We start from the raw sequence: 42,283 nt of genomic DNA, 5'->3' as shown, positions 1-42,283 counted from the left end.
CCCCCGCGCGTTGCCTACTCGGCCCCCCAATACTCTTCGGCCCCCCCCGGGGGGGGGGGGGGGGCGCCCCCCCCCCGCGGGGGGGGCCGGCGGGGGGGGGGCCGCCGCTCCCACAGGGAAGAAAAACCGCCCGGAGCGGGCGGTCTGATTCGGCGCACTCAGCAGGAGTGACAGTAGTAACGCGGCAGGCCCGCAAGCCGGCACGCCTGCTTACAGCCGCCATCGGGGAAGAGCGATTCCAAATGCTTGCGCGTGCAGGGCACGTGCTCGGAGAGTTCGGCGCCAATCGACTTGACGATGACCTTGGGCGACGGCGGCATCTCATGGGTCGCGTAATAGTCGCGCAAGAAATGGATGACCTTCCAGTGGCAATCGGAGAGATCGAGCCCCTCCTCTTCGGCCATAGCTAGGGCGATCTCCGGGGCCCAGGCGTCGAAGTCCGCAAGCAGTCCATGATTGTTGATCTGCAGGTCTCGACCTGCAATCTGAGTGGTCGACATGATAATCCTCCCCCACCTCTCGGTGGATCGGGTCGGTTTGGTGGTTTGCGCCTGTCCGCTGGCATTGCTTCCTGTTATTTCGCTCGGCGCGTCGCGCGCCAGCTGCATGGATTGACAATTCTCAATCACGCCGGTTCAAGCATGACCGGAAATCACAGGGATGCAAGGGGTCTCGAGAGGCGATCGCCATCGCCAAGCGCAGCGGCGCCCGACGACGGCAAGGCCTGGAGGAGGGTGTTGGCAGACTGAGGGGCTTGGCAGACTGAGGGGCTTGGCAGACTAGTGCGTAGCCTTGAAGCGCTTGCGCATCGCGTGGAGCGTCGGCTCCGTGTAGCCGTTCGGCACCTCGCGGCCCTTAAAGATGAGGTCGCAGGCCGCTTGGAAGGCCACCCCATCGTAGCCGGGGGACATGGCACGGTAGAGCGGATCACCAGCATTCTGCTCGTCGACGACCTGGGCCATGCGGTGCAGGGTCTCCATCACCTGCTCCTGCGAGACGATGCCATGGTGGAGCCAGTTGGCGACATGCTGACTGGAGATGCGCAGGGTGGCGCGGTCCTCCATGAGGCCCAGGTTGGTGATGTCGGGCACTTTGGAGCAACCGACACCCTGGTCGATCCAGCGGACCACGTAGCCAAGGATGCCCTGGCAGTTGTTATCGAGTTCTTCCTGGATCTCTTCCGGCGTCCAGGCGCAATCCGGATCGAGTGGGATCTGCAGCAGGTCGTCCAGGCTCGCCCGAGGCTCCGCCTTGGCAAGCTCGGCCTGGACCTCGCTCACCTTGACCTGGTGATAGTGCATGGCATGCAGCGTCGCGGCGGTGGGCGACGGCACCCAGGCGCAATTGGCGCCAGCCTTGGGGTGCGCTGACTTGGTCGCGAGCATGGCCGCCATCTCGTCCGGCATGGTCCACATCCCCTTGCCGATCTGGGCGTAGCCGCGCAGACCGCAGGCCAACCCCGTGTCCACGTTCCAGTCCTCGTAGGCGAGCAGCCAAGGGGCCTTCTTCATGTCGCCCTTGCGCAGCACGGCGCCGGCCTCCATGCAGCTGTGGATTTCGTCACCCGTGCGATCGAGGAATCCGGTGTTGATGAAGATGACACGCTCGCGCGCCACCCGGATGCACTCCTTGAGGTTGAGCGTGGTGCGGCGCTCCTCGTCCATGATGCCAATCTTGAGCGTATTGCGCGCGAGCCCCAGGGCGTCCTCGATCCGCCCGAAGAGATCCACCGCAAACTGGACCTCATCCGGGCCGTGCATCTTGGGCTTGACGATGTAGACGCTGCCGGAGCGCGAGTTGCGCCTGAGGCCGTACTGAGGATGGATGTCGTGCAAGGCACAGAGCACCGTCACCATGCCGTCGAGCATCCCCTCCGGCACCTCCTTGCCATCCCCGTCGAGCACGGCATCCGTCGTCATCAGATGACCGACGTTGCGCACCAGCATGAGCGAGCGTCCGGGCAGCGTAAGCGAACCGACGCCGATGCGGCTGTAACTGCGGTCCTCGGCGAGCTGGCGCTCCATCATGCGACCGCCCTTGCTGAAGGTCGCGGTCAGCTCGCCGGTCATAAGGCCGAGCCAGTTGCGGTAGACAGCCACCTTGTCGTCCGTATCCACGGCGGCGACCGAATCCTCGCAGTCCTGGATGCTAGTGACGGCGGACTCCAAGAGGACGTCGGCGATGCCGGCGGCGCTCTGCTTGCCGACGGGGTGCTCGCGATCGATCACCAGCTCGATGTGCAGCCCATTGTTGTCGAGCAAGACGGCGCTGATCTGATCGGCGTTGCCACGGTAGCCGACGAATTGCCCGGTATCCTTGAGCATGGTCTCGCTGTTATCCGGCAGCAGGACGACCAGCTTGCCGCTCTCGAGCTTGTAGCCGCAGGCGTCCCCGTGCGAGCCGCGATTGAGCGGCACCACCTCGTCCAGAAACGCGGCGGCCCGCGCGACCACGGCAGCGGCCCGCGCCGGATTCAGCTCGCTGCCGCGCTCCAGCCCCTCCTCTTCGGGAATGGCGTCGGTGCCGTAGAGAGCGTCGTAGAGGCTGCCCCAACGCGCATTGGCCGCATTGAGCGCATAGCGGGCATTGCTCACCGGCACCACCAGCTGTGGTCCCGCGGTCTCAGCGATCTCTGGATCCACGTTGGCCGTGCTGACGGAGAAGGCAGGCCCCTCGGGCACCAGATAGCCGATCTCTGTGAGGAAGCTGCGATAGGCCCCGATATCCAGCGGCTGTCCGCGATGTGCGCGATGCCAGTCGTCGATCTGGCGCTGGAGCAAGTCGCGCTTGGCCAGCAGCTCGCGGTTGCGCGGCCCCAGCTCGCGGACGATCTCGCCAAAGGCGACCCAAATAGCATCTGGATCGAACTCGAGACCCGGCAGGATCTCTTGCTCCACCAGGTCGTACAGCGGCTTGGCGACCTTGAGGCCGCCAACATCCAGATAATCAGTCATGGTCTCGACCTCCGTTCCCCCCGGAGACCGAGGGTCCCGCAAAGGCTTATTAGTAGGATGGGTCTAGCAAAGACTGGATAGAATCAGGCCGTGCTTTCGCAGGTGCAACAGCAAATGGATTGATTTGCCTAAGCCTCAGGATTGTAATGACGGATGATTCAAAAGGCTACCTGAGACAATCGGCCAGGCGCGACCACAATTCATGGCTGGCACGGCCAGGCCTCCTAAGAGGCTGTCTGGAAATCATGGTAGAGGCCCCTAGGAGCCTGTCCGACTTGGGGGGATCGAAGCGAGGAAGTGGGAGAGCGAGGCCATTTCGTTCCGGTTTTGAGGCGCATAGTGGTTCTATGTAACGAAAAAGCGGGGCGAAAGGGACCGTTCTCCCGATTCCGCAGCCGATTCATCCTAAGTCGGACAGGCTCCTAAGATCCTTGAGGGCGCAAAATGCTCGCAGATGAGTCAAATTTGGATGAAGCGTCCGACCATCCAAGGCCGTCGGAATCGGGATCGGGATCGGGATCGGGATCGGGATCGGGATCGAACCGACGATAGCGATTCCGATCCCGATAGCGATCCCAATGGCATGACTCGTGGGTCTGAGGCGAAGCCTCCCTAGGAGTTTCCAGACAGCTTCTAACACCGGCCCAACCCAGAGCCACTGGGCCGGCGCGTATCACTCATGGTCGCACCAACATCGTCCTGGCGCGCCCCTTCTGAACCACTCAGGCCCCTCTGCCCTGCGCCATCAAGTCATTGAGAGTCCGCAGCGCGGCCGGATAATCGAATTGCTCGATCTGCAGCCCAAGCCGCCGAGCCTCCTCGCCAAAGGCCTGGATCAGCAGCTCCCGATCGCGATCGTAGACGGCATTGGCTTGCGTGTCGTCCATCTCCAGGAATACCCTGAGCTGATCGACGCACTCGGACAGCAAGCCCCCAGTTGCAGCCGACTCGGCCGCCGAGCAGGCCCCGGACAGATGCCCCTGCATCCAAGCCGACTCGCGGATCTCGCGCAGAGCCTGATCGACGGCGTCGGCCAAATGGCGCGCCGACCGCGATGCCTCCGTCCGCCGCTCACGCGCATCCGATTCCGCGCGCGCCGCCAGCAGCGACAACCCCTCGGCGAACAGGGTGCCCGCCGTTCCCTTCCAGCGGTGCGCGATGAAGGCAACCTGCTCCAGATCGTCGCTCTCGAACGCCCGCCTGAGACAAGCCGATTGATCCGCGCTGGATGACAGGATGGACTCCAGCAGCCTGGGCAAAAAGGCTGGGTTGCCTGCGTAACGTACTTGCAGCGCAGGCCAATCGATCCAGGAGTCGACAGCCTCCGCCGCTGCGACTGGGGCATCCTCGAGCGAGCTTGGCCGCCTCGGCTCGAGCGCCGCGGCCGAGCGCCGCTCAGCGCCCACTGCGTGCGCGCCCCGGGCAACATGGCGCAGAATGGTCTGGACGAGGGTATCCAGCTCGATCGGCTTGGCAACGTGGTCGACCATCCCGACCGCCAAACAGTGCTCGCGCTCGGACTGCAGCGCATGTGCCGTGAGACCGACAATCGGCAGCTCAGGCGCCAGCTCACGGATTCGGCCGGTCGCCTCCAGACCGTCCATCACGGGCATCTGGATATCCATCAGCACGAGATCGAAGGCGCCAGCGCGATCCTGACGCACCCGCTCGACCGCCTCCAAGCCATTCTCCACCTGCACAAGCCAGCAGCCCTCGCCATTGAGCAGCTCTTCCAGGACCAGTCGATTCGCGGGATTGTCCTCGGCGACGAGGATGACGAGACCGCGCAGACGCGCACCGCCAGCCGCCAGCCCAGGAGCACGCGGAATGATCCGGTGCGGCCCGATCCGACCACACGGCGCTTTGAGCGGAATACGCAGCTCGAAACGCGTCCCCTGTCCCGGCTGGCTCCTGACGCGAATCCCGCCGCCCATCATCTCGACGAGCCGCTTGCTGATCGCCAGCCCCAGTCCAGTTCCACCGAATCGCCGGGTGATAGACCCATCGGCCTGCTCGAAGGGATGGTAGAGATTATTGACCTGCTCCGGCGTCATCCCGATGCCGGTGTCCTCGACGCAAAAACGCAGATCATCGCCCTCGCGCAGGACCGACAGCGTGACTTCGCCCCGCTCGGTGAACTTGATGGCGTTCGAAAGCAGGTTGCCGAGCACCTGCGCCAGCCTGAGATCGTCGCCACGGAAGGACGCGGGCAGCTCGTCGCCTTCTTCCAGGCTGAACTTCAGCCCCTTGTCCTCGAGCCGCGTGGCGATCATGTCCGTCGCGCGCTCGATCAGGGCGCGCAGATCCACCATACCCTCGGCGATGATCAGCTTGCCGGCATCGATCTTGGAGAAATCCAGGATGTCGTTGACGATCCCCAGCAGCAGCTGGCCGGAGTCGAGGATACGTTTGAAGTAGTCTCTGGCCTTGCCGCCCGCCTCGCTGTGCCGCTCGCCGACCTGCGCGAAGCCGAGCACGGCGTTCAATGGGGTGCGTATCTCATGGCTCATGTTGGCGAGGAACTCGCTCTTCAGCCTTGCCAGACGCTCCGCCTCCGCGAGCGCGGCCTCGCGCGCAGCTTCCGTCTGCTTCTGCACCGAGATGTCGATAAAGCTGATCACCGAGCCGATGATCTCGCCCTCCTTGTACATCGGGTGGGATGAATAGGTCACCGGGAAGGAGCGACCGTTCGCGCGCCAGAAAACGTCCTCGACCTGACGGATGACCCTGTGACCGGTCGAAGCCGCATGCAGGGGGCACTGGGATTTCTCCAAGGACGTGCCGTCGGCATGACTGTGGTGGATCAGCTCATGCACACAGCGACCCAAGACATCCTCGGGCTTGAAGCCCAGCATGGCGCAGGCCGCCGGATTGATGAAGGTGGCGCGTCCTTCGATGTCTTCGCCGAAGAGCCCATCCGCGCTGGACTCCAGAATAAGACGGCTGCGCTCCTCCGCCAATCTCAGCTCGGCGGTGCGGGTCTCGACCAGTTCCTCGAGGTTGTGGCGATAGTGCTCCAGCTCCTGCTCGACGCGCTTCTTCTCGGTGATATCCTCCTTGACGGCCACATAGTGCGTCACCTGACCATCCGACTGGCGCACCGGCGAGATCACGGCCTGCTCGACGTACTCGCCCCCGTCCTTGCGCTTGTTGAGGAACTCGCCGCGCCAGACCTCGCCCCGCGCCAGGGTGTCCCAAAGCCCTCGGTGGACCTCAGGGGGCGTCTTGCCTGAGCTGAGGATGCGCGGATTCTCGCCAACGGCCTCTTCGGCGCTGTACCCCGAGGCCTGGGCGAAGGCGGGATTGACGTACTGGATCCGCCCCTCGATATCGGTGATAACAATGCTGGCGGGCGTCTGCTCCACGGCCAGGGAAAGCTGCATCAGACGCGCCTCGGAGCGCTTGCGCGCCGAGATATCGATATGCGTCCCCGCCATGCGCAGCGGCCGCCCGTCGGCATCCCGCTCGACCACGCGCCCCCGGTCCAGCACCCAGACGAAATGTCCGTCCTTATGCGTTAGGCGCGTCTCGGCCTCGTAGACAGCCAGCTTACCTGCAAAGTGCCGCTCCAGCGCACGTTGCGCCACGGCGAAATCGTCGGGCTGGCAAAGGCCTTCCCAGGTGCCGATCGTGATCGGCTCCAGCTCGCTCGGCTCATAGCCGAGCATCCGCGCCCAGCGCGCATTCACCTGGACCTCTCCAGTCGGCACACGCCAGTCCCACATGCCCACCTCGGCGGCGTCCAATGCCAGCGCTAGACGCTCGCGACTCTCCTCGAGCGCCATCTCAAGCTCGATGCGCTCGCTGATATCGTCGTAGACGGACACCAGCCCGCCATCCGGCAAGCGATACACGAAGCCCTCGCGCCAGCCGGAGCGCAGCGGATCCTCATAGTAGGCTGGAGGCAAGCGCTCCGGAACACCCGTCTGCCACACCCGCCTCAGCACATCCATGAGGCCAAGCGCCTCGGCGCCCGGAAAGACCTGGCTCAGTCTGCGCCCCCGAATCTCCGCGAGTCGCGTACCCTCGATGCGCTCCATCGCCAGGTTCCCGTCCTGAATCAAGAAGTCCTGCCCGTCATCTTGGGCCGCAAAGATACAGACACCATTACGCATGTTCTTGACGAGCGTGTGGTAGCGCACCTCGCTCTCGCGCAGCTCCTGCTCCGCGCGGCGTTGCCGCACGATGCGCCAAATCTCGTTGGCGATCAGCTGCAGGGTCTCGACATCCCTGTCGCTGTAGGGCATGACCTTGTTGCCAACACCCACCATCATGCGCACCAGGTCGCCTTCGATCACCGGCAAGCTAATGAGCCGATCCAGTCGCGAATGCCCCTCGGGAAGCCCCTTCCTGCAGGGGGCGGCGGCATAGTCGTTGAAGACAACAGGGGCGCGCTGACGCACGGCATCGGCCCAGATCCCCGCCTGACTGACGGGATAATGACGGTCGAATACCGCTTGGCAGTACTTCTCGAGCGTCTGCCCGGACCAGGTCACCAGCTCGATCTCCTCCTGGTCTTGGTGCACGAGGTGAATGAAGGCGATGGCACTCTCGGTCAGTTCCTCGGCCAGCTCCAAACCGAACTGCATCAGCTCGACTTCGGTCATCCGCTCCGCCGCGCGTGGCAGCTCCAGCAGGGCAGTCGCGCGGCGGGTTTGCAGGCGCAGCGCCGCTTCGTCACGCTTGCGCGCAGTGATGTCGCGGTCGATGCCTCGGTAGCCCTGAAAACTGCCGTCGCGCGCGAAGAGCGGCGTCCCGGAGGTTTCCAAGACCACCCTGCGTCCATCCTTGTGCAGACAGATATTCTCGAGCATGGCAAAGGGCTGGTGCTCTGCGGCAACCACAACAAGGGCCTGCTCGGCGCGCCCCGGCACATCGGGCGCCATGAAATCGAAAGGCGTGCGTCCCAAGAGTTCCGCCGGACTGTAGCCCAAGAGCTGCTGACACACGGGGCTGACGTAGGTGTAACGCATCTCGGCGTCGACTTCCCAGATCCAGTCCAGCGTGCTCTCGACCAGGGCGCGATAGCGCGTCTCGCTCTCCCGCAGCGCGGCTTGAGTCGCTTGCAGCTCCTCCTGCTGACAGCAGGCCGTCAGCGCGCGGGTGATCGCCGTCGGAAGTCGCGTGAGGCGGTCCTTGAGGATGTAGTCATTGGCCCCTGCGCGCAACAGCTCAACGGCGGCCTCTTCGCCGAGCGCACCCGTGACGAAAATGAAGGGCAGCAGGGGCTGCCGCCCATGCGCCAAATCCAGCGCCTGGCGACCGTCGAACTGCGGGAGCTGATAGTCCGCGAGCACGATGTCCGGCGCGAAGGCATCCAGCTCCGCGAGGAAGGGATCGCGCGCCTGCACCCGACGCGACACAAAGTTCAATCCAGCCTTGCGCAGGGCGCGCTCGGTCAGCTCGGCATCGACCGCACTGTCTTCCAGGAGCAGGATGCGCAGCGGCTCGCTCATGGCTCCTGCCGGATCTCGGGCGGAACCCGATTGACGAGCACCCAGTACATGCCGAGGCTGGCGACGGTGCGCGCGAACTCATCGAAGGCGACGGGCTTGGCGACGAAACTGTTGACACCAAGCTGATAGGTCATCACCAGGTCTTGCTCCTCACGCGAGGAGGTCAGGACCACGACCGGCAGTTCGCGGGTCGTCGGATCGCCCCGGATGGCGGTCAGCACCTCGATGCCATCGACCTTGGGCAGACGCAGGTCGAGCAGCACGACGCGCGGCAGCTGTTGAGGCCGATCGGCATAGCTGCCGCGATGGAAGAGAAAATCGAGCGCCGCGGCACCGTCCTTGACCCACTCCAGATGGTTGGCGAGATTGTTCTTGCGCAAAGCGCGAATCGCCAGCTCCGCGTCGTTGGGGTTGTCCTCGACCAGGAGGATGTCAACCATCGAATCCTGACTGAGCATACTGCTGCTCCTATGAGTGATCGGCTGAGATGGTCGGTAGGGTAAAGCTGAAGGCGGCACCCTCACCGACCGCCCCCCTGGCCTCGACATGCCCCTGATGCTTCTCGACGAAGCGCTTGACGATGGCAAGACCAACACCAGCCCCCTCGAACTCGTCGGCGCCGTGCAAGCGCAAGAAGAGCCCGAAGAGCTTGTTGCTGTAGGCCGGGTCGAAACCGGCACCGTTGTCCTTGACACTGTAGCGCACCGCGCCGGGTAGCCGCTCCACGCTGACCTCGATGACCGCCGGATCACGGTCTCTGGTGAACTTGACGGCGTTGGCCAGGAGATTTTGCCAGACTTGGCGAATCGCCCGGGGGTCGCAACGCTGGGCTCCCAGCTGCCCACAGGCGAAATGAACCGGGCGACCAGACCACTCATCGGAAAGCGAGGCCCAGACCTCCTCGACGAGATCTGTCATATCGATCTCCAGCTGATCGAGATCCAGGCGACCGGCACGCGACAGGGCCAGGATGTCGTCGATCAACCGCTCCATCCGCTTGGCATTGTCGCTCACCACGGCAAAGAGCCTGCGACCCTCGTCATCCAGCGAGACCGCGTAATCCTCCTGCAAGATGCCGATGAAGCCGTCGATCGCCCGCAGGGGCGCGCGCAAGTCGTGCGAGACGGAATAACTGAAGTTCTCCAGATCCTTCACCGCTTCCTCGAGTTCGCGCGCCCGCCGCTCGCGTGCCTGCTCGGCCTCCGCCAGCCGCTGCAACATGCGATTGAAGTCGCTGGCGAGCTGGGCGAACTCGTCCTCGCCCGCGAGCACCAGACCCTCGGGCGCACCGCCGCCGCCGACCTTTTGGGTCTTAAGGCTGAGCGCCTGAATCGCGGTTGCGACGCGCTTGAGCATAGGATGGGTCAAGAGGAGCACGACGACGGCGGAGCCGCCGAACAGCCCGAACTCAGTGACCCACAGCTGATCGCTGTAGGCGTCCGCGGACGCATAGCTCAAGCTGTGCAGGTGCTGCACGAAGGGCTGCAGCTCGCCGATCGACTGGAAGAGGCGTCGCGCAACATCATGACCTTGGGGACGATCAAGCCGCCGGAGCGCAGGCACGGAGAGGCCGTCGAGGTTCATGAAATGGATGCGTGTCACGATCAACCGCCGCTCCATTTCATTCAGGAGTTCGACCAGGCTGGGCGAGCTGGCAGAGACCTTGAGCGTCAGCATCTGGCCATCGAGTTGCTCGAGCAGCCGATAGCCCCTGCGTCGGCCCGAGTTGACACGGCTCTCGACGAAGCGGCGGCTGACTTGCTCGAGCTGGCGCAGCTCCGTGAGCATCTGCTCGGCCAGCTGGGCGCGTTCGTGAAATCTATCGAGTCGGTCCTGACCACGATAGAAGGTCAAACTGAAGACAACCGCCATGACGAGCGGCAAGAGTCCGATCAGCTTGAGCTTGGCCTTGATGCCCATGGCAGTCACTGGAAACACTGCGGATGCGCCAACCTCAAAGGAGCTGCCAGCGCCCAACCGCCAGACCCCAACCAGAGGAGAGATCAGCCAATGACATCCGGGGCCGACCGACCCGAGGCATAACCGAGTTTCTCGTGCAATCGGCCCAGCAAGCGCCCAGCAGCATCGCGATCTTCGACCTAGGCGCTCCAAGTGCTCACGCCAAGGTTGCCAAGATGATCGTCGTCCGCCGGCCAACTCAGGCGCCAGGGAAGCGCGAGGCGTCGACTGTCCTCAAACTAGGATTATCGGCCAGACTGGGGGAAACAGAAGGGCAATGGGTCACGTTGGCCGGTGACCGGTGGCTGGTGACCGGTGGCTAGTGACCACCGACCACCGCGCCAGCTCTCAAGACTCGATCATCTGATCCAGGCCCTGGCCAGGGCGCACCATGGGAATGACGTTCTCGGCCTTGTCGATCCAAACATCGACCAGCATCGGCCCAGGCTCTGCCAGTGCGGCGGCAATGCCCTCCCGCAACGCCTCGGGGTCCTTGATACGCATCGTATTGAGACGCGGATAGACATACTTGAGGCCGGTCAGATTGGGGATCTGGCGCCTGCAGGTCTGATCGATCTGGGTGCACTCGGGATCACAGTCGACCGTGCGGGCCATGCAGGTCTCGTAGTGATGCCCCTCGTCCATCATGTCTTCCCATTGGCGCACCATGCCGAGGAAACTGTTGTTGAGCACGAACATCTTGAGCGGCACGCGATTGGCGACGAGGGTGCCCAGCTCCTGGATGTTCATCTGGAAGCTGCCGTCGCCGTCGACCAGCACGACGGGCCATTCCGGATCCCCGTACCAGGCACCGATGGCCGCGGGCAGACCGAATCCCATGGTGCCGAGCCCGCCCGAGCTGACCCACTGACGCGGACGGCGGAAACGGTAGTATTGCGCGGCCCACATCTGGTGCTGGCCGACGCCGGTCACCAGAGTCGCCTCCCCCTTGGTCAGCTCGGAGATGATCTCGATCACCGCTTGGGGCTTGATGTACTCCGACTCCCCGTAGGCCTTGGGCATGAGCGTGCGCCAGTCCTGGATTTGCGCGACCCACTCAGCGTGCCGCCCCGAGCGCCCCGAGGCCAAGGCATGGGCGAAGAACTCGTCCAATCCGGCGACCAGATAGAAGTCCGTATGAATCGTCTTGTCGATCTCGGACGGGTCGATATCGACATGGGCGATCCCTTTCCCCTCAGCAAAGCCACGCACCGCGACACGGTCGTCGAAACGCCCACCGAGCGAAAGGATGAAATCGGCATCACGCAGCGCATAATTCGCCGGGATGGTGCCGTGCATGCCGGGCATGCCGAGGTTGAGCGGCAGCTCGAAGGGCAAGGAGCCAAGGGCGTTGAAGGTTGTGGTCACGGGGACCTGGAAGCGCTCGGCAAAGCGCTGCAGCGCCAAGGAGGCATTGGCATGGATAACGCCGCCGCCGGCCTTGACGACCGGGCGCTGCGCGCTGCTGAGCGCCTCCAGGATGGCATCTGCCTTAGCGGAATCGAAAGGCAGGGGCTCGCGGTGGCGCGCGCGCGCGAGGCGGCTCTCCTCGAGGCTCGCGAGCTGAACATCCTTACAAATGTCCACCACCACGGGACCAGGTCGACCCTGCGTGGCCAGGGTATAGGCTTCGCGCAGAACCCATTCCAGGTCGCGCACATCCTTGACTAGGTAGTTGTGCTTGGAGATGGGACGCGTCATGCCAACGGTATCGACCTCCTGGAAGGCATCGGTGCCGATGGCGCCGCTCGGCACCTGCCCCGTAATGAAGAGCGTCGGCAGCGAGTCCTTGTAGGCATCCGCAATGGGTGTCGCCAGGTTGGTGGCACCTGGGCCCGAGGTCGCCAGTGCGACACCGATCCGACCACTGGCGCGTGCATAGCCCTCCGCGGCATGACCCGCACCGCCCTCCTGCCGACAGAGGATGAACTTCGGCACCTTGTCCCCGCGTCGCAAACGCCGGTTGATCTCCACATGGATGGGGATGACGGCACCCCCGGTGTGACCAAAAACGGTTTCGATACCAAGGTCATTCAGCACATCGAGCAAGACGGCTGCGCCAGTTCGGGTCGGATCTGTCATGACATTTGTGATTGATTTAACGCGAGTGAAAGGTCGAACCTAGGATCATAACGCGAACAGGAGATTCTTATGAAAGCAGTCGATTCTATTGCCCCGCGCGCCGCACGGGATCTTGGCCGAGCACCCGTTTGGCTGGTCGGACTTGCCGTGGCGGCTGGGGCACTCTACGTCGCAACGCACGGAGCCCTGAACACAGGGGCGGAGCAGGCCGCGGACGTGAGCGCACGCCTCAAGCCCATTGGTCAGGTCGCACTGGCGCCCGCCACGCCCTCCCAGAAAGCGGCCGACCCGGCGGCGGAGACGCAAACCCAAAACACGAAAGCGGCGAGCGAGTCCACCACATCCGAGACTCAGCCAGTGTCGGAACCGCATCCGAGCGACAGCGCCAAGACGGCGCTCACGACGACCCAGCCCCAAGCACCAGCGGCAGAGATGGCTTCGAACGCCGAGGGCAGTGAGCCGGCGCCTGGAGCGGTATCCGCGCCGCCGGCCGAAACCGAGCAACCCCTGGCGCCGGTACAAGGGCCTCGCTATTGGTATCCGCAGCCTGCTTATCAGCAAGCCTACCCGGCCCAGCCCCATCCCTACGGTCGAGCCTACCCGTCCTACCCCGCCCAGCCGGCAGCCCCGAGCTACTGGAGATAGGCCCAGACCTCAGAGACAGCGACCGAGCGCGCGTGCGCCGATTCCAATCGGCCGCTGTCGCCGCCGCTCGCTTTGGTGGGAGCGGCGCCCCGCCGCGACGCGTTCGCAGAGGGCCGCAGCGTCTCTTCTATGCTCAGGGGTGCCGGAATCACGGCATGAGCGGTAGACATCAGAGCGAAGGAGAGACTCCCAGCCGACCATCAGCAGAAATGCAAACGCCGCCCATTGGGCGGCGTTTGCTGCACGACGCTCTCTCGCAGCCTCAGATGTAGAGACAGATGTCGCTTTCCCCGGCGAACTCGAAGAATGCCGCAGCGCCGGCATATTCGACGTCGTCGATGAACTCCGATGTCTCCATGTCGAAGAGGTCGACCGTCATCTGACAGGCGATCAGCTTGACCTCGGCTTCCTGGCAGAGTTCGCGCAGCTCTTCGACGCTGGCGACGCCCTTGCTCTGCATCTTCTTCTTCATCATCGAGGTCATCATGCCCTGCATCCCGGGCAGCGTCATGCCCAGAACGGGGAACCACTTGTCCATCCCCATCGGCATCGGCATGCCCGGATTACCCAGCGGAGTCACCTCGAGAGCCAGCTTCTTCTTCAGCAGCTGGAGACCATAAAAGGTGAAGAAGATCTGCGTCTCATAACCCAGCGCCGCAGCGGTGGATGCCAGAATGAACGGCGGATAGGCCCAGTCCAGTGAGCCCTTCGTGGCGATGATCGCCAGCTTTATCTGCTCCATCAAGTCCTCCTCGCGCGCCACGCGGGCCCGCACTTATTTTGGATTGTGTTGAACGGCTAACTCAGTCAGCCGAGGACTCTGAGCGATCAGGACTTCTTGATCAGGAAGTGGAATTTGCCGCCGTCTTCCTTGGACTCCATGAGCTCGTTACCCGTCTGCTTGGCGAAGGCATCGAAGTCCTTAACCGAGCCAGGATCCGTCGCGACGATGTGCAGGATCTGGCCGCTGGCCATGGCGTTGAGGGTCTTTTTAGCGCGCAAGATGGGAAGGGGACAGTTGAGGCCGCTTGCGTCCAGCTCTTGATCGAAATCTGCCATGGAATACCTCCAGCTCAGGTTCGTTTTAGAATATCAGTAATCACGGGAATTCGCGGTTATAGGCGAATCCCCTGAAAAAGGCAAGGCGGCTCGACCAGCCGCCCTGCCAAGCGAAACGCCTGATAAATCAGGCGCTGGGCATTTCGATCGGGTAGCCATGCCGTGCCCATGCGATGATCCCGCCACGCAGGTTGAGGACGCGGTCGTAGCCCTGCTGCATCATGTAGGCACAGGCCTGATAGGAGCGGGCGCCGCTGCGACAATAGAGCACGACATCCCGATCCTTGGGCAGCTCGCTCATCCGCACTGGGATCAGATGCATGGGCAGTTGCAAGGCATCCGGTATCACGCCCTGGGCCATCTCGGCCGGCGTCCGGATGTCCACCAGCAAAACGCCCTCACCCTCCTTGAGCCGATCGCTCAAAGACTCCGAATCGATCTCGTTGACCACGCGCTCGTCCTACCCTAAAACAAAGTATTTAAGTATATTAAGGACTTTTGAATGCCAGCTCAATGACAACGCTGGCCCAGGGGTGTTAAGAGCGCCATGCAACTCCTCCCAGTCTTTCTCGATATGCAGGGCAGATCCTGCCTCGTGGTCGGCGGCGGCGGCACAGCCGCACGCAAGGTCGGCAATCTCGTGCGCGCGGGCGCGGCGGTACGGGTGGTCTCGCCCGAGATCTGCGACGCGCTCGATCGGCGCGCCAAATCAGGTGACCTCGAGCACCTGGCCCGCCCCTTCGAGCCGGGCGACGTCGCGGGCAATGCCCTCATCATCGCCGCCACCGACGACCGCGCGGTCAATCGCGAGGTCGCACGACTGGCCAATGAGCACCAGATTCCGGTCAACGTGGTGGACGATCCGGACGCCTGCACCTTCATCCTGCCGTCCATCGTCGACCGCGCGCCGGTGACGGTTGCGGTATCGACCGGCAGGGCATCCCCCGTCCTCGCGCGCCTGCTGCGCACCAAGCTGGAATCCTTGATTCCCGCCGGCTACGGTCGTCTCGCGGAACTCAGCGGCAAGTATCGCGATCGCGTCAAGGCGCGCTTCACCGATCAGCGCGACCGGCGGCGGTTCTGGGACCGCGTGCTCGAAGGCGCGGTCGCTGAGCGGATCTTCGCCGGGCAGTTCGAGGAGGCCGAGGCCATCATCGAACAAGAACTGGCGCCGGACGCACTCGAACACGACATGGGCGAGGTCTACCTGGTCGGCGCCGGCCCCGGCGACCCGGATCTGCTCACATTCCGGGCGCTGCGTCTGATACAGCAAGCCGATGTTGTGGTCTACGACCGCCTGGTGGCCGACGCCATCCTGCAGATGGCACGGCGCGATGCCAAGCGCATCTATGTCGGCAAGCAGCGCAATCATCACGCCATGCGCCAGGAAGAGATCAACCGTCTGCTCGCCGATCTCGCCAAGGACGGTCATCGGGTGCTGCGCCTCAAGGGCGGCGACCCCTTCATCTTCGGGCGCGGCGGCGAGGAGATCGACACCCTGGCCGCAGAAGGCGTGCCCTTCCAGGTCATTCCGGGCATCACGGCCGCATCAGGCTGCGCGGCCTACGCGGGCATCCCCTTGACCCATCGCGACTACGCGCAGTCCGTCGTCTTCGTGACCGGTCACCTCAAGGACGGCAGCATCAACCTGAACTGGCCCGCCCTCGCGCAGCCGAATCAGACCGTCGTCTTCTACATGGGCCTGGTAGGGCTGCCCATCATCGTCGAGCAGCTGATGGCGCACGGCGTCTCGGCGGACATGCCGATCGCACTGGTGCAGCAAGGAACGACCCATCTGCAGCGCGTCTACACCGGCACCTTGTCGACCATCAACGAGCTGGTGTCCGCGGATCCGCCCCAGCCACCAACGCTCGTGATCGTCGGCGCGGTCGTCGAGCTGAGGGACAAGCTCAACTGGTTCCGCCCGCCCGATGAGCCAGTCCTGGGCGCCACCACGCCCATCGTGCCGACCGCCTAGCGAGGCTTCGCCTCAGACCGACGAGTCATGCCATCGGGATCGCTATCGGAATCGGTATCGCTATCGTCGGTCCGATGCCGATACCGATACCGATACCGACGCCTTGGATGATCGGACGCTTCATCGAAATGTGACTCATCTGCAAGCATTTTGCGCCCTCAAGGATTCTAGGCCCGCACGGCATCCGCGATCCGCACCCGGAAATCAGCTTTCCGAGTCGCGGATCGGTCAAATGCCGACCCAGCGCTTGGTCTGGGCCTTAGAAAGTGACCATCAACGACTTCCCCCCTTTCGCCAAGGGGGGGGCCGGGGGGGATTTCGGACGGGATCGCTCGCATCGGGAAACAATTGATGAGCGCTTTCTTAGAAAGTGACCATCAACAACTTCCCCCCTTTCGCAAAGGGGGGCCAGGGGGGATTTCGGACGGGATCGCTCACATCGAGAAAGAATTGATGGGCGCTTTCTTAGGGCCGGCGGGCGTAGGCGCTGTCGAACAAAGCCTCCAAGGCCGGATGGGTGCCGCGCACCTGGTCGATGACCTCCGCCGCCCAGTCGAAGTAGGCCCGGCGCCGCTCCAGATCCCAGTCATAGGGCGGACTCTCGGCCATGTCACGCAAGTTGCAGATCTTGTCCGCCAGCTTCACCAGGCGCGCGCCTTCGCTGGCACCCCCGGCACGCAGGACTTGCTGGCGCTTGCGCTCCGCCTTGGGAAGCGACTTGTCGTCGGTCACCTCCATCACGAGCGCCCGAATCTCCGGCCCGAAACACGCCGCCAACTCCTCGGGAGTGGTCTCGGTGTCCTCAACCGTGTCATGCAGGAGTGCTCCGGCCAGGACCAGCGGGTCCATGACCCCAGCCTCCAGCGACAAGACGCGCATGAGCGCAATGGGGTGATTGATGTAAGGGGACGCCTCGCGGTCCTTGCGCCGCTGATCCCGGTGCTTGAGAGCCGCGAAGCCGAGCGCCTCGGCCACCAGCTCGAAACCAACTCGATTCATGGTTACCCCATCATTGTCGTGACATGAAAATCTGTCGTGGCGTGATGAAAGTTGAGGACGGGTCGTTGTTAACCCCGTCGAAACCGTCATCTTCCTAAGCTAAGGTCGGCGGACAATCCGTTTGTCGACGCCAATCCGGAGGTGCCCAAGCATGACCAAGCTGGACCAGCTCAAGCGCATGACGACCGTGGTCGCGGACACGGGCGATTTCCAAGCCATCGCGGACTACCAGCCACAGGATGCCACGACCAATCCGTCCCTGATCTATAAGGCGGCGCAGATGCCGCAGTACCGGGAACTCGTCGAGGATGCCGTGCTCTTCGGCAAGGAGCAAGGTGGATCCGACAGCCTGGCTCAAGCGCGCTGGACCATGGACAAGCTGGCGATCAATTTCGGCTCGGAGATCCTCAAGATCGTCCCCGGCCGGGTCTCCACCGAGATCGACGCTCGACTCTCCTTCGATAGCGCCGCGACACTGCAGCGTGCCGAGGGCCTGGTCAAGCTCTACGAAGACGCCGGTATCGACCCCCGCAGCCGGGTCCTGTTCAAGATCGCATCGACCTGGGAGGGGATTCGCGCCGCCGAGGCCCTGGAGCGCCAGGGCATCCACTGCAATCTCACCCTCTTGTTCAGCTTCCCGCAGGCCGTCGCGGCGGCGGACGCTGGCGCCACCCTGATCTCGCCCTTCGTCGGCCGTATCCTGGACTGGTACAAAAACGCCGATAGCATCGCCGGTTATCCGGCCGACGAGGACCCGGGCGTGCAGTCCGTCACCCGAATCTTCAACTACTATAAGCGCCATGGCTATGACACCGTGGTCATGGGCGCGAGCTTCCGCAATCTCGAGGAGATCCTAGAGCTGGCGGGATGCGACTATCTGACCATTTCACCCAGCCTGCTCGGCGAACTCGCATCCACGGAGGGCGATGTGCCGCGCAAGCTCGACCCCGAGAAGGCGCTGAGCATGGACATCGCCAAGTTCAGCTTCGACGAGCCGAGCTTCCGCTGGGCGATCAACGAGGAAGCCATGGCCACCGAGAAGCTGGCAGAGGGAATCCGGCTCTTCGCCGCGGATACCCGCAAGCTGGAGCAGTTCGCCCACGAGGTCTGCCAGAACTGTTAGCAGCCTCCTGCGCGCTGGACGACAGCGCGCAGGGCCTTGGCAAGAGCACCGCGCCCCATCCGGCAGAGCTTGGTGACAGGCATCAGAATTGGTCGCACGGCAAGACCCTTGCAGCCCCGCTGCCGGATTGGATCGAGCCGGCAGCGAAGCACCCTGGCCAGAGCATCTTCTCTGCGCCCGGACCTGCCCGCTTCGGCGTCTCGGCGCCGCTGCCGTCGCGCTCAGGGGTGCGGGCTCTCGCCCAGCTGCCCAAGAGGCGCCGCTCGAGGAGCCCCATCAGCGCGCACCCCAAGCACCCCTTCGACCTCACCCCAAGCACGAGGGTCTGGAAGCCCGCTACGTCAAATACCGAGATCGGGGCTTGGTGCTGCGGTAGCCTATAGGCCCGATGGTCCGTGGCTAGGAAAGCGTCCATCAACAACTTCCCCGCTTTCGCAAAGGGGGGTTGGGGGGATTTCGGGCGGCATCGCTCGCATCGGGAAACCATTGATGGACACTTTACTAGGTCGGACGAACCCTTCGACGAACGGCCCATAGATGCCCTTTCGATCTCGCCCCAAGTGGCGAGATCATCGGCCCACCAACACCAACCACTCACCAAACCACTGAGAGTCAAGCGTCGTCATGAAATTCGCCTATCCAGGATTGACCGACCGGGACGCCGAACTGTCCCGGACCCAGCATGGATCAAACGCGGTCGCCAGCCAGGAGGTCGAGACCTTCTGGGACAAACTGCTCGGCAACGTCAAGGATCCCATCATCATCATCCTCATCGTCGCGCTCGGGATCACGGTGCTGCTGACGGTCTTCGGCTACGCCGAGTGGTACGAGAGCGTCGGCATCGCCTTCGCGGTGATCATCGCCACCTTCGTGGCCACCTGGTCCGAGCACAGCAACGAGCAGTCTTTCCAGCGCCTGTTGGAAGAGGCCTCCATGATCAAGGTCAAGGTCTTCCGCAACGGACATCTGACCGAGATCCCAATCAACGAGCTGGTGGTCGGCGACTTTGTCCTGCTGCAACCAGGCGACACGGTCCCGACCGACGGCCTGCTGATCGCGGGCCATGCCGAGGTCGACGAGGCCGCCCTCACCGGCGAGTCCGAGCCGGTCCGCAAGACCGCGCTGCCCGAGGGCGCCGCTGACGAGACGGCGGGTGACGACCACCGCCTCGCCCGTGCCGGCCTGCTGGTCGACGGCGAGTGCGTGATGCGTGCGACCGCGGTCGGCGATCAGACCCGCTATGGGCAGACGATGAAGGAACTGCTGTCCGCCGAGGACCGGCTCTCGCCGCTCCAGCACAAGCTGACCGTGCTGGGCGGACACATCTCGACCTTTGGCTATGTGGGCGCGACCCTCATCTTCCTCGCCTTCATGTTCAATACCGTCTTTCTGCAGGGCGGGGGCTTGGAGACCTATTGGGCGCAGGACGGTGGTCTGATCGTCAAGGACGTGGTCACCGCCCTGATCCTGGCGATCATCGTGATCGTGGTCGCGGTCCCCGAGGGGCTGCCGATGATGATCGCCATGGTGCTGGCCATCAACATGAAGAAACTGCTGAGCGAGAAGGTTCTGGTGCGCAAGCTGCTCGGCATCGAAACCGCCGGCAGTCTCAATCTGCTCTTCACCGACAAGACCGGCACCCTGACCCAGGGCAAACTCTCGGTGAGCGCCTTCCTGGACGGGTCCGGCGAGCGTTACGAGTCGCTCGATGCCATTCCTCAGGCGCTGCGCGACGACGCCGGCTTCGCCCTGCGCCACAACACCAGCGCGGTGATCGACGCCAGTGATCCGAAGGACCCCAAGCTGGTCGGCGCCGACCGCACCGAGCAGGCGCTGCTGCGCTTCGTCACCCCCTATCTGGCGAACAGCAGCGGGGTCGAGATGGTCGACCACATCCCCTTCAACAGCACGCGCAAGTTCTCGGCGACCCAAGTCACGGGCGAGCGCAATCTGACGCTGGTCAAGGGCGCGCCCGAGGTCATCCTGGAAAACTGCACGCACTGGCTGGACGGCGAGGGTCAGGTTCGCGATCTAGGCGACGCCGCGGCGCTGCGCGCGGCCATGGACGAGCTGTCCGCACGCGCCATGCGCCTGCTCGCGGTCGCCGTCGCCGAGACCCCGATCGACGCCGAGACCAACGCCCTGCCCGCATCCCTGACCCTGGTCGGGGTGTTCGGGATGCGCGATGAGCTGCGGGCAACCTCCTACCAATCGGTCAAGACCGCCAAGAAGGCCGGCATCCATGTGGTCATGATCACCGGCGATGCCAAAGAGACCGCCCAGGCGATCGCCAAGGACGTGGGCCTGCTGGAGGATGATCCCAAGGCCATCGTCATGACCTCGGCCGAGCTGGCCGAGACCTCCGACGACGAGGTCAAGGCGATCTTGCCGCATCTCTATGTGGTGGCGCGCGCCTTCCCGACCGACAAGAGCCGCCTGGTCAAGCTAGCGAAGGAGATGGGGCTGGTGATCGGCATGACCGGCGACGGCGTCAACGATGCCCCGGCGGTCAAGAACGCCGACGTCGGCTTCGCCATGGGCAGCGGCACTGAGATGACCAAGGAGTCCGGCGAGATCGTCATCCTCGACGACAACTTCTCCTCACTCACCAAGGCGGTGCTCTACGGGCGCACCCTCTTCAAGTCGATCCGCAAGTTCCTGATCTTCCAGTTGACCGTGAACGTCTCGGCGATCCTGGTGGTCTTCCTGGGGCAGTTCTTCGGCTTCGACCTGCCGCTGACCATGACCCAACTGCTGTGGCTGAACATCATCATGGACACCCTGGCGGGTCTTGCCTTCGCCGGCGAGGCGGCCTTGCAGCGCTATATGGGCGAGCCGCCGCTGCGGCGCGACGAGCCGCTGATCAATGGCGACATGTGGTCCTCGATCCTCATCAACGGCGGCATCATCGCCGCGCTCAGCATCCTCTTCCTGACCAGCGACCTGAGCCGGGAGTGGTTCTCAGGCGGCTATGCGGTCGGCACCCCAGAGGCGGAGGCCAAATTCCTGACGGCCTTCTTCGCCTTCTTCGTCTTCGTGCAGGTCTTCAACACCTTCAACGCCCGCACCCAGGGCCTCAACCTCTTCGAACACCTGCTCGACAACCGGCTCTTCAGCATCATCATCCCCGCGATCATGGCGATCCAGGTCTTCTTCATCACATTCGGCGGTGAGATCCTGCGCACCGTCGGGCTCTCGCTCCACGAATGGGGGCTGGTGCTGCTGCTCGCGGTGCTGATCATCCCAATCGATCTGCTGCGCAAGATCCTGCGCAACCGCTGGATCGGCAATCCGGTGACGGCAACCGCCGGGTAGGCGCGATCCGGGAAAGCGGATTCCGCCGCCGGGCGGCATTCCTGTTGTCGGGAATGCCGCCCGGTCCGCTAGCAGGGTTTCGCCCTGCGCCTGACCACACCCCTTGGTCGCTGGAGGCTAGCGACCGCGGCTCACCGAGGGTACCCTATCGGACCGCGTCGCAAGACGCATCCTGGAGTGGGCACATCTCGGCCACGAACTGTGGCCGCGTGATCCTGCCCGCACCCTTAAGCCATCTTCAGAGGGGTCAATGAGAGCCTTTCGCTATTCGATCATCGTGACCATCGCCTGCGTACTGGCCGCCTTCTCCTGGGGCCTCCAGTCACCGCTCGGCGCCTGGCCCGCCGTATTCCTCGTGCTGATTCTCGGCATCATGGAAATCAGCCTCTCGTTCGACAACGCGGTGGTCAACGCCTCCGTGCTCAAGGACATGGACGAGAAGTGGCAGCAGATCTTCCTCACAGTGGGCATCCTCATCGCCGTCTTCGGCATGCGCCTGCTCTTTCCCATCGTGATCGTCGCGGTCGCCTCCGGGCAAGGCATGGGCGAGGTCGCCGCCATGGCGCTCCAGCAGCCGGAGCAATATGCCAAGTATCTCGAGGAGAGCCATATCGGCATCTCCGCCTTCGGCGGCATGTTCCTGCTCCTGGTCTTCCTCTATTTCGTCCTCGACCACACCAAGGAGGTGCACTGGCTGGGAGCCTTCGAAGCGCGTCTGGCGCGCCTTGGCAAGTTGGACTCCATCCAGGTCATGGTGGCCCTGGTCACCCTCTTTCTCCTGCAGGCACTGCTCGAGCTAACGCCGGAGCAGCGCGCCGCGATGCTGACCGCGGGCATTGGAGGCGTTATCCTCTACGTCGCCGTCAGCAGCCTGGACAGCTTCTTCGAGAACGACGAGGCAGGTGAGGCCGCGGTCAACACCGCAAAGCGGTCCGGCGTCGCCGGATTCCTCTATCTGGAGGTCCTAGACGCATCCTTCTCCTTCGACGGGGTCATTGGCGCCTTCGCCATCACGCGTGACGTCGTCATCATCATGCTGGGACTGGCCATCGGCGCCATGTTCGTGCGTTCGCTCACCGTCTATCTGGTCAATAAGGGCACCTTGGACGAGTACATCTTCCTGGAGCACGGCGCCCACTGGGCAATCGGCGCGCTTGCAGGCATCATGTTGGCAAGCATCTTCGTGCACATCCCTGAGGTGATCACCGGTCTGATCGGTGTCGCCTTCATTGTGTTGGCGGTCATTTCGTCGATTCGCTACAAGCGCCACCATCCGCATGAGACGAGCGAGACCGCTTAGACGGACGCAACCATGGACGCGACGATCAAGCCGACCTGGCGGCTCATCACCAGCCACCCCGCCTATTTCCTGGCCTTTGGCCTGGGCACGGGGCTCAGCCCCAAGGCGCCTGGCACCGTGGGGACGCTGCTCGGCTTTCCCTTGTACTTCGGGCTGGCGGCCATACTTCCGCTGCCAGGAATCCTGGCTGCCCTCCTGGTCGCCTTCGTCGTCGGGGTCAAGCTCTGCGACATGGCCGGCAAGGCCGTTGGGGAGGCGGATCACGGCGGCATCGTCTGGGACGAGATCGTCGCCATGGCGCTGGTCCTCTGCTTCACCCCGCCCGGCCTACTCTGGTGGATCGCCAGCTTCGCGGCATTCCGCGTCTTCGATATCTTCAAACCCTGGCCGATCCGTTACTTCGACGAGCGCTGGAAGAACGGGCTGGGCGTCATGGTGGACGACCTCTTGGCCGCAGGCTATGCCATTTTGGTCATCGAGCTGGCAAGCCTGTGGCTGTGATCCGCTCAGCCCCCGAGACCCGAGCGCCAACACCATTGAACGCAGCGCATGAAATGAGCACTAAGGAGAGCACGCTCCTCAAGAGCGTCGATCCGATCAGCGACTCAACACGCGATAGCACCACACGCGATAACACCACACGCGATCACACCAACTGAACCGAGGAGAAAAGCGAATGGCTATCAGTCTACAGAAAGGCGGAAACGTCAGCTTGAGCAAGACGGACCCGGGCCTGGTCAACGCCCTGGTCGGACTGGGCTGGGACGCGCGCTCCACCGATGGCGCGGACTTCGACCTCGACGCCAGCGTCTTCCTGGTCGGCGAGACCGGCAAGGTGCTGTCCGACGCCCATTTCATCTTCTACAACCAGAAGACCTCGCCCGATGGCGCCGTGGTGCACTCCGGCGACAACCTCACCGGCGCCGGCGAGGGTGACGACGAGTCGGTCAGCATCAATCTGCCGACCGTCGACGCCCAGATCCAGCGCATCGTCTTCGCCGTCACCATCCATGAGGCCGAGGCGCGCAAGCAGAACTTCGGCATGGTACGCAACGCCTTCATGCGCGTCGTCAACAAGGACAGCAACACCGAGATCGCGCGCTTCGATCTCTCGGAGGACTACTCCACCGAGACCGCCATGGTCTTCGGCGAGGTCTACCGCAACGGCGCCGAGTGGAAGTTCAAGGCCGTCGGCCAGGGCTTCGCCGGCGGCCTCAAGGCGCTGGCGACCGACCACGGCGTCAACATCGGTTGATCCCGCGAGACGCGGCGGCACTCCGCCGCCGCGCGCTCGCCTGACCGCGAGGAGCCGACATGCCGACTTTCACCGTCACCGGGGACATCGACCCCTTCCTGCACGTCAGCCTGCGACAGAAGGAGAAGATCTTCTGCGAATCCGGCGCCATGGTCATGATGGAGGCGCCGCTGCAGGTCAAGGGCCAGCTGCGCGGCGGCTTGGGGCGCGCCCTCATGCGTCGCCTGGCCACTGACGAATCACTCTTCCAGCAAGAGATCGAGGCCGTCAGCGGAGACGGCGACTGCCTGCTCTCCCCCACCCTGCCGGGCTCGATCGAACTCCTGGACGTCCGCCCGGGCGAGAACTACACCCTGTCCGACGGCAGCTTCCTGGCCGCCGAGTCCGGCGTCGAGGTACGTGCGCGCATGAACACCTTGGGCGGCGGCCTCTTCGGCGGGACCGGCGGCTTCGTCATCATGGAGGCGAGCGGACAGGGCAAGCTCGCCATCTCGGGCTTTGGCTCCATCTTCACCATCGACGTCACCCCAGGCCGTGAAACGGTCATCGACAACAACCACGCCGTTGCCTGGTCGTCCAACCTGCAGTTCGAGGTCGGCATGCCCCAGACCGGGGGCGGATTCTTCGGCAACGTGGTCAACTCGGTGACCTCGGGCGAGGGCCTGGTCATCCGTTTCCGCGGACAGGGCAAGGTCGTGATCTGCTCACGCAATCGAGACATTTTCCGCGGCCCTGGGCAATAAGAAGCGACCGGGCTCGCGCCGACAACAACACCACACTGAGAGGTCTAGGACATGGGTATCAATCTACAGAAAGGACAGAAGATCTCGCTGGAGAAAGAGGCCGGCGGCGGCCTATCCCAGATCGTCATGGGCTTGGGCTGGGATGCGGCCAAGAGTAAGGGCATGCTCGGCGGACTCTTCGGCGGCGGAGGCGGCAGCATCGACCTGGACGCCTCCTGCCTCATGTTCGACGACAGCGGCAACCTGACCGACACCGTCTGGTTCCGCCAGCTGGGCAGCAAGGATGGCAGCATCAAGCACACCGGCGACAATCTCACCGGTGAAGGGGAAGGCGACGACGAGCAGATCATCGTCGACCTGACGGCTGTCCCGGCCGGCATCAAGAGCCTGGTCTTCACGGTGAACAACTTCACCGGGCAGGACTTCTCCCAAGTCGAGAACGCCTTCTGCCGCATCGTCAACGGCGCCAACAACAGCGAGATCGCCCGCTACGACCTCGGCGCTCAGGGCAGCCACAACGCCATGATCATGGCCAAGGTCTATCGCCACGGCGGCGAGTGGAAGATGCACGCCATCGGCGAGACCGGTCAGGGCCGCACCGCGGAGCAGCTGCTTCCGCAGATCAAACCGCATCTCTAAGCACCCACCAAGACGGCACCCCATGACGCGCGTCTGGCTCAACCGAGCCTTCTCCAGTGTCCGTGCCGTCTTGGACCTCGTCCGTCAGGGCGACCAGGCCGGCGAGTACCAGCTGGTCTGCTCGCATCCGCGACCGAGCTTTCCCGGCTTTCTAAGCGCGCATGAGCACGCGATCGAGCCCAACGGGCTGGATGAATCGGAGTATGTCCAGTTCTGCCTGGATTTCTGCTGCGAGCGGAGCATCGACGTACTCTGGCCCGGCCAATCGGCCCAGGCGATCGTCGCCGAACGTGAGCGCTTCGCCGAGCTGGGCGTCAGGGTGCTGGCTGTCGCCTCTCCCGAGACGCTCGACCTGCTCGAGGACAAGGCGCGCTTCTATGCCGAAGCGCGGCGCTTTTCGATCCCGCCACCCGAGTCCCTGACCTTCGACACCGCGGCGGACTTCGAGGCCTGCTACACCCAGTTGCGCTCAGACCACGACCTACTCTGCATCAAGCCAAGCGTCGGCATCAATGGAGCTGGATTCAGGATTATCGACGAGCACCGCGGCAGCCTCGAGCTGTTGTTGCAGAATGCGATTCACTCGATCCATCTGGCGGGACTCCAAGCCGCGCTCGCTGCGGCCGACCGCTTCCAGCCCATGCTGCTGATGGAGCACCTGAGCGGCCCGGAGTACAGCGTCGATTGCGTCGCCGACGGACGCCGTGTGCTCGCCCTCGTCCAGCGCCAGAAGCCGGCCGCCAGCGCCTATGGCCAACTGCTCGTCTCCATTCCTGCCATCGAGCAGGCCGTGCGGGAAATGACCGAGGCGTTCGGCCTCTGCGGCCTCTTCAATGTCCAATTCCGCGAAGGCCGCGACGGCATCCGTCTGTTGGAGATCAACGCCAGAGTCTCAGGAGGCATCGGCTATACGGGCGTGGCCGGAGTCAACCTCCCCTACCTGGCGCTCAAGGGCTGGACGCAGGGCTTCGGTGCGCTTGAGACGACTGCGACGCAAGCAGGCGCGCGTGTCCTGGAGTTGCTCCACTATCAGCATGGCGAGGACGTCGCGTGAGCAAGCGCGCCCATATCGATCTCGTCACGGGCAGGCTGTCGGTCCAGGTGCGCGAGGCGGCCTTTCCGCTGGAGACGCTGTGCGGCTTCGCGGCCCGTAACAATCGCAAGCGCGGCTTCCTCTTCCTGAGCAAGGTGCTCGGCAAGCATTGGCCGGCGCGCCCCTCACTGATGCGCCGGGTGCATGAGCATCTCGCGGCCCAGTTGGACCTCGGCCCAGGGCCCTGGGCCTTCATCGCCATGGCGGAGACGGCCACGGGCCTGGGGCAAGGCGTCTTCGAGGCGGCGCTCGATCGGCACCCCGGAGCCGAGGCGCTCTTTCTGCACTCGACCCGCTATCGGGTCGCGGGACGCCCCTACCTCGCGTTCGAGGAGGCACACTGCCACGCCCCGGATCAGTACCTCTATGAGCCGATCCGGCCCGCACACCAGGCGCTGTTCCGCAACGCGCGCGAACTGGTCGTCATCGACGACGAGATCAGCACGGGATCGACCCTCTGCAACCTGGTCGCGGCCTACCGCGCCGGACACCCGCAGCTGGAACGCCTGCACTTCGTCGCCATCACCAACTTCAGCGGCGCGAGCAGCGCTCAGCGTTTCTCGGACCAACTGGGACTGCCGGTGCGCTGCGTGGCGGCACTCCATGCCGACTTCGCCTTCGAGACCGGCGACTGGCCGGACGCCGAAGCGGCGCCCAGCGCGGTCGGCGACAACGCACGCCACCCCGGTCAGATCGCCGATGACCTCGGGCGCTTCGGGATCAGCCGGCATACGCCGATACCGGCCGCGGATGTCGACCGGCTCGCCGCGGGCTTGCCGCCCGGCGCTCGGGTACTGGTGCTCGGAACCGGTGAGTTCATGCACATCGCCTTTCGCGTCGGACTGGCGCTGGAGACGCGTGGGCTCGACGTCGTCGTCCAATCGACCACACGCTCCCCCATCCTGGTGGGCGCGGATGTTGGACGCCGACTCATCTTTGGAGACAATTACGGCGAGGGCATTCCGAACTATCTTTACAACGTCGACCCCGCCGAGCTGGACCGGATCATCGTCTGTCATGAAACTCCGGTCGACGCCATGCACGAGCTGGTGCAAAGTCTCGGCCCGAACTGTCGAACCTACAGATACGCGGCGCTGCCGGACGTGCAGCGACAACAGCCACTTCAACCTCAAGCACACTGAACGGAGGAGCCAATGGCCATCAACCTAGGTAAAGGCGGCAACGTCAATCTGAGCAAGGAAGCACCCAACCTCGAGAACGTCCTCGTGGGCCTGGGCTGGGACGCGCGCGCGACCGACGGTCAGGACTTCGACCTCGACGCCAGTCTCTTCATGGTGAAGGAAGACGGCAAGGTCCCGGGCGATACCTATTTCATCTTCTACAACCAGAAGACCTCGCCGGACGGCTCGGTCGAGCACACCGGCGACAACCTCACCGGCGAGGGCGAGGGTGATGACGAGTCGATCAAGGTTACCCTCTCCAAGGTACCGCCGGAGATCCAACGCCTGGTGATCGTGGTGACCATCCATGACGCCGAGGCCCGCAAGCAGAGCTTCGGCCAGGTCAGCAACGCCTTCGTCCGCATCGTCAACCGCGACAACGACCAGGAAGTGGTCCGCTTCGATCTCTCGGAGGACTACTCGACCGAGACCGCTATGATCTTCGGCGAGATCTACCGCCACAGCGGCGACTGGAAGTTCAAGGCCGTCGGCCAGGGCTACGCGGGCGGCCTGCGGGCACTGGCGCTGCAGCACGGCGTCAACGTCGGCTGAGCCGCCATGGACCTCACGCGCGGACAGCGCGCCAAGATCGCTGACCTGGTACCCGGCGGCCAGCAGTTCACCCTGGGCGTGACGGCCGAGGCTCCGGGCCTGGTGATCGACTTCGCCTGCTTCGGTCTGGACGCCCAGGGCAAGCTCGCGGACGAGCGCTACATGACCTTCTTCAACCAGCCGACCACCCCCTGTGGCGGCGTCCGGCTGGAGACGCCCCCGGGCGATACGGCGGGCTTTGCGATCGACCTCAGCAAGCTGCCAGCCACCATCGAACGCTTGACCGTAACGGCCGCCCTAGAGAACGCGGGCACCATGTCGCAGATCCAGCGTGGGCACGTCCGCTTCCTGGGACCAGGCGGCGAGGTCGGGCGCTTCGCCTTCACCGGCGCGGACTTCGCGAGCGAGCGCGCGCTCATGCTGCTGGAGATCTACCGCAAGGATGGCATCTGGCGGACCTGTGCCCTCGGACAGGGCTTCAACGGCGGACTGGACGCCCTGGTCAAGCACTTCGGCGGCACCGTCGCCGAGCCCACGCCAGCGCCGTCCGCACCAGAGCCGCCCAAGCCGCAGGCACCACCGGTGAATCTCAGCAAGATCACCCTGGAGAAGAAGGGCAACACGGTTTCCCTGAAAAAGCAGGGCAACCAGGACCACGGCGAGATCCTCATCAATCTCAACTGGGACATGCGCGCAGCCCCGGTCAAGCGGGGATTCTTCGGCGGAACGCGGTCCGGCGGTATCGATCTGGACGTCGGCTGTCTCTTCGAGCTGAAGGACGGCACCAAGAGCGTGGTCCAGGCCCTCGGCAATAGCTTCGGCAACTTCTGGGGGCCGCCCTACATCATGCTGGACGCGGACGACCGCACCGGCACTCGGACCGAGGGCGAGAACCTCCGCATCAATGGCAAACACTGGGACGAGATCCGGCGCGTGCTGGTCTTCGCCTTCATCTACGAAGGCACGCCCAACTGGGCCGAGACCAACGCTGTCATCTCGCTCAAGATGCCCGGCCAGCCCGAGATCGAGGTCCGCCTGGACTCAGGGGACAACCGCCACCCTATGTGCGCCATCGCCCTGCTGGAGAATGACGGCGGCGCCGTGCGCGTCACCAAGCTCGTTGATTACTATCGCGCCCACCCAGATGTCGACAAGGCCTATCACTGGGGGCTGCAATGGGTGCGCGGCAGCAAATAGGCGGAGCCTCGCCGTCGTCCCCGGCACCCGAATTCCATCATCACTGAAAACGCAGAGATCAATACCATGAGCTTCCAAAACTTCCTGAACAACCTGAAAGAAAAGGCCGCCGACCTCAAGAACGAGGCCATGAAGTTCAAGAACAAGGACTTCCTCAACGCCGCCATCAGCGGCTCCGTGCTCATCTCCATGGCCGACGGCAACGTCTCCTCGGAAGAGAAGCAGAAGATGATGCGCTTCATCGAGAACTACGAGGCGCTCTCGGTCTTCTCCAGCAAAGAGCTGATCGAGTCCTTTCAGAACGCCATGACCCAGATCGAGTTCGACAAGGACCTGGGCGAGGCCAAGGCCTACGACGCCATCCGCAAGATGAAGAGCAATGATGCGGCAGCGCGTCTCATCATGCGCCTGACCATCGCCATCGCCGGCGCGGACGGCAACTTCGACGACGACGAGAAGCGGGTCGCGCGCAAGATCGCCATGGAGCTTGGCCTCAGCCCGGCGGACTTCGAACTCGGCTAAGCGTGCGCAAGCTGGTCTTCCTGGATCTGGACGACACCCTCTTTCAGAGCCGCCGCAAGTGCCCGAGCACGGATGGACTGCAGCCCGTCGCCTATCTGCGCGACGGCACCTCGCATTCCTTCATGACGGCGAAGCAGCAGGCCTTGTGGCGGCTTCTGGAGGACAACGCGACCCTGATCCCCACCACGGCGCGGGACCTCGACGCCCTGCGCCGGGTGGATCTGCCCTTCCGGAGCTGGAGCATCATCGCCTACGGCGGGATCATCCTGACGCCGGAGGGCTTGCCGGACGCGCCCTGGCTGAAACGCATGCGCAAGGTCTCAGAGGGCGCCATCGTCGAGCTGGGTCTTCTACTGGGTGCCGCCGAGGACATGATCGAACGCGACGCCCTGGCGGTCCGCGTGCGTATCGTAGGGGACTTCGATCTGCCCTTCTACCTGGTCGCGAAGTACAAGGACGGCAAGGAGGCGGACCTGGACTACCTGCAGCACGAACTGCTCCAGCCCTTGACGGAAGCACGCCGCGACCGCCTTCGGCTCCACCGCAACGGCAACAACCTGGCGGTGATACCGCGCGCCCTGGGCAAGGAGCACGCAGTGCGCTACCTGAGCGAGCGGCTGCGCCAGGAATGGGGAGAACTCATGACGTTCGGCATCGGAGACAGCCTGATCGACGGGGCCTTCATGGCCGAGTGCGACTATGCCCTGACCCCAAGGGACTCCCAGTTGTTCAGCGAAACCCTCGGCAAGCCCCTGCTCTGATGCAACCCAGTAGGAGCGCCGCCCCGGCGCGACCTGCCCCGGCACCCGTGACATCGGGCGCGGCGAGGGCGCCGCTCCCACCCGCAGCTCAGCAGCGGTAGGGTGGACGAGCGCGAGCGAAATCCACCGCATCCCGCTCCGGCGTTGGTGGACAGCGTTGTGCTTGTCCACTACAGAAGGCAACCAGACGCAACACTGTTCGCCGCAAGAAACCCTGAGCAGGCACGAAAAGCCCGAAGAGGCAGAATACTGAAGACATGGAGGAGCCCGGCCTGATGTCCAAGCCATGCCGATCGACCGCGGATAAACCTCACTTTTGCGGCAGCTATCGCCCCAAGGACGTGCGCTTCCTGCTCAAGCCGATCAAGGTCCAGCCAACCGGCGTCGCCGAAAAGGAGCGGCTCATCCAGAGCGGCCGGCGCCACTACAGCGAGATGCTGAGCCGCGAGTCCCTCCCCTCCCCCAAGTACATGGAGGTCTTCCACCACGCCTTCGCCATGAGCCGCACCCGCATGGCGGAGGGTTTGCTGGATCTCGCGGCCATCATCACCGCACGTCGGCCCGACGAGATCACCCTGGTGTCGCTCGCCCGCGCGGGCACGCCGATCGGCGTCATGCTCAAGCACATCCTGGTCGAGTGCTTCGAGCGCGAGACACAACACTATTCGATTTCCATCATTCGCGATCGCGGCATCGACCAGAACGCCATCCGCTTCATCCTCGACGAGGCGGGCAGAGATCCAGCGGGGCTCCTCTTCGTCGACGGCTGGACCGGCAAGGGCGTCATCGCCCGCGAGCTGAGCGCGGCGGTCGCCGACTTCGAGCAGCATCACGGCGTCCGTCTGGACGCGAGCCTCTTCACCTTGGCGGACCTCGCCGGCGTCGGCATCGCGCCCAGTGACGAGGACTATCTCATCCCCTCGAGCATTCTCAACGCCACCATGTCCGGACTCATCAGCCGCTCGGTGCTCAACGAGCAGATCGGCCCCGACGACTTCCACGGCTGCGTGCTCTACGAGGAATTCGCCGCCAAGGACCTCTCGACCTGGTTCGTCGACACCCTGCTCGACGACGCTCGGGCGCGCATCCAGGCCGGCTACCGGCCCAGCGCCGTGCCGGTCGACCCGAGCCAGGCGCACGCACGCTCGACCAATCTCATCGCCGCCATCAAAGACCGCTTCGGCATCAGCGACGTGAACCTCATCAAGCCGGGCATCGGCGAGGCCACCCGGGTGCTGCTGCGGCGCGTGCCCGAGCTGCTGCTGATCCGGGACCCGCACCTCCCGGAGGTCGCCCACCTCCGCCAACTCGCCCAAGAGAAGTCCGTAAGGTGCGAGGTCGATCCGACCCTGCCTTACCAGGCCATCTCGCTCATCAGGGGGTTACCCGATGCTTAACGCCTACCGACTCGGCGCATCCCTGTACGTCCCCGTGACCCACAAGGACGTGCTGCCCATCGCCAACGGCATCAAATGGCCCGAGCTGCGCTCCGTTATCTTCTGCACCGAAGACGCCGTCGCCGCCAAGGCGCTCGGCGCCGGGCTCGACAACCTGCGCGCCTGCCTGCGGCAGATGAGCGCGACCTCGACGACCCTGCGCTTCGTGCGCGTGCGCAACCCCGAGATCCTCGGCTGGCTCACCGCCCTCCCTGGGGTCGAGAAGCTCGACGGCTTCGTCCTGCCGAAGCTCGACATCAACAACGCCGACGCCTACCTGGAACCACTCAGGGATACGCAGTTTCACTGCATGCCGACGCTCGAAACGCGCGACGTCTTCGAGCCCGCCCGCATGATCGCCCTGCGCGACTACCTGCTGGAAAGCAACCACCGGGAGCGCATCCTCGCCCTGCGCATCGGCGGCAATGACCTGCTCGCGCTCCTCGGCATCCGCCGCCCGCGCGACCGCACCGTCTACCGCACCCCGCTCGGCCACACCATCGCCAACCTGGTGACCGTCTTCAAGCCCTTCGGATTCCAACTCACCGCCCCCGTCTTCGAGCACATCGACTGCCCCGAGATCCTGCGCGAAGAACTCAGCGAAGACGTCGCCCACGGCCTCTGCGGCAAGACCGCCATCCACCCCGACCAGCTCGCCATCATCGAGTCCGGCCTAGAGATCTCCGAGGTTGAAGTCGAAACGGCGCAGCGCATCCTCAGCGAGGACCAAGCCGTCTTCAGGCTCAACGGCTCCATGTGCGAGGTCGCCACGCACAGCTCCTGGGCGCGCAACATCATCGAACGAAGCGCAATCGAATCCTGAGCCGAAGACGCCTGAGCTGAAGGCGCGCCTGCTGCGTCGTGATCGACCGCGCGCCTTGTGCGCCGGGTCTCAGTTCCGATGACCCGCGCCCTATCGGCCTTTTCCGAATCCGGGGCGTCGGTTGCGCCGACCAGCGCCATGGGCTAACGTCTTGCGCGCAAGCGCTGGCCGAATCGGCCAGGCTCCCCATGGACCTCTGCCGTCGGAGTCGCGGACATGAAGATGCTGCCGAAGGGCGCGAACGCACCGCTGGCGACCTCCGGAATCCTGCACGTGGATCTCCGCTGGAATGCGGCGCAGGGCGCACTCAATGCGGTCCACTTCGCGGTCGCGGAGGATGGCCGCGTCCCGAGCGACGCTTGCTTCATCTTCCATGGTCGGCGTCAAACCCCGGATGGTGCCGTTCGCATGGCCGCCTCCGCCCCTGGCCACTGCGGCTTCATCCTGCAGCTCGACCTGATCCCGCCCCAAATCCAACGCTGCGTCTTCGCCGCAGCCCTAACAGCTGGCGCGTTCCGCGAGCTGCAGGGGGCCGCCATCACCGCAAGCGCGGGCACGGGAGTCGAGGTCGGCTTCGAGCCGACCGGGGCCGATGAGCAGGCGCTCATCTTCGCCGAAGTCTACCGCCATCGCGATGCCTGGAAGTTTCGCGCCGTTGGCCAGGGGTTTCTCGGCGGACTGTCGTCGCTGGCCGAGCATTTCGGCGTTGCCGACATCGCTGCCGCGTTGCGAGCACCAGCGCCGGACGTCATACCGCCACCGAGCCCAGCGCCCAGCCGCGACGCCGCGCCGGATCCGACACCACAGCCGCCATCCTCAGACATCCCCAGACCCCGCTCCGGCGGTCGCCTTTTCAAGATCCTCGCGACCTTGGTCCTGGTGCTGGCGGCTGGCATCGCGGGCCTCTGGTACTTTCAGCCGTCGCTGCTGCAAGACCCGGCGGCACTCTGGAGCAAGTCCACGACCCTCATGCGGCAGCTACCCATGGTGTATCAGGAGCCGACCTGTGCCTGGACGGATGAGCAGGTGTTCGAGCGCTACCACGCGCTCGGTGAGAGCTACGTCAAGATCCTCACGCAGGTCGACGCGAGCAACAAGCGCTTGACCCGATTGCGCAATGATCTGATCGCATCCGAGCGCGGCTGCCCGGCCTCCTTCAACGACGACAACCGCCGCGAGATCGAGCGGCTGGAGCAACTGCCGGTCGCCGCTTGGAAGGACGAGTCCACTCAGCTCAACATCTGCGCCGGACTCATGATCAAGGGGCTCGAATCCTCGCTCAACGCGGAAGCCCGGCCCATCATCATCCAGCGGCTGGTCCAGGAGACCGATCGCGCCCGCAACCTAGAATCGGACCTGACCAACATCTCGCGCGATCTCGCTTATCTGCGTAACAAGGCCGAGCGCCTGGTGGAGGGTTTCCGGGACAACCTGGATGCCTGTCCGTGAGGAGTGGTCGGTGGGCAGTGGGCAGTTGTCGGACTCGCGCGGATCGCTGTTTCATCATGTTTTTGTCTTGTTTCATCGAAGAACAAGCATGCCAAGGGGCTCGAGTCTATGAAGCATTCTGAACGCCATATCGCGTCTCGAGCCGTCTGGGCGCTTTGCGCGGTCTGGCTGGCGTTGCCGGCTCCAGCCCAGGACAGCAGCTACAGCTCGCGCAATCCCAACCGCACCAATCCGACCGTCATCCTCGAAAACGAGATGACCAACATCCGCACCTCGAACGCCCAGCTCGGCGCGCGGATCCAGACGGCCATGGAGAAGCTTGAGGAGGTCGCCCGCCTGACCTCCGAGGACGAGAAGGAGCTGCAGGTCGACAACCTCTTCTTCACCCTGCGCGAGGAGGTGTACGGCGTCCTCAATAAGCTGGACCTGAATAGCGACTTCGCCGATGCGCTCAATCGCGCCAAGGAAGGAACCATCGTCCTCAAGAGCTGGTATGAGCGCCAGCCCCCGGACTACCCCAACCGCGATCAGAGCATCGCCCAGCTGGAGCGTGCCATCCAGGAATACGACATCGTCGACGAGCGGCTCAACCAGAGCCGCACCCTGGCCCAGGAAAAGCTCTCGACCATCATGCGCCAACACCGCGTCATCCTTCAGGAGATGAAGATCGGCAAGGTGCTGGAGGCGATCGCCGCCGCGCGCTCCGTGGTCGAGGGGCTGAACGACATCACCACCGCCATGACGGTGGTCGAGCAAAAGACCGAAAAGAGCCTGCAAACCTCGGTGCCCATCTCGAACTGAGCGCGGCACCCTCATCCATCACTCGACCACACATCACTCGACTCGATCACGAGGACATCATGAAAAAGGCGACACTCCTACTCACCGGCCTGCTTTCGCTCAGCCTCCTGCTCCCGCTCGCGCGTGCCGCCGAGCAGCCCGACATGGCCCGCCTCTTCCAGAAAGTCAATGCCGTCGCCGAGCAGCTCCAGGCCAATCTCGGGAGCCTGGAGAACAACATACAGGCCAGCCGCGACTCGATCGAGAAGGGCGGCAAGGTGCTCGACGACATGCTCGCCTCGGTATCCCGCGTCAACGAGAGCATGGCCGAGGACAGCGAGATCTGGAAGGAACTCGACGCCCTGCTCGAACTCTGGGAGCAGCGCCGCCAGGAGACGCTGCGGAAATCCGAGTCGAACCCGGCCTTCATGCCCATCGCGACCGCCTGGCAGAGCAAGCTCGACAAGGGCCGCGAGCTGCGCAATCAGATCAGCACCGAACGAGCGAATTCGCTCGCCCTGATGCGCTCGATCGAGGCGGATCGCGACATCGTGCTCGCCTACTACGAACTGGGCCAGGCCGACAAGGCGATCGAGGGGCTGCAGAAGGTCAGCGCCAACCTGGCAAGTCTCAACAAGAATATGCAGGCCATCGTCGAGACGGCGAACGACGCACAACAGGTGCCCATCTCTCAATGAGCCGATCTCTCCGATGAGCCGCCTGGGTCACCGCCGACAGCAGACCCCGCACCACGCGCGCGGCGCCTGCTTGGCGCTGCTCCTCGCCTTGCCCGCCGGGGCCGAGCCGCCAGCGCCACCCGCTCAACCCTCCGCGGGACAGGCCAATCCGAGCCTACCCCTGGCAGAGGTGCGACAGATGCTCGCCACCCTCGGGGAGCTGGACGCTCAGCTCACCGAACTCGCCCAAGGGGCGCTCGCGGACGCCGATGCCGCAACGACCCTGGACGAACGCCGCCGTTACGAGCGTCTCTACGGCGAAACCAGCACCCGGCTCGGCGAGCTGCGCGCCGTCCGACGCGATCTTCAGCGCCAGCTCGAGCAGCTGGAGGGACGACCGCTGGAGGCTGACGATGACGGATAGCGCAGCACCACCCATCCTCGCCCGTGCCGGCGGCCTCTTCTCCGAGCGCCAGATCACCCGCCCCCTGGTCGTGGCGATCCTGATCACAGTGCCGTCCTACCTGACCCTGTTTCGGCTCCTCGATCCCGCGATCCTGCCGCAGGAACTCGGCCGCTACCTGGGCAACGGCTACTGTCAGCTCATGATCGCCGTCTTCTTCACCACCCTGCTCTACGGGCTCCTGCAGTATCTCGGCCTGCTGGATGAGCACCGCCACCTGCAACGCTGGCTCGGGCTCGGCTCAGGACCGCAGTCCACGCGGCTCCATGGCTGGATCGGCTTCCTCTCCGGACGGCGCCATCAGGACGCGGACGGCGTGCCCGCCGCCCTGCAACGCTGGTACGGCAAGACCCAGGCACGCGAGGACTTCGTCCATCTGAGCGACTATGTGCTGACCGTGCGCGGGCTGCAGCACCAGCACAACTTCGCCCCCATCGGCTTTGCGATCTGGGTCCTGCCGCTGTTGGGCTTCATCGGCACCGTCATCGGCATCACCCAGGCGATCGGCGGGCTGGAGCAGTCGGTGGGCACCTCCGAGATCGCCGGCGACGGTCTCGGCAGCGTGCTGGGCGGACTCAGCTTCGCATTCGACACCACCTTCGTCGGCCTGGTCCTGGTGATTCCTGTGATGCTGCTGCTGCTCACCCTGCGGACGCGGGCGCAAAAGCTGGATATGGTCTACTACCAGATGCTGCTCGACCGCCTCTTTCACGAGACCGCCGACTGATGCGCCGCCGTCTCCCAGAGATGCCCGTCGCGGAGTTGAATCTGATGCCCTTCCTGGATCTGGTCTTCGCCTTCATCGGCATCCTGGTCGTCATCTTCGCCCTGCAGAAGACCCTGGAGCAGACCAGCGGCCGACCGCTCGCGATCGACGCCCTGGTGATCTGCGTCGCGGACGGTGAAGTGACGCTCTATGCCGACCCCAAGGCCGCGCCGGCGCGATACGCCGAGCAACAGTTTCCGGCGCTCTTGGACCAGCTCTCCGAGCAGGGTGAGGGCGTGCGCAATCTGGTGTTCGCCCTGACCGGCGCCTGCTTCGAGACCCGCCAAGCCTTCCAGGACGCCTTCGCCCGCTTCACCAGTCTCCTGCAGCGCAACCAGGACAAGCGTCTGGTCGTCAGGCTCGCCTACCGCCCCCTCTCAGGGAGGCCCGAGGCCGTAAGTGGACTGCTCGCCGATTGGCGGACGGCGGACGGCGCGGATGGAGACTGATGGGACCTCTGAGGGCGCCTTCCTGGATATCGCCACCAATCTCCTGGCGATCATCCTCATCCTGACGCTCTTCTCCCTGGTCTCGATCCAACAGGAGCGCCGCACCTCCACCAGCCCGACCGCCCGACCAACCTCCCTGGAACGCTTCGTGGAGCCCCAGCGCGACCTCTTTCCGCCCTTCTCCGTCTTCTATTTCGTGCTCTCCGAGCGCGTCGTGCGCTGGGACCAAGAGGCCGTGGTCGAGGCACTCTCGGCCGCGCCCGACCTCACCTCCGGATCCACCGCGCAAGGCCGTTATCAATGGCTCCCCGAGCCGCTGGTGACCCGTGACCTGGATACCTTCCAGCTACGCTTCTTTCTCGACCAAGCGGCCGTCCAGCGCCAGGAGCCCGCCTTCCCGGAGTCGCGAATCGACGCCTTCATCGCCGAGCTGACCGCCGCCCATACCGCCAACCGCGCCGCCCCGGTCTTCCTGGTCTATCCCGACGGCATGGAGACCTTCGCGCCCCTCTACGAGCGGCTGCAACAGTCGGACCTGAGGTTTCGCTGGTTCACCCAAGCGGTCGATGCCCCCCTGCTGCTCGGCCGGCATCCAGCCCAGTTCACCGATCATGGCATCTATTGGTAAACCATCCGCAAACGTGCCGGGAGACACCCGAGGCAGGCCGCTCTTCGCGGCACTCAGTCTCTTGCTCGCGGCACTGGCGCTGGTCTGTCTTTGGGGTCTGATCGCCGGCGCCCCCCAGGGCGATGCGGACGGCGCTGGCGACGCGCTCGCACGCCAAAGGGCGCTCGCGCAATGGGAGGCACTCTGGTCCGATCTCGCCGCGTGCGGTGAGGCTGCCCTGCGGCCCGAACTCGGCGATACCTCGCTGCGCGCGGCCGGAGATACGGTCTTCATGCGCTATCGCAACCTCTGGGGCCAGGTCGACGAGGACGCCCGTCATGGGCTCCAGATGGCCGCCCTGAGCAGCGATCCCCAACGCAAGCTCGACCTGCTGCGACCGCTCGTGAGCACGGCCGATCCCCTGACAGGCTTTCGCGCGCTGCTGGAGATGGCCAGGGTGCAGCTGCGGCTTGGCGCGCTCGAGCCCGCCAGGGAGGCCGCGCAGCGCGCGCTGGCGGTCCCCAAGGTACCGCCACGCATCCAGGCGGACGCCCATTTCATCCTCGGCGTCATCGCCTGGGAGAAGCAATCGCTCGACACGGCCGAGACGGCTCTCGGACGGGCCGTGGCCGCCGATCCCGGCTTCTGGGACGCCCGCCAGCTGAGACTCCTGGTGCTGGCCCGGCAGATCGGCCGCCCGCGGCAGGGTGTCGCCGCCTGTCTCGACCGCACCCGACAGATGATCCTCGACCTGGGCGCCTTGCCGGTCCTGGCGCAGGATCGCACCCAGTTCCGCGATATCGCCGATCGCTTCGCGGCCCAGGGCGACCTGACCAATCCGGCCTTCGCACTGCTCGCCGGACTCGGTTATCGCTGGGCCGGCGACACCGAGCGCGCCCGCATCACCCTGGCCGGCGCCCTTACCACAGGCGGGCGCCTGCCCGCCGAGTGTGAGCAACAAATCATTGAAAAGGCGGACGCCTGGCTGGACGGGCAGCCGACCGAGGACAGGCCATGACGACCATCCTCGTCATCGGTCTCTGGTCATTCATCCTGGGCCTGGCAGCCTGGCGCCCTGACGGAGCAGGACGCCGCAACGCCCGCTGGGCCTTGACTGGCGTGATGGCTGCGCTGCTCCTATCGCCGTTTTGGTGGGACTGGGCGCGCGGCAATCCCACCATGGCCGGTCCCGAGACGGCCTTCGTCAGCGTCTGGATCCTGGTGCTCCTGCCGATCCTGGCACGGCGCATGGACGGCGCCACGCTCGGCGCCACCCTCTATCGCGGACTCATAGCCGCAGCCGCGCTCGGCACGGCGCTGGATGCGAGCCAACTAGCACTGAGCGCCCTACCCCCCGAAGACCTGACAACCTGGATCGCCACCGCGCTCTTGCTCGGCACCCTCACCACCCACTTCGCCGCCGGTCTCGGGCTCTGTCTGCTAGCCATCCCCAAGGACTTCCCCTGGGACTATCCCGCCTGGTTCGCCGGACTCCTGCTCATGCACCAAGCGGCCACACCCATCCCCATCGCACTCGACATCGGCGCCGCTCAAGGCATCTTCGCGGTCGCGACCGCGCTCGGAATCGCCGGGCTCGTCCGCGCGACCCCTTACGGCAGGAACGACGGATGCTCATCCAAGGATCATGATCTCAGCGATCCCTCTTGAGGATCCCACAGCTGCGCGACCGCTCAAACTGCCCGCAGCCACGCGCCCTTCGGCCGGGTAAGAAAGTGTCCATCACCAATTCCCCCCCTTTCGCAAAGGGGGGCCAGGGGGGATTGGGAGCGGCATCGTTCGGGCCTCGATCATCCTTTGATCCAACCGCGTGATCGGTGGGAGCGGCGCCCCGTCGCGACGGGCACTCGATGCGGCCTATCCTGCCAAGGGTCTCAAGATACCCCGTTACGTCGTCAACGCTGTGCTCCACAAGACGCTTGCCGACATGTGCCCTCAGATCGCGTTCTGCGTGCCGCACATACCAGGGCAGCGCGGATGCTTTGACGCCCGATTTCCTTGCGTAATCAGAGAAGTTGCCTCAGAAGCGCTGAACAGCCCCGTTCGACGTTGTGTGCTCACCCGCCATCTGCTAGCGTCTCCCTAAGGGGTTTAGGGCATTCGCCCCGTACACGACGAGCGCTCACCCTCACCACCCTTTTTCGATTACTCGGAGACAGAGTAACGCTAATGGATAATCCATTGCCGACCATTAAGACTGGATCGCAAGGTCCCTACGTCAGTTATTGCCAGAATCTGCTCAACGCGCGATTGACCGGGCAGAGATGCCTCTGGGTCGATGGCATCTTCGGCCCGAAGACCGACGCAGCAGTGAAGCGCTTCCAGATGATGCGCCAGCTACAAATCGATGGGGTCGTTGGCACCCTGACATGGACTGCTCTCGAGGCCGGCCCCCCGCCAATTAAGAAGCGCCCGAAGGTCTTCGCACCGGTGCCAGAATCCGGAGGGCTCTAGTAAATAGTGTGCGAATAAGGGGACAGGTTTATTTATTCGCGAGAAACCCGATTTTGGATCAGAACGGGAACAGTATTGACGTTCGGGGGCCTTGATCATCGTTTCGCCCAAAACCCTAAATTATGGTAGGGTATCGCAAAACATACCAATATAAATCAGCGTGTTACGCCTGTGCTTCAGCCGTCAGTCCCGCAGGTGGACCAATCGATGATCAAGGCCCGTTCGGGGCTTCCCCCGCTCCGCCGAGGAAGCCAAATTGAGAATAAATCCGTTCGCTTTTTCACCGCCTTTTTCCATCCGCCGGTGAACTCGTTCTCTCCCGTTCCCACAGCGGAATTCCCACCCACCCATGGAATACGCTCTGAAAAGGGCTCCAGGCGCTTAGCTGCGGCGCCTGGCAAGAGGTGCCGAAGCTGAGTCCTCGTCGCGTGCGCTGGCGTGACGCTCCGGAAAACGGGTCTGACCAGGATAGGTGCAAATTTCTGCAAGCTCGGTCAGCGAAAAAGGGGGCCGATTTAATTTAATGCTATGCTCTTGCGGACAGTCGCTTACGACGTCGGAGGGAAGCATACCAAGAATCGGGCGCCTCGTTTTTCCAAGCTATCCACACTATGTCGTGCAGCGCGGACACAACAGGCAGGTACTGTTTGCCGAGGAGGCGGACTATCTTTGCTGCCTCGAGACGCTGGAAACCTTCAAGAAAATCTATGACATGAACGCCTATGGATTCCGCTTGATGACGAATCACGCCGTCTGATCTCTACCCCGGCGAGGTTGTCGCTTACTCACCTTTCACCGCGATGTCGAGTTGAATCCCGCGCGCGCGACAAGGCCATATTAACTATCGCAGCAAGATGATCAAGATGACAAATAAGAAAAATTCTCCACCTATAAGAATCTCTGAAGCCATTTTACGTGTAGCTGAACCACTTATTAGAAAATACCCTAAGCGTGAACGAATTTCCGCAGCAATTGAATTAGCTATGTTTTCTTGGAACGCATCACTAATAACCGAGATCGATAGAGAAGAAATAGAGAAAAATTTAATTGAAAGTATGCCAGGCAAACTTAATGCAACAGAGATTGCCGCGACAATGCAACAAACAGATATCTTGATTAAGAGAAAGAAAGAGCTTTATCCTGAAGTAGACTATTTAATAGTCAATCACAGCCTATCATTTGAGGATAGCGGGCGAATAACATTGAACGTAAACACAATCGCGCAATAAGAGTGCTTCACATTGCGCAAACGTCCGCGCAAGAAAATGCGCCAGTAGTGGCCTAAACAGGCACTGATCATCCTTAAGAAAGCGCCCATCAATTGTTTCCCGATGCGAGCGATGCCGCCCGAAATCCTGCCTAGCCCCCCTTTGCGAAAGGGGGGAAGTTGTTGATGGACCCTTTCCTTAGGTCCAACCGCATGATCGCTGGGAGCGGCGCCCCCCCGCGATCGCGCGACCCACGCGGCGGGGCGCCGCTCCCACGTCGCTTTTGCTGGGGGATGCACGGTGTCGACTCCACCCACGGGACGGCCCGAAGATAAACGCC

At 64.0% G+C, this 42,283-nt stretch carries 39 protein-coding genes; 29 read left to right on the top strand and 10 right to left on the bottom strand.

The window, feature by feature from the left end; genetic code table 11:
• Positions 1 to 158: 158 nt before the first annotated feature.
• The 6 genes from G3480_RS12175 to ilvB all read right to left on the bottom strand — a co-directional run bounded on the left by G3480_RS12175 (position 159) and on the right by ilvB (position 12,451).
• Positions 159 to 500, bottom strand: coding sequence for a TusE/DsrC/DsvC family sulfur relay protein (locus G3480_RS12175; RefSeq protein WP_164654163.1), 342 nt, complete (start codon positions 498 to 500; stop codon positions 159 to 161).
• Positions 501 to 779: 279 nt separating this feature from the next.
• A complete protein-coding gene (locus G3480_RS12170; RefSeq protein WP_164654162.1) occupies positions 780 to 2,954 on the bottom strand; it encodes a malate synthase G in 2,175 nt (724 codons plus the stop codon).
• Positions 2,955 to 3,676: 722 nt separating this feature from the next.
• Positions 3,677 to 8,410, bottom strand: a complete 4,734-nt coding sequence (locus G3480_RS12165) for a PAS domain S-box protein (protein WP_164654161.1) — start codon at positions 8,408 to 8,410, stop codon at positions 3,677 to 3,679.
• A complete protein-coding gene (locus tag G3480_RS12160; RefSeq protein ID WP_164654160.1) occupies positions 8,407 to 8,868 on the bottom strand; it encodes a response regulator in 462 nt (153 codons plus the stop codon). Before G3480_RS12160 ends, G3480_RS12165 begins: the two co-directional genes overlap by 4 nt.
• 10 nt (positions 8,869 to 8,878) lie before the next feature.
• On the bottom strand, positions 8,879 to 10,348 hold the full coding sequence (locus tag G3480_RS12155; protein ID WP_338114125.1) for a sensor histidine kinase: 1,470 nt from the start codon (positions 10,346 to 10,348) through the stop codon (positions 8,879 to 8,881).
• Positions 10,349 to 10,717: 369 nt separating this feature from the next.
• Positions 10,718 to 12,451: a biosynthetic-type acetolactate synthase large subunit gene (gene ilvB, locus G3480_RS12150; RefSeq protein ID WP_164654159.1), complete on the bottom strand. Its 1,734-nt coding sequence runs from the start codon at positions 12,449 to 12,451 to the stop codon at positions 10,718 to 10,720.
• Between the two features lie 69 nt (positions 12,452 to 12,520).
• Here ilvB and G3480_RS12145 point away from each other — a divergent pair, with 69 nt between their 5' ends.
• Entirely contained in the window at positions 12,521 to 13,096 is a 576-nt protein-coding gene (locus tag G3480_RS12145; protein WP_164654158.1) for a hypothetical protein, read from the top strand.
• Between the two features lie 262 nt (positions 13,097 to 13,358).
• On the opposite strand, the gene dsrE2 is transcribed toward G3480_RS12145, so the two are convergent.
• From dsrE2 to G3480_RS12130, 3 genes are all read right to left on the bottom strand, one after another.
• Entirely contained in the window at positions 13,359 to 13,838 is a 480-nt protein-coding gene (gene dsrE2 / locus G3480_RS12140; RefSeq protein ID WP_164654157.1) for a sulfur carrier protein DsrE2, read from the bottom strand.
• Positions 13,839 to 13,924: 86 nt separating this feature from the next.
• A complete protein-coding gene (locus G3480_RS12135; RefSeq protein WP_164654156.1) occupies positions 13,925 to 14,155 on the bottom strand; it encodes a sulfurtransferase TusA family protein in 231 nt (76 codons plus the stop codon).
• A 127-nt stretch (positions 14,156 to 14,282) separates the two neighbouring features.
• Positions 14,283 to 14,606, bottom strand: coding sequence for a rhd_2599 family sulfurtransferase (locus G3480_RS12130; RefSeq protein WP_164654155.1), 324 nt, complete (start codon positions 14,604 to 14,606; stop codon positions 14,283 to 14,285).
• A gap of 96 nt (positions 14,607 to 14,702) precedes the next feature.
• Between G3480_RS12130 and cysG the strand changes: the two genes are divergently transcribed.
• Positions 14,703 to 16,133 carry a siroheme synthase CysG gene (gene cysG / locus G3480_RS12125; protein WP_164654154.1) on the top strand — a complete coding sequence of 477 codons (1,431 nt, stop codon included), beginning with the start codon at positions 14,703 to 14,705 and terminating at the stop codon, positions 16,131 to 16,133.
• A 465-nt stretch (positions 16,134 to 16,598) separates the two neighbouring features.
• On the opposite strand, the gene G3480_RS12120 is transcribed toward cysG, so the two are convergent.
• Complete coding sequence (locus G3480_RS12120; protein WP_164654153.1) at positions 16,599 to 17,132, bottom strand: HD domain-containing protein; 534 nt, start codon at positions 17,130 to 17,132, stop codon at positions 16,599 to 16,601.
• Positions 17,133 to 17,283: 151 nt separating this feature from the next.
• On the opposite strand from G3480_RS12120, the gene tal reads away from it, so the two are divergent.
• The 27 genes from tal to G3480_RS11985 all read left to right on the top strand — a co-directional run bounded on the left by tal (position 17,284) and on the right by G3480_RS11985 (position 41,964).
• A complete protein-coding gene (gene tal, locus G3480_RS12115; protein WP_164654152.1) occupies positions 17,284 to 18,255 on the top strand; it encodes a transaldolase in 972 nt (323 codons plus the stop codon).
• Positions 18,256 to 18,879: 624 nt separating this feature from the next.
• Positions 18,880 to 21,570 (top strand): calcium-translocating P-type ATPase, PMCA-type, encoded by a 2,691-nt coding sequence (locus G3480_RS12110; RefSeq protein WP_164654151.1) that lies wholly within the window; start codon positions 18,880 to 18,882, stop codon positions 21,568 to 21,570.
• Positions 21,571 to 21,820: 250 nt separating this feature from the next.
• On the top strand, positions 21,821 to 22,870 hold the full coding sequence (locus tag G3480_RS12105; protein ID WP_164654150.1) for a DUF475 domain-containing protein: 1,050 nt from the start codon (positions 21,821 to 21,823) through the stop codon (positions 22,868 to 22,870).
• Between the two features lie 12 nt (positions 22,871 to 22,882).
• A complete protein-coding gene (locus G3480_RS12100; RefSeq protein WP_164654149.1) occupies positions 22,883 to 23,371 on the top strand; it encodes a phosphatidylglycerophosphatase A family protein in 489 nt (162 codons plus the stop codon).
• Positions 23,372 to 23,546: 175 nt separating this feature from the next.
• On the top strand, positions 23,547 to 24,125 hold the full coding sequence (locus G3480_RS12095; RefSeq protein WP_164654148.1) for a TerD family protein: 579 nt from the start codon (positions 23,547 to 23,549) through the stop codon (positions 24,123 to 24,125).
• Between the two features lie 59 nt (positions 24,126 to 24,184).
• On the top strand, positions 24,185 to 24,868 hold the full coding sequence (locus tag G3480_RS12090; protein ID WP_164654147.1) for a TIGR00266 family protein: 684 nt from the start codon (positions 24,185 to 24,187) through the stop codon (positions 24,866 to 24,868).
• A gap of 51 nt (positions 24,869 to 24,919) precedes the next feature.
• The gene (locus G3480_RS12085; RefSeq protein WP_164654146.1) at positions 24,920 to 25,507 is read left to right on the top strand and encodes a TerD family protein; all 588 of its coding nucleotides are present in this window, start codon (positions 24,920 to 24,922) and stop codon (positions 25,505 to 25,507) included.
• Positions 25,508 to 25,529: 22 nt separating this feature from the next.
• Entirely contained in the window at positions 25,530 to 26,561 is a 1,032-nt protein-coding gene (locus G3480_RS12080; protein ID WP_164654145.1) for an ATP-grasp domain-containing protein, read from the top strand.
• Complete coding sequence (locus G3480_RS12075; RefSeq protein ID WP_164654144.1) at positions 26,558 to 27,742, top strand: phosphoribosyltransferase domain-containing protein; 1,185 nt, start codon at positions 26,558 to 26,560, stop codon at positions 27,740 to 27,742. Before G3480_RS12080 ends, G3480_RS12075 begins: the two co-directional genes overlap by 4 nt.
• Before the next feature lie 12 nt (positions 27,743 to 27,754).
• Positions 27,755 to 28,333, top strand: a complete 579-nt coding sequence (locus G3480_RS12070) for a TerD family protein (RefSeq protein WP_164654143.1) — start codon at positions 27,755 to 27,757, stop codon at positions 28,331 to 28,333.
• Positions 28,334 to 28,339: 6 nt separating this feature from the next.
• Entirely contained in the window at positions 28,340 to 29,530 is a 1,191-nt protein-coding gene (locus tag G3480_RS12065; protein WP_164654142.1) for a TerD family protein, read from the top strand.
• A 66-nt stretch (positions 29,531 to 29,596) separates the two neighbouring features.
• On the top strand, positions 29,597 to 30,052 hold the full coding sequence (locus G3480_RS12060; RefSeq protein ID WP_164654141.1) for a tellurite resistance TerB family protein: 456 nt from the start codon (positions 29,597 to 29,599) through the stop codon (positions 30,050 to 30,052).
• 2 nt (positions 30,053 to 30,054) lie between these two features.
• Positions 30,055 to 30,813 carry an HAD family hydrolase gene (locus tag G3480_RS12055; protein WP_164654140.1) on the top strand — a complete coding sequence of 253 codons (759 nt, stop codon included), beginning with the start codon at positions 30,055 to 30,057 and terminating at the stop codon, positions 30,811 to 30,813.
• 275 nt (positions 30,814 to 31,088) lie between these two features.
• Complete coding sequence (locus tag G3480_RS12050; RefSeq protein WP_164654139.1) at positions 31,089 to 32,210, top strand: cysteine protease StiP family protein; 1,122 nt, start codon at positions 31,089 to 31,091, stop codon at positions 32,208 to 32,210.
• Positions 32,203 to 33,072: an HpcH/HpaI aldolase/citrate lyase family protein gene (locus tag G3480_RS12045; RefSeq protein WP_164654138.1), complete on the top strand. Its 870-nt coding sequence runs from the start codon at positions 32,203 to 32,205 to the stop codon at positions 33,070 to 33,072. The genes G3480_RS12050 and G3480_RS12045 overlap by 8 nt, the downstream gene beginning before the upstream one ends.
• A gap of 216 nt (positions 33,073 to 33,288) precedes the next feature.
• Positions 33,289 to 34,521, top strand: coding sequence for a TerD family protein (locus tag G3480_RS12040; protein ID WP_164654137.1), 1,233 nt, complete (start codon positions 33,289 to 33,291; stop codon positions 34,519 to 34,521).
• Between the two features lie 108 nt (positions 34,522 to 34,629).
• Positions 34,630 to 35,322: a hypothetical protein gene (locus G3480_RS12035; protein WP_164654136.1), complete on the top strand. Its 693-nt coding sequence runs from the start codon at positions 34,630 to 34,632 to the stop codon at positions 35,320 to 35,322.
• Between the two features lie 59 nt (positions 35,323 to 35,381).
• Positions 35,382 to 35,999, top strand: coding sequence for a hypothetical protein (locus G3480_RS12030; protein WP_164654135.1), 618 nt, complete (start codon positions 35,382 to 35,384; stop codon positions 35,997 to 35,999).
• Between the two features lie 13 nt (positions 36,000 to 36,012).
• Complete coding sequence (locus G3480_RS12025; RefSeq protein ID WP_164654134.1) at positions 36,013 to 36,402, top strand: hypothetical protein; 390 nt, start codon at positions 36,013 to 36,015, stop codon at positions 36,400 to 36,402.
• Positions 36,392 to 37,168: a MotA/TolQ/ExbB proton channel family protein gene (locus G3480_RS12020; protein ID WP_164654133.1), complete on the top strand. Its 777-nt coding sequence runs from the start codon at positions 36,392 to 36,394 to the stop codon at positions 37,166 to 37,168. Before G3480_RS12025 ends, G3480_RS12020 begins: the two co-directional genes overlap by 11 nt.
• The gene (locus tag G3480_RS12015) at positions 37,168 to 37,656 is read left to right on the top strand and encodes a hypothetical protein (protein WP_164654132.1); all 489 of its coding nucleotides are present in this window, start codon (positions 37,168 to 37,170) and stop codon (positions 37,654 to 37,656) included. The genes G3480_RS12020 and G3480_RS12015 overlap by 1 nt, the downstream gene beginning before the upstream one ends.
• Complete coding sequence (locus G3480_RS12010; protein ID WP_164654131.1) at positions 37,646 to 38,284, top strand: hypothetical protein; 639 nt, start codon at positions 37,646 to 37,648, stop codon at positions 38,282 to 38,284. Before G3480_RS12015 ends, G3480_RS12010 begins: the two co-directional genes overlap by 11 nt.
• A 13-nt stretch (positions 38,285 to 38,297) precedes the next feature.
• Complete coding sequence (locus G3480_RS12005) at positions 38,298 to 39,281, top strand: tetratricopeptide repeat protein (RefSeq protein ID WP_338114123.1); 984 nt, start codon at positions 38,298 to 38,300, stop codon at positions 39,279 to 39,281.
• Positions 39,278 to 39,931, top strand: coding sequence for a hypothetical protein (locus G3480_RS12000; protein WP_164654129.1), 654 nt, complete (start codon positions 39,278 to 39,280; stop codon positions 39,929 to 39,931). Before G3480_RS12005 ends, G3480_RS12000 begins: the two co-directional genes overlap by 4 nt.
• A 519-nt stretch (positions 39,932 to 40,450) precedes the next feature.
• A complete protein-coding gene (locus G3480_RS29505) occupies positions 40,451 to 40,735 on the top strand; it encodes a peptidoglycan-binding domain-containing protein (RefSeq protein WP_164654128.1) in 285 nt (94 codons plus the stop codon).
• 616 nt (positions 40,736 to 41,351) lie between these two features.
• Positions 41,352 to 41,492 (top strand): hypothetical protein, encoded by a 141-nt coding sequence (locus tag G3480_RS27870; protein WP_206171689.1) that lies wholly within the window; start codon positions 41,352 to 41,354, stop codon positions 41,490 to 41,492.
• A gap of 106 nt (positions 41,493 to 41,598) precedes the next feature.
• A complete protein-coding gene (locus tag G3480_RS11985; protein ID WP_164654127.1) occupies positions 41,599 to 41,964 on the top strand; it encodes a hypothetical protein in 366 nt (121 codons plus the stop codon).
• The last annotated feature ends 319 nt before the right edge of the window (positions 41,965 to 42,283 follow it).

Origin of the sequence: Thiorhodococcus mannitoliphagus (assembly GCF_010915725.1) — a bacterium.
Lineage (GTDB): Bacteria > Pseudomonadota > Gammaproteobacteria > Chromatiales > Chromatiaceae > Thiorhodococcus > Thiorhodococcus mannitoliphagus.
This window is presented reverse-complemented; position numbering and strand designations above follow the sequence as displayed.

Bases quoted from the DNA above. Each gene is read 5' to 3' on its own strand.
- G3480_RS12175 (WP_164654163.1), bottom strand. From the start codon at position 500: ATGTCGACCACTCAGATTGCAGGTCGAGACCTGCAGATCAACAATCAT.
- G3480_RS12170 (WP_164654162.1), bottom strand. From the start codon at position 2,954: ATGACTGATTATCTGGATGTTGGCGGCCTCAAGGTCGCCAAGCCGCTG.
- G3480_RS12165 (WP_164654161.1), bottom strand. From the start codon at position 8,410: ATGAGCGAGCCGCTGCGCATCCTGCTCCTGGAAGACAGTGCGGTCGAT.
- G3480_RS12160 (WP_164654160.1), bottom strand. From the start codon at position 8,868: ATGCTCAGTCAGGATTCGATGGTTGACATCCTCCTGGTCGAGGACAAC.
- ilvB (WP_164654159.1), bottom strand. From the start codon at position 12,451: ATGACAGATCCGACCCGAACTGGCGCAGCCGTCTTGCTCGATGTGCTG.
- G3480_RS12145 (WP_164654158.1), top strand. From the start codon at position 12,521: ATGAAAGCAGTCGATTCTATTGCCCCGCGCGCCGCACGGGATCTTGGC.
- dsrE2 (WP_164654157.1), bottom strand. From the start codon at position 13,838: ATGGAGCAGATAAAGCTGGCGATCATCGCCACGAAGGGCTCACTGGAC.
- G3480_RS12135 (WP_164654156.1), bottom strand. From the start codon at position 14,155: ATGGCAGATTTCGATCAAGAGCTGGACGCAAGCGGCCTCAACTGTCCC.
- cysG (WP_164654154.1), top strand. From the start codon at position 14,703: ATGCAACTCCTCCCAGTCTTTCTCGATATGCAGGGCAGATCCTGCCTC.
- G3480_RS12120 (WP_164654153.1), bottom strand. From the start codon at position 17,132: ATGAATCGAGTTGGTTTCGAGCTGGTGGCCGAGGCGCTCGGCTTCGCG.
- tal (WP_164654152.1), top strand. From the start codon at position 17,284: ATGACCAAGCTGGACCAGCTCAAGCGCATGACGACCGTGGTCGCGGAC.
- G3480_RS12110 (WP_164654151.1), top strand. From the start codon at position 18,880: ATGAAATTCGCCTATCCAGGATTGACCGACCGGGACGCCGAACTGTCC.
- G3480_RS12105 (WP_164654150.1), top strand. From the start codon at position 21,821: ATGAGAGCCTTTCGCTATTCGATCATCGTGACCATCGCCTGCGTACTG.
- G3480_RS12100 (WP_164654149.1), top strand. From the start codon at position 22,883: ATGGACGCGACGATCAAGCCGACCTGGCGGCTCATCACCAGCCACCCC.
- G3480_RS12095 (WP_164654148.1), top strand. From the start codon at position 23,547: ATGGCTATCAGTCTACAGAAAGGCGGAAACGTCAGCTTGAGCAAGACG.
- G3480_RS12090 (WP_164654147.1), top strand. From the start codon at position 24,185: ATGCCGACTTTCACCGTCACCGGGGACATCGACCCCTTCCTGCACGTC.
- G3480_RS12085 (WP_164654146.1), top strand. From the start codon at position 24,920: ATGGGTATCAATCTACAGAAAGGACAGAAGATCTCGCTGGAGAAAGAG.
- G3480_RS12080 (WP_164654145.1), top strand. From the start codon at position 25,530: ATGACGCGCGTCTGGCTCAACCGAGCCTTCTCCAGTGTCCGTGCCGTC.
- G3480_RS12070 (WP_164654143.1), top strand. From the start codon at position 27,755: ATGGCCATCAACCTAGGTAAAGGCGGCAACGTCAATCTGAGCAAGGAA.
- G3480_RS12065 (WP_164654142.1), top strand. From the start codon at position 28,340: ATGGACCTCACGCGCGGACAGCGCGCCAAGATCGCTGACCTGGTACCC.
- G3480_RS12060 (WP_164654141.1), top strand. From the start codon at position 29,597: ATGAGCTTCCAAAACTTCCTGAACAACCTGAAAGAAAAGGCCGCCGAC.
- G3480_RS12050 (WP_164654139.1), top strand. From the start codon at position 31,089: ATGTCCAAGCCATGCCGATCGACCGCGGATAAACCTCACTTTTGCGGC.
- G3480_RS12045 (WP_164654138.1), top strand. From the start codon at position 32,203: ATGCTTAACGCCTACCGACTCGGCGCATCCCTGTACGTCCCCGTGACC.
- G3480_RS12040 (WP_164654137.1), top strand. From the start codon at position 33,289: ATGAAGATGCTGCCGAAGGGCGCGAACGCACCGCTGGCGACCTCCGGA.
- G3480_RS12035 (WP_164654136.1), top strand. From the start codon at position 34,630: ATGAAGCATTCTGAACGCCATATCGCGTCTCGAGCCGTCTGGGCGCTT.
- G3480_RS12030 (WP_164654135.1), top strand. From the start codon at position 35,382: ATGAAAAAGGCGACACTCCTACTCACCGGCCTGCTTTCGCTCAGCCTC.
- G3480_RS12025 (WP_164654134.1), top strand. From the start codon at position 36,013: ATGAGCCGCCTGGGTCACCGCCGACAGCAGACCCCGCACCACGCGCGC.
- G3480_RS12020 (WP_164654133.1), top strand. From the start codon at position 36,392: ATGACGGATAGCGCAGCACCACCCATCCTCGCCCGTGCCGGCGGCCTC.
- G3480_RS12015 (WP_164654132.1), top strand. From the start codon at position 37,168: ATGCGCCGCCGTCTCCCAGAGATGCCCGTCGCGGAGTTGAATCTGATG.
- G3480_RS12010 (WP_164654131.1), top strand. From the start codon at position 37,646: ATGGAGACTGATGGGACCTCTGAGGGCGCCTTCCTGGATATCGCCACC.
- G3480_RS12000 (WP_164654129.1), top strand. From the start codon at position 39,278: ATGACGACCATCCTCGTCATCGGTCTCTGGTCATTCATCCTGGGCCTG.
- G3480_RS29505 (WP_164654128.1), top strand. From the start codon at position 40,451: ATGGATAATCCATTGCCGACCATTAAGACTGGATCGCAAGGTCCCTAC.
- G3480_RS11985 (WP_164654127.1), top strand. From the start codon at position 41,599: ATGACAAATAAGAAAAATTCTCCACCTATAAGAATCTCTGAAGCCATT.